We start from the raw sequence: 56,937 nt of genomic DNA, 5'->3' as shown, positions 1-56,937 counted from the left end.
AGACCGTACGGCCGTCGCTCAGCGTCACCTCGACGCCGTCACCCACGCGCTTCGCGGACGCGGCGCGGGACCGCGACATCACGTCCATCCCACGCCGGCGGAACACGTCCTCCAGCACGGCAGCCGCGTCCGGGTCCTCCCCGGGCAGCACCCGGTCCCGCGACGACACCAGCGTGACCTGCGAGCCCAGCGCCTGGTAGGCGCCCGCGAACTCGGCACCGGTCACACCGGAACCGACCACGATCAGCCGCTCCGGCAGCTCCTCCAGGTCGTACAGCTGCGTCCAGTTCAGGATCCGCTCGCCGTCCGGCCGGGCGTCCGGGATCTCGCGCGGATGACCGCCGGTGGCGATCAGCACCGCGTCCGCGCTCAGCCGTTCCTCGTCGCCCTCGGCCGTCGTCACCACGACGGTGCGGGTACCGTCCGCCGCCCGCTCCGGCTCCAGCCGACCGCGGCCGTGCAGCACCCGGCCGCCCGCACGCGTCACCGACGCGGTGATGTCGTGCGACTGCGCGAGGGCGAGCCGCTTCACACGGCGGTTCACCTTCTCCATGTCGACGCCCACCACCCGCGCCGACTGCTCGAGCGGCGGCGTGTCGTCCTCGATGCGTATGCCCAGCTCCTCGTGCGAGGAGTCGAAGTTCGTCATCACCTCGGCGGTCGCGATGAGCGTCTTCGACGGCACGCAGTCGGTCAGCACCGACGCCCCGCCGAGACCGTCGCTGTCGACGACGGTCACCTCCGCTCCGAGCTCGGCGGCCACCAGTGCCGCCTCGTAGCCGCCAGGTCCGCCACCGATGATCACGATCCGAGTCACGCCTCCCAGTGTCCCGCACGTTCCCGCCTGACGGCGGGGTGGGGGGCGGGTACGGTCCGCGCGGCACGACGTGTGCGCGCCGGGGGTGCGGGGTGCGGGGTGCGGGGTGCGGGGTGCGGGGTGCGGGGTGCGGGGTGCGGGTGCCGCACCGTGACCCTCGCAACGGTGCCGTGTCGAGCGGGTGCCGCTCCCGTACCCTCGTGCCATGTCGCTCTACGCCGCCTTCGCCGGCAACCTCGACGCGCGGCTGATGTCACGCCGCGCACCGCACTCCCCGCTGCGCGGCACCGGCTGGCTCGACGGCTGGCGCCTCACCTTCGGCGGCGAGCACATGGGCTGGGAAGGCGCGCTGGCCACGGTGGTGGAGGCGCCGCGCTCCCAGGTCTTCGTCGCGCTCTACGACATCGCGCCGATGGACGAGGAGGCGATGGACCGCTGGGAGGGCGTCGGCCTCGACATCTACCGGCGCATGCGGGTGCGGGTGCACACGCTGGACGGCGACGCGGCGGCCTGGTGCTACGTGCTGAACGGATACGAGGGCGGGCTGCCCTCGGCCCGCTACCTGGGGGAGATCGCCGACGCGGCGGAGTCGGCGGGGGCGCCGCACGACTACGTGATGGAGCTGCGGAAGCGGCCCTGCTGAGCGGCGTTCCGCCGCTTCGCGGCGGGGTGGGCGGTGGGCTCGGTGTGGGCGCGGCGTGCTGTCGGGGTGCGGGTCGGGGGCGTGGGTTCCGGTCCGGGCCGACGACCCGGAAACCCATGATTTACGGGCCGCGTTCTCGGCGAACGGTGGGCACGACTCTTACTTCGCGGCCCACAAATCACGGGCAAGTGTTTCCGGGCGCATCGACCCTGCCCTCCACCCACGCCCCCTCACGTCCCGGTTCCCTCGGCCCACCCCCGTGCCCTTGAGGGAGGGGATGCACGAGCGGCACCCCGCAAACACGGGCAGGGGTTTCCGGGGGCGCCGGCCCTGCCCTCCACCCACGCCCCCTCACGTCCCGGTTCCCTCGGCCCACCCCCGCGCCCTTGAAGGAGGGGATGCACGAGCGGCACCCCGCAAACACGGGCGGAGGTTTCCGGGGGCGCCGGCCCTGCCCTCCACCCACGCCCCCTCACGTCCCGGTTCCCTCGGCCCACCCCCGCGCCCCCCGGGGGGGGGAGGGGTGTGCGACGGGTGCACGGCGCAGGAACGTGCCCTTGTGCGGGTTTCGGCAGCCGTCGGGGGGTGGGACGGTCGGTTGCGGTCCACGTGGAGGGGCGGTCACCCGCACCGGCGGTGGAGCGGCGTCGTTCCCAGGTTCGCCCTACGCCGACCCGGTTCGCCGGGCGGAACTCGTACTGGACGCAGAGGCTGAGCCCGGCGTGATCCGGCCCGCCGCCCCGGAGGGATACGTCCTGGCAGAAAACACGAACCGGGGTGTGGCTTGGCACCCAATCGGGGTGGGATCACCAGGGGGCTCTACGCGCGTAGGCGGAATCAGGCTACCCTGCTTCGCGTGAACGTATCTGCGCCTATCGACGAGTCCCCGCACGACCACGCAGCGGCAGCCGCGAAGCGGCTGCGCGAGATCACCGGGGTGGACACCCACGACGTCGCGCTGGTCATGGGGTCCGGCTGGGTCCCCGCCGCCGACGCCCTCGGCGCACCCGAGCACGAGTTGGCCGTCACCGACCTGCCGGGCTTCCCCCCACCTGCGGTGGAGGGGCACGCGGGGAAGATCCGTTCCTACAAGGTCGGCGAGAAGCGGGCCCTGGTCTTCCTCGGGCGCACCCACTACTACGAGGGCCGCGGCGTCGCCTCGGTCGTCCACGGCATCCGTACGGCAGTCGCCGCCGGCTGCAAGACGATCGTGCTCACCAACGGCTGTGGCGGGCTGCGCGACGGGATGCGGGTCGGTCAGCCGGTGCTGATCAGCGACCACATCAACCTCACGGCCGCATCTCCCATCGTCGGTGCGAACTTCACCGACCTCACCGACCTGTACTCGCCGCGCCTTCGCGCGATGTGCCAGGAGATCGACGCCACCCTCGAAGAGGGCGTGTACGTACAGTTCCCCGGGCCGCACTACGAGACGCCGGCCGAGATCAACATGGTCCGGGTGCTGGGCGGCGACCTGGTCGGGATGTCCACGGTGCTGGAGGCGATCGCCGCCCGCGAAGCGGGCGCCGAGGTGCTGGGTATCTCGCTGGTCACCAACCTGGCCGCAGGCATCACCGGTGAGCCACTCAACCACGAGGAGGTCCTCCAGGCCGGTCGCGACTCCGCCAGCCACATGGGCTCCCTCCTCGCCCAGGTCCTCCAGCGCGTCTGACCGTCTGATCAGGGCGCCATGTCCATGGGTGCAGCGCACCGTCTGGCCTTCGAGCCCGCCCGAGTTCGCCGGTCCCGCTCCGAATGGCCCACCCTCCCTCAAGGGCACGGGGGTGGGCCGAGGGAACCGGGACGTGAGGGGGCGTGGGTGGAGGGCAGGGCCGATGCGCCCGGAAACACTTGCCCGTGATGTGTGGGCCGCGAAGTAAGAGTCGTGCCCACCGTTCACCGAGAACGCGGCCCGTAAATCATGGGTTTCCGGGTCGTCGGCCCGGACCGCAGCCCACGCCCCCGACCCACACCCCGACAGCACGCCGCGCCCACACCGAGCCCACCGCCCACCCCGCCGCGAAGCGGCGCACCGTCGACAGACAGGAACCGTCGTGGAGAACGTCATCGCCCAGGCGCAAGCCTGGCTCGCCGAGGACCCGGACCCGGAGACCCGCGAGGAGCTGGCCAAGCTGCTCGAGGCGGAGGACGTCGACGCGCTCACCGCCCGCTTCGCCGGGACCCTCCAGTTCGGCACCGCCGGCCTCCGCGGCGAGCTGGGCGCGGGCCCGATGCGGATGAACCGGGCCGTCGTGATCCGCGCCGCCGCCGGCCTCGCCGCGTACCTGCGCGCGCAGGGCCACGCCGGCGAGGCGGAGGCACCCGGCGCGCCCGGACACGCACCCGGCGCAGCCGGAAACGCAGCCGGAAACGCAGCCGGAACGCGCGAGCCGGGGCTGGTCGTGATCGGCTACGACGCGCGCCACAAGAGTGCGCAGTTCGCCCGCGACACCGCTGCCGTCGTGACGGGCGCCGGCCTGCGGGCGGCGCTCCTCCCCCGGCCTCTGCCGACCCCGGTGCTGGCGTTCGCCGTGCGTCATCTGGGCGCCGTCGCGGGCGTGACCGTGACCGCGAGCCACAACCCGCCGCGGGACAACGGCTACAAGGTCTACCTGGGCGACGGCTCCCAGATCGTGCCGCCTGCGGACGCGGAGATCGCCGCCGCGATCGACGCGGTCGGCGCGCTCGCCGACGTGCCGCTGCCGGAGACGGGCTGGCAGGTGCTCGACGAGGAGGTCGTCGAGGCGTATCTGGACCGCAGCGCGACCGTGCTGAACGGCGGCGCCGCGCTGCCCACCGCCGGGGGCGACGGGCCCGCCGGGTCGAGCGGCCCCGGGCCGCTCAAGGTGGTGCACACGGCGCTGCACGGCGTCGGCGCCGACACGCTGCGGGAGGCGTTCGTCCGGGCCGGCTTCACCGCACCGGTCGCGGTCGCCGAGCAGGCCGAGCCGGACCCGGACTTCCCCACGGTCGCCTTCCCGAACCCGGAGGAGCCGGGCGCGATGGACCTGGCGTTCGGCGCGGCACGTGCCGTGCGACCGGATCTGGTGATCGCCAACGACCCGGACGCCGACCGGTGCGCGGTCGCGGTGCCGGACGAGGAGGCGCCCGACGGCTGGCGGATGCTCCGCGGCGACGAGGTGGGCGCGCTGCTCGCCACGCATCTGGTGCGCAAGGGTGCCCGCGGCACGTTCGCGACGACCATCGTGTCGTCGTCGCTGCTGGGCCGTATCGCCCAGCGCGCGGGTCTGGCCTACGAGGAGACGCTGACGGGCTTCAAGTGGCTGTCCCGGGTGCCGGGGCTGCGCTTCGGGTACGAGGAGGCGCTGGGCTACTGCGTCGACCCGGACGGGGTCCGCGACAAGGACGGCATCACGGCCGCGCTGCTGGTGGCGGAGCTGGCCGCGGAGCTGAAGGCGCAGGGCCGTACGCCGGCGGACCTGCTGGACGACATCGCCGTGGAGTACGGCCTGCATGCGACGGACCAGCTCTCCGTGCGGGTGGAGGACCTGTCGCTGATCGACGAGGTGATGGGCCGGCTGCGGGCGGCGCCGCCGAAGCGGCTCGCCGGGCTGCGGGTGACGGCGGCGGAGGATCTGCGGGAGGGCGTGGGCGGGCTGCCGCCGACGGACGGCCTGCGGTACCGGGTGGGCGACGGCGAGGCCCGTGTGGTGGTCCGTCCGAGCGGCACCGAGCCGAAGCTGAAGTGCTACCTGGAGGCGGTCGTGCCGGTGGCGGACGCCTCCGGGCTGGAGCGGGCGCGCCAGCGGGCCCGCGAGGTGCTGGACGGGCTCGCCGCCGATCTCTCCAAGGCCGCCGGACTCTGACGGACCGGACGGGCGGGGTCAGGTCGCCAGGACGTAGGCGAGGCCGGCGGCGCCGACCAGGAGCGGGGCCAGGACCTCGTACGCCCACCGCACGGTGACCGGCGCGCTCGGGGCCGGCGCCGTGCCGTCCTCGCCGTGCTTGGCGGCGAGGTCCCGCAGTTCGTGGATGACGCTGTCGGACGTGGCCGTCTTCCGGCCACCCTCGCCCTCGCCGGTGACGGCTTCGCTGAGGCCCACGCCGAAGAGGCCGCGGGACGGCTTGTGGCCGGCGTCGACGCGGGCGTTGTGCCGGATGGCCGCCTTCCGGGCGCGGAGGGAGACGGGGACGGACCACAGCTGGTAGGTGGTGCCGTCGGCGACGACTTCGCTGGTGTAGCCGGAGCGCAGGGAGTCCACCGACTGCCAGGACATGCTGATCGTGCGGAACGGGTTGCGGACCCGGAGGCGCTCGCGCCCGGCGAAGACGGCGGGGCGCAGGGTGAAGGCGACGACCAGCGGGACGAAGCACAGGAGGCCGGCGCCGACGGTGATCTGCTGGCGTCCGGAGCCGCGGATCAGCGCGTCGGAGCCGAGCCAGAGGGCGATGGCCAGGAGCGCCACGCCTGCGGCGAGTGCGGCCGGCGACCGGTAGCAGCGGTCGGCCACCGGCGGGTTCTGCGAAGTCATGGGGGTGATTGTGCCCGACCGTCCGCATGGCGGATATTGCGGTCCGGCATCGATCCGGGGGCGCCCCGTCGTGGGACGCTACGCGTGTAGATATGCTCGTGTGGTGACCATGTCTTCTGCGCCCACCGCTACCGCCCCCGGTGCCCCTCCGGGGGGAAGCCCCCTGGCGGACGTGACCGCGTCCGAGACCTCGCTGCGCCGGTATCTGCACGGCCTCCCCGGCGTCGACGCCGTGGGGCTGGAGGCGCGTGCCGCGATGCTCGGCACGCGCTCCATCAAGAACGCCTCCAAGGCCCACGCCATCGACCTGGCGATCTCCATGATCGACCTGACCACGCTGGAGGGTGCCGACACCCCCGGCAAGGTGCGGTCGCTGTGCGCCAAGGGCGCCAACCCGGACCCGTCGGACCGTACGACGCCCAAGGTCGCCGCGATCTGCGTCTACCCGGACATGGTGGCCACCGCCAAGGAGGCGCTGGCCGGGTCGGGCATCCACGTCGCGTCGGTCGCGACCGCCTTCCCCGCCGGCCGCGCGGCCCTGGACGTGAAGCTCGCGGACACCCGCGACGCGGTCGCCGCGGGAGCGGACGAGATCGACATGGTCATCGACCGGGGCGCCTTCCTCGCCGGCCGGTACGGCAAGGTCTTCGAGGAGATCCTTGCCGTGAAGGAGGCGTGCGGCACCGCACACCTGAAGGTGATCTTCGAGAACGGCGAGCTGTCGACCTACGACAACATCCGCCGTGCCTCCTGGCTGGCGATGCTCGCCGGCGCGGACTTCATCAAGACCTCGACGGGCAAGGTCGCGGTGAACGCGACGCTGCCGAACACGCTGCTGATGCTGGAGGCGGTGCGCGACTTCCGCGCGGCGACCGGCACGCAGGTGGGCGTGAAGCCGGCCGGCGGCATCCGCACCAGCAAGGACGCCATCAAGTACCTGGTGACGGTGAACGAGACGGCCGGCGAGGACTGGCTGCACCCCGACTGGTTCCGCTTCGGCGCCTCCAGCCTGCTCAACGACCTGCTGATGCAGCGTCAGAAGCTCAGCACCGGCCACTACTCCGGTCCCGACTACGTGACGGTGGACTGATGTCTGCATTCGAGTACGCACCCGCTCCCCAGTCCGCCTCGGTGGTGGACGTCGCCCCGAGCTACGGGCTGTTCATCGACGGCGAGTTCCGCGAGTCCGCCGACGGCAAGGTGTTCAAGACGGTGTCCCCCTCGACCGAGGAGGTGCTGTCGGAGGTCGCGCAGGCGGGCTCCGAGGACGTGCAGGCCGCGGTGAAGGCCGCACGGCGGGCGTTCGAGAAGTGGTCGGCGCTGCCGGGTGCCGAGCGCGCCAAGTACCTGTTCCGCATCGCGCGGATCGTCCAGGAGCGGTCGCGCGAGCTGGCCGTGCTGGAGACGCTGGACAACGGCAAGCCGATCCGGGAGACCCGGGACGCCGACCTGCCGCTGGTCGCCGCGCACTTCTTCTACTACGCGGGGTGGGCGGACAAGCTCGGCCACGCCGGGTACGGGCCGGACCCGAAGCCGCTGGGCGTGGCCGCGCAGGTCATCCCGTGGAACTTCCCGCTGCTGATGCTGGCCTGGAAGATCGCCCCGGCGCTGGCCACCGGCAACACGGTGGTGCTCAAGCCGGCCGAGACCACGCCGCTGTCGGCGCTGTTCTTCGCCGACATCTGCCGCCAGGCCGGGCTGCCCCGGGGTGTCGTCAACATCATCACCGGCGACGGCCCGGTCGGCGCCGAACTGGTGGCCCACGAGGACGTGAACAAGGTCGCCTTCACCGGCTCGACGGCCGTGGGCAAGGAGATCGCCCGCACGGTCGCGGGCACGCGCAAGAAGCTGACGCTGGAGCTGGGCGGCAAGGGCGCCAACATCGTCTTCGACGACGCGCCGATCGACCAGACGGTCGAGGGCGTCGTGAACGGCATCTTCTTCAACCAGGGCCAGGTGTGCTGCGCCGGGTCCCGGCTGCTCGTGCAGGAGTCGGTGGCCGACGAGCTGCTGGAGTCGCTGAAGCGCCGCCTCGGCACGCTGCGCGTGGGCGACCCGCTGGACAAGAACACCGACATCGGCGCGATCAACTCCGCCGAGCAGCTGGCCCGGATCACCGCGCTGGCCGAGGCCGGCGAGGCGGAGGGCGCGGACCGCTGGTCCCCCGCGTGCGAACTGCCCTCCTCGGGCTACTGGTTCGCCCCGACGCTGTTCACCGGCGTGTCGCAGGCCCACCGGATCGCGCGGGAGGAGATCTTCGGCCCGGTGCTGTCCGTGCTGACCTTCCGTACCCCGGACGAGGCGGTCGCCAAGGCGAACAACACGCCGTACGGCCTGTCGGCGGGCATCTGGACGGAGAAGGGCTCGCGCATCCTGAAGATGGCGTCGAAGCTGCGCGCGGGCGTCGTCTGGTCCAACACGTTCAACAAGTTCGACCCGACCTCGCCGTTCGGCGGCTACAAGGAGTCGGGGTTCGGCCGCGAGGGCGGCCGCCACGGTCTGGAGGCCTACCTCGATGTCTGACGCACGGCTGGGTGTTCTCAAGACGTACAAGCTCTTCGTCGGGGGGAAGTTCCCCCGCTCGGAGAGCGGACGGGTGTACGAGGTGACCGACTCCAAGGGCCAGTGGCTGGCCAACGCCCCGCAGGCGTCGCGGAAGGACGCCCGTGACGCGGTCGCCGCGGCGCGGAAGGCGTTCGGCGGCTGGTCCGGGGCGACGGCGTACAACCGGGGCCAGGTGCTCTACCGGGTCGCCGAGATGCTGGAGGGCCGGCGCGACCAGTTCGCCGCCGAGGTGGGCGCGGCGGACGGGCTGTCGAAGTCCAAGGCCGCGGCGCAGGTGGACGCGGCGATCGACCGCTGGGTCTGGTACGCGGGCTGGTCGGACAAGATCGCCCAGGTCGTGGGCGGCGCGAACCCGGTCGCGGGGCCGTACTTCAACCTGTCCTCCCCCGAACCGACGGGCGTGGTCGCCGTGGTGGCGCCGCGGAAGTCGTCGCTGCTGGGCCTGGTGTCGGTGCTGGCTCCGGTGATCGTCAGCGGGAACACGGCCGTACTGGTCGCCGCGGAGGACGCGCCGCTTCCCGCGCTGTCGCTGGCCGAGGTGCTGGCGACGTCGGACGTGCCGGGTGGCGTGGTGAACGTGCTGACCGGCAGCGCCGCGGAGATCGCCCCCTCGCTGGCCGCGCACCAGGACGTCAATGCGGTGGACCTCGCGGGCGCGGACGCCGGTCTGGCGAAGGACCTGGAGGTCGCGGCGGCGGACACGGTCAAGCGGGTGCTGCGGCCCGGGACGGGAACCGACTGGTTCGCCGAGCCCGGCACCGAGCGGATGACCGCCTTCCTGGAGACGAAGACGGTGTGGCACCCGATGGGTGTCTGAGCACGTGACACGGCGCGTGCCCGGGGCTGCGGAGGCGGCCGGGGCACGCGCCGCGCGTACACGTGGGCGAGCGTTCAGCGGCGCAGCATGCCGCCGAGGGCCTGCACCACGGGGAGTTCGTCCAGCGAGGCGCCGTCGGCCAGCGGGCCGGTCACCGTCTCGGTGCCGATGGGCTTGAAATCGGCGACCTGGGTGCCGATGCCGTTGTCCAGCGGGTCGGAGCCGGTGCCGGCCATCGGGTTGATCGGCAGGTCGGCCACCGGCCGCAGCGCGCCGCCGGCGCTGTGCTCCAGCGCGTACTGCAGCGTCTCCTGCGGCTCGTGCACCACCGAGGTGTCGAGTGCGCCGACCGGCGTCTCGACGGTGCTGGGCTCCGCTGCGTGCGCCAGCCCTCCGGCTCCGGCGAGGGCGGCTCCGGCCGCCGTCACGGTCAGCCCGACGCGCAGGACTGCCTGCGCGCGCCGCGATTCCTTCCTCCGAGCGTGCCGCGGGCGAGAAGTCACGATCCACCTGCCTGACGTACGTGTGACGAGATCAGCACACAGCGTAGTACGCAGGGGTGGGCGAACCCGCTCTTCCGCCCGGGATTCACCCGGACGGGAATCTCCGGACGCGGGGGCGTCGATGTCGCACGGATGAGCGACAATGGTGTCTCGTGACCTCCAGCGCCCGCCCCGCGAACGACGTCCCCGCCCGCGTGATTCTGCTGACCGGCCCCTCGGGGGCCGGGAAGTCACGACTCGCCGCCCGCACCGGACTCCCCGTGCTGCGCCTCGACGACTTCTACAAGGAGACCGGCGACCCTTCGCTGCCCCGGCTGCCCGACGGCGCCACCGACTGGGACGCGCCCGGCTCCTGGGACGCGGACGCCGCGTTCGCCGCGTTGACGGACCTGTGCGCGCACGGCCGTACCACCGTGCCGGTGTACGACATCGCGACGAGTTCCCGTACCGGCGCGGCGGAGTTCGCGCTGCACGGCGCCCCGTTGTTCGTCGCCGAGGGCATCTTCGCGGCGGACATCGCCGCCCGTTGCGCGGCCGCGGACGTGCTCGCGGACGCGATCTGCCTGCGCGGACGGCCCTTCACCACCTTCCGCCGCAGGCTCCTGCGCGACGTGCGGGAGGGGCGCAAGTCCGTTCCGTTCCTGGTGCGCCGGGGCTGGGCCCTGATGCGGGCCGAGGGCGCGATCGTGGCGCGGCACCGCGGACTGGGTGCCCACGCGTGCGCGCGGGACGAGGCGTTCCGCAGGATCTCCGGCCTCCGGGTGACGGAGCGCGGCTCGGTCCACGCGTAAGACGGAAGACCCCTGCGCGGGCTCGGCGTTCGCGGACGCACGAAGGCGGGTGCGGCCGGACCCCCCGTCCGGCCGCACCCGTCGTCCCCCGTTCCCCCGTGCTTCCCCCGTGTCCCCCGTTCCCCCCTCGGGGCCCGTCGCGTCAGGCGACCAGCTCTCCGAAGCATTCCTCCTGGTCCCGGCCGAGGCTCAGCGCCTCGTCGTCGCGCAGCCGGCGCAGCGAGCGCCAGATGCTGCTCTTCACCGTGCCCACGCTGATGTCCAGGATGTCGGCGATCTCGAGGTCCGTGCGGCCCTCGTAGTAGCGGAGCACCAGCATGGTGCGCTGCGTCTCGGGCAGCCGGGCGAGCGCCTGCCAGAGCACGGCGCGCAGTTCGGTGCCGCGCATCGCGTCGTGGTCGGCGGAGGGCGACTCGGGCAGCTCCTCCGTCGGGTACTCGTTGAGCTTGCGGCGACGCCAGGCGCTGATGTGCAGGTTCGTCATGGTGCGCCGCAGGTAGCCGCCGACGGCCGCCTTGTCGGTGATCCGGTCCCAGGCCCGGTAGGTCGAGAACAGCGCGCTCTGGAGCAGGTCCTCGGCCTCGAACCGGTCGCCGGTCAGGTGGTAGGCCGTGGCGTAGAGGGAGGCGCGGCGCTCGCGGACGTAGTCCGTGAACTCGACCTCCGAGGAGGCGCTGCGCGGCTCCCGCGCGGCCTCCCCGGTGCCGGCGTTCCCCCCGGTGCCCTCCACCGCTGCGATGTGCGGCGGACGGCTGTGACCGGCACGGCGAGCGCACCCCCGCCCGCTCACCGTGCCGGGCTTCTCCGCGACGCGGGCCTGCGGAACCGTCGTGGTGTGCAGACGCGTCTGGATGACTGCTGCGTTGCTCCTCGTGCTGTGCAGAGTGCTCATCTCGCGCCTCCCTCTTCCGGTGCCGGCCCGTTCGCCTGCTTGCTGGTGACTACACTGCCGCGCCAGTTTCATCAGGGGGTCCCCCGACTGTCACAGGCCTGTCACAGGGCGCCGCGGGGCCGTGACCGGGTCGTCCGATGGGATGCCGGGAGCGCCGTGCGGTCGAAGTGTGCGGGGCGCATGGGACAGAATGGCGCGTGTGGCTTTCCTGTTGCTGATCGAGGACGACGACGCGGTCCGTACGGCCCTGGAGATGAGCCTGTCGCGGCAGGGTCACCGGGTGGTGACGGCGGCGTCCGGCGAGGACGGACTGAAGATGCTGCGCGAGCAGCGTCCGGACCTGATCGTGCTGGACGTGATGCTGCCGGGCATCGACGGTTTCGAGGTGTGCCGCCGCATCCGCCGGACCGATCAGCTGCCGATCATCCTGCTGACCGCGCGCAGCGACGACATCGACGTGGTGGTGGGCCTGGAGTCGGGCGCCGACGACTACGTCGTCAAGCCGGTGCAGGGGCGGGTGCTGGACGCCCGCATCCGCGCGGTGATGCGGCGCGGCGAGCGGGAGGCCAGCGACTCGGCGACGTTCGGCTCGCTGGTGATCGACCGGGCCGCGATGACCGTCACCAAGAACGGCGAGGACCTGCAACTGACGCCCACCGAGCTGCGGTTGCTGTTGGAGCTGAGTCGCCGTCCGGGGCAGGCGCTGTCCCGGCAGCAGTTGCTGCGGCTGGTGTGGGAGCACGACTACCTGGGCGACTCGCGCCTGGTCGACGCGTGTGTGCAGCGGCTGCGCGCCAAGGTGGAGGACGTGCCGTCCTCCCCCACGCTGATCCGCACCGTGCGCGGGGTCGGGTACCGGCTGGACGCCCCGCAGTGACGGCCGCCGCCGCGCCGGTGCGGCCGGTTCCGGGGAGGGACGCGGCGTCGTGAGAGGTGCTCTGACGCGCCTTCGGGGCCGGCTGGCGGGCCTGCTGCCCACGTTGCGGCTGCGGCTGGTGGTGGTGTTCGCGCTGGTGGCGCTGGCGGCTGCGGTGTCGGCGTCCGGGATCGCGTACTGGCTCAACCGGGACGCCGTGCTGACCCGTGCGCAGGACGCGGCGCTGAAGGACTTCCGCAAGGCGATGGAGGACCACGTCGGCCAACTGCCCCGGCAGTACGACTGCGCGCAACTGCGCGACGCGGCGGGCCGGATGGCGAACAGCACCCAGGGGTACGAAGTGGTGCTGCTCGGCGAGGACCGGAACGGCAGCGCCTGCCGGGCCGCCTCGGCACCGGGCTTCTTCACGTACTCGGACGTGCCGGAGAGCCTGCGGAGCGCCGTCGACCGGCGCCGCGAGGTCGACGACGCGAACCGGTTCCCGTACCACCTGTACTGGCAGCGCGTGGTCCGCGAGGAGGACCCCTACCTGGTGGGCGGAGCGAAACTGATCGGCCGGCAACCCTCCCCCAGCGGCTACATGCTGAAGTCGCTGGCGGCCGAGCGGGACGACCTGTCGTCGCTGTCCTGGTCACTGGGCATCGCGACGGCGCTCGCCCTCATCGGCGCGATGCTGCTGGCGCAGGCGGCGGCGACGACCGTGCTGCGGCCGGTGCGGCGGCTGGGCGACGCGGCCCGGCGGCTCGGCGAGGGGAAACTCGACACCCGGCTGAAGGTCTCCGGCACGGACGAACTGGCGCAGCTGTCCCGGACGTTCAACGCCACGGCCGCCTCGCTGGAGAAGCGGGTCGCGGAGTTGAGCGCCCGTGAGGCGTCCTCGCGGAGGTTCGTCGCCGACATGTCGCACGAACTGCGGACGCCGCTCACCGCGATCTCAGCGGTGACGGAGGTGCTGGAGGAGGAGCAGGACAACCTCGATCCGATGATCGCCCCGGCCGTGGGCCTGGTGGTCAGCGAGACGCGGCGGCTGGCCGACCTGGTGGAGAACCTCATGGAGGTCACCCGCTTCGACGCCGGCACCGCACGTCTGGTGCTGGACGACGTGGACGTGGCGGACATGGTGACGGCGTGCATCGACGCCCGCGCCTGGCTGGACGCGGTGGAGCTGGACGCGGACCGCGGCATCACGGCCCGCCTCGACCCGCGGCGGCTGGACGTGATCCTGGCGAATCTGATCGGCAACGCGCTGAAGCACGGCGGCTCTCCGGTACGGGTGTCGGTGCGGGTCCGTCCGGGCGCGGCGCCGTCGGGAGACGACGCGCTGGTGATCGAGGTGACGGACCACGGACCGGGCATCCCGGAGGACGTGCTGCCGCACGTCTTCGACCGGTTCTACAAGGCGAGCGCGTCCCGGCCGCGGTCGGAGGGCAGCGGCCTCGGGCTGTCCATCGCCATGGAGAACGCGCACATCCACGGCGGCACCATCCGCGCACGGAACGGCGAGACGCCCGACGAGGGCGCGGTGTTCACCCTCCTGCTGCCGCGGGACGCGAGCGAGCTGGCCGAGCCGGAGGGGGACGCCGCGGCCGGGCGTCGGCCGCGCGGGCGGCACCCGGACCGCGGCCGCGACGGCGGACGGGACGCGGACGGTGAGCAGCACGGGGACGCGCGCTGGGACGACGACGCCGGCAGGGAGAACGAGGCATGATCCGGACCGCTCCGCCGCGTCCCGCGGCTCCGGCCGCTCCGCGGCGTTCGTACGCCGCGCTCGCCGGGGCCCTCGCGGCGCTCCCGCTGCTGGCGGTCGCCGGCTGCGGTATCCAGCCGACGTCGGTGCCGGTGGACGCGGGGGCCGCGCCCTCGCGGGTGGCCTGCGTGCTGCCCGACGACGGACCGACGACCCCCGCGCCGCGGCACACCGTGGTGCGGGTCTACCTGGTGTGCGGCTCGCGGGTCAGCCCGGTGCAGCGGTCCGTGCGACTGCCCGAGGGACGGGCGGACGTCGCCGGGGCGCTGCTGGGGACGCTGTCCGACGAGCCCGGGCCCCGGGAGCGAGCGGCCGGGTTCGCCAGCCAGGTGCCGCCCGGGCTGGAGGTGGGGCCCGGCACGCGGACCGATCCGCCGGGCACCCTGCGGCTCAGCACGGCCCCGGCCGGGCTGCCGCCTTTCGCCCTCGCGCAGATCGTGTGCACCTTCGCCGAGACGGAGGCCGGCGCGCCGCAGGAGGGCACCGTGGTCCTGGCCGGGCCGGCGGACGCCCCCGTGCCGGAGCCGCCACGGCGCATCGCCTGCACCACCGAGCTGCGCAACAGCCCCGACGCGGCGGACAGGGCCGGCACGCCGGTCGGGTCGTGAGCCGGCATGCGGTCGCAAGACGGGGACCGGTCGCGAGGCGGGGGCCGGTCGCGAGGGTACCCGGAAGCGTGGGAGCGGTGGCCGGAACCGCGGGCGAGGAAGCCCGCGTCTCCCCCGTTGTGCACGGTCATGTCCCCGGGCGCGCCACGTCGTCCCGTATCCGGGCGGCGGCCGCCCTTCTGCTCGGCGCCCACCTCCTTACGGTCGGCTGGCTCATGCTGCGCCCCCGCACCGTCCCGTGGGTGCCGCCGTCGAACCTCCAGCCCTTCGTGACCATCCAGGCCGACCTGGCGGCCGGGCCGCAGGCGGCGCTGATCGGCATCGGCGGCGAACTGCTGCTCCTGGCCCCCGTGGGCGTGCTGCTCCCGCTCGCCGCCGGGCGGCTGTACGGGCCCCGGGTGGCGACGGCCCTGCGCACGGTGCTGATGGGGGTGTTCCTCGCGCTGGGCGTGGCCGTGCTGCGCAGCGGCGCACCGAGCCGCCCGGTGACGGTGGACGCGATGATGCTCAACGCCGCCGGCGTGGCCCTCGCGCACCTGTTGCTGTACCCCTCGCTGCGCCGGCGGCTGCTGCGCCTACCCGCGGGCCCGTTCACCCGGGACCGGGACGACCGGCCCCGGATCGGTCTCGCGGAGGAGGGTACTCGGGGACGTACCCCGAGAGGTTCCAGGGTCGGGATCGCCCCGTAGCGGGACGCTTTCCGCCCTGTTGCCCTCCTACGGTGGATCACACGGTCCGGGAACCGCCGGGACCGGTGCAACGCTTCGAGAGCACACAGATGGGAGCCGCCGTCATGGCCGCACTCGTACGCCCGCAGGACAACCGGATGATCGCCGGGGTGTGCGCGGGACTCGCCCGCCGGTTCGGCATGAAGCCGGGGACGATGCGCGTGATCTTCCTCGTCTCGTGCCTGCTTCCCGGACCGCAGTTCCTGATCTACCTGGCGCTGTGGATCTTCCTCCCCAACGCCCAGCGGCAGCCGACCTGGTGAGGACCGGGACCGGCGGGAGATCACCGCGCCGGACGGTCAGCCCAGCGGCAGACCGCCACCGCCGAGGGAGCCGCTGGTGAGCGGCAGGCCGTCCGTGGGCAGACCGCCGCCGAGGGTGTCGGTGACCGTCTCGGTGGGGCCGCTGTTGCCGGCGAGCTGACCGGCGAGGGGCAGGCCGCCGAGCATCTTCCCCGGACCGCCTTCGCCGCCCTCCGTGCCCTCGCCCCCCTCGGCCTTCGCCACGTCGGCCGGCAGGGTGGAGGCGACCACGTCGTCGGAGGCGGTGGGCATCCGGGCGACGGAGTCTCCGCCGGCCATCGCGTCCTGCACCGGCGGGGCGGACACCAGCTGGCGGCCCGTGGTCTCCACCGTCTCGCCGAGGTCGGCGGCGGAGGCGGCGCCGGCGCCGGAGGCCGCGAAGGCGGCGCCGAGCGCGGTGACGCCGAGAGCCTTGATCGTTCCGTGCTTCATGGGTGACACGTCCTGTCGTGGGGGATCTTCGGGCGGTTCCGGCGAACGTAGCCAGGCCCGTGGATCACCCGCAAACAGGTGGAGGCGGCCGGGGAGGGGCGTGTCGCCGTTCTCCCCGGCCGCGTCGCCCACGGGTCCGGATCAGCCTGCCGAGTCCGCGGAACCGCTGGTCGGAGCCGCGCCCGGAGCCGGGTCGTGGAACAGCCACTCGGACTTCAGCTTGGCGTAGCCCGGCTTGACGACCTCGTTGATCATGGCGAGACGTTCATCGAAAGGGATGAACGCGGACTTCATCGCGTTGACGGTGAACCACTGCATGTCGTCCAGCGTGTAGCGGAAGGTGTCCACCAGGTGCTGGAACTCGCCGCTCATGCTGGTGCCGCTCATCAGCCGGTTGTCGGTGTTGACCGTGGCGCGGAAGTGGAGCCTGCGCAGCAGCCCGATGGGGTGCTCCGCGTACGAGGCGGCCGCCCCGGTCTGGAGGTTCGACGACGGGCACAGCTCCAGCGGCACCCGCTTGTCGCGCACGTACGACGCCAGCCGGCCCAGCTTGACCTGCCCGTCGTCGGCGACCTGGATGTCGTCGATGATGCGGACGCCGTGTCCGAGCCGGTCGGCGCCGCACCACTGGAGCGCCTGCCAGATCGACGGGAGGCCGAACGCCTCACCGGCGTGGATGGTGAAGTGGTTGTTCTCCCGCTTGAGGTACTCGAACGCGTCGAGGTGGCGGGTGGGCGGGTGGCCGGCCTCGGCGCCCGCGATGTCGAAGCCGACGACGCCGAGGTCGCGGTAACGATTCGCCAGCTCGGCGATCTCCAGCGCCCGGGCCGCGTGCCGCATCGCGGTGAGCAGCGCGCCGACGCGGATGCGGCGGCCCGCCTCGCGCGCCCGGCGCTCGCCCTCGCGGAAGCCCTCGTTGACCGCCTCCACGACCTGCTCCAGGGTGAGGCCCGCCTCCAGGTGCTGCTCGGGGGCGTAGCGCACCTCGGCGTAGACCACGCCGTCGGCGGCGAGGTCCTCGGCGCACTCGGCGGCGACCCGCACCAGCGCGTCGCGCGTCTGCATCACGGCGCAGGTGTGCGAGAACGTCTCCAGGTACCGCTCCAGGGAGCCGGAGTCCGCGGACTCCCGGAACCAGGAGTCGAGCCGCTCGGCGTCCTCGGACTCCGGCAGCCCCTCGTAGCCCACCTCGCGGGCCAGTTCGATGATGGTGGCCGGGCGCAGCCCGCCGTCGAGGTGGTCGTGCAGCAGCACCTTCGGGGCGCGACGAATCTGCTCCGGTGTCGGAATGGTGAGGGGTGTCTCGCTCGTCATTTTCGTACTGTAGCGCCTACGCGCGTAGACCGCCATGGTCGCCCGCGCGAGCCCCCGGCGGGTCGTGAAGGTGCTGTACGGGGCGTCCCGCAGCGGCGCGGGGTCTGCCATCGTGGCGCCCATGACTCAGCAGGCGTTGCCGGACCGAGTGCCGGTCAGGGAAGCGAGGTTGGGCAGACCCCGGGGCGGCGACCGTGCTGTGTGCGGCGTGGTCCTGCTGCTGCCGGGCGGCACCGCGCACAGCGTGCGGCGGCCCTCGGCGCGCGCCACCGCGGCGATGCTGCCGCTGGCCCGGAGGTTCGCCCGCACCGGACGGGAGGCGGACCTCGCGGTGCACGTCGTGCGCTACCGGTACCGGGGCTGGAACGGCGCCGAGGCGCACACGGCGGGCGACGCGGAGTGGGCGGTCGACGAGGTGGTGCGCCGCTACGGCGACGTGCCGGTGTGCCTGGCCGGCACCGACGTCGGCGCGCGGGCGGCGCTACGCGCCGCCGGGCATCCGGCAGTCGCCTCCGTCCTCGCCCTGGCGCCCTGGCTGCCCGACGGCCGGGAGGAGGAACCGGTGAGGCAACTCGCGGGCCGCAGCGTGCTGATGGTGCACGGCACCGACGACGCGCACAGCCACCCGGAGACGTCGTTCCGGCTGGCGGCGCGGGCGAAGAAGGTGAACGCGGACGTGTGCCGGTTCGAGGTGCACACCGACGGGCACGCGCTGTTCCAGCACCGGCAGGAAGTCGCGGCGCTGGCCGAGGACTTCGTCCTGGGCACCTTGTGCGAACGGGACTTCTGCCGGCCGCTCACGGACGCGATGGCGGCTCCTCCGCCGCTGGGCCTGCGGATGCCGCTGGCCACGGGCTTCGGCCGTTCGCTGCGCCGCTAGGCCCCGCCCCGGCGGATCGCCCGGGCCCCGCCGCGCACGCCACGGCGCCCCTCCCCCTCAGCCCGTCGGGCCGGGGTACCTCCCTGCCGGAGGGGTGGCCGCGGTTGTCGCGTCGCCGGGGCGAACGGGTACGAGGGGCGTGCGTCGGCCTCGCGATGCGCCCCACGGCCCCGGCGGGCCTGGAGGTCCCCATGACTCCGACGCTGCGGGGCGGTCCGGCGTGGTCCGGGGAGCCCTGCGCCGGCGGCGTGTTCCCGCAGAAGTCCCCGCGCCTTCGGCGACGGCGAGGCGGACGGGTGCGGACAAGCGGGCCGGGCGTCAGCCCAGCAGCGTGCCGCGGCGAGCGAGGAGGAAGCGGCGGAACGCCGCGACCGGCGGGGGCTCGGGGTCACGGCCGTCGATCCACGCGAGCCCGATCTCCCGCACCGCCCGCGGCGCGGTCACCGTCAGTTCCCGCACCCCCGGCCGGGGTACCGCCGGCGGGGGCAGCAGGGCGACGCCCAGCCCCGCGGCCACGAGCCCGCGGATGGTCTCCGCCTCCTCGCCCTCGAAGGCGATGCGCGGCTGGAAGCCGGCCTGCGCGCACAGCGCCTCCAGGATGCGCCGCATCCCGTAGCCCGGTTCCAGGGTGACGAACGGCTCCTCGGCGGCCTCCGCGAGCCGGACGCGTTTGCGGGCGGCGAGCCGGTGGTCGTCGGGCACGACGAGCCGGAGCCGCTGTTCGTCCAGCCGTCGCGCCACCAGCCCGCGCGCGGCGAGTTCGGCGGTGTCCGGGATGGGCGAGGTGAGGCACAGGTCCAGGCCCCCGGCGGCGAGCCGTTCCAGCATGGCCTCGCCGTAGTTCTGCACCAGCGCGAAGCGCACCCCGGGGTGCTCGGCGCGGAAGGCACGGATCAGGCCCGGCACGGTCTCCCAGCCGAGGGTGTGCAGGAAGCCGAACGCGACCTTGCCCGTCGCGGGGTCGGCGTCGGAGCGCACGGACTCGGCGGCCTGCTCCACGGCGGCGAGCGCCCGTTCGGCGGCGACGCGGAAGGTGTGTCCGGCGGGGGTGAGGGAGACCGTCCGGCCGCGGCGGGCGAAGAGGGCGACGCCCAGGTCGTCCTCCAGCCGGGCCAGCGCCCGGCTGAGCGTGGACTGCGGGACGCCCAGCTGCTGCGCGGCGCGGGTGACGTGCTCGTGGCGCGCGACGGCGGCGAAGTGGGCGAGCCGGGGTGTCAGCTCCAGTCCCCAGTCGTGCCCGGTGTCCGGTGTCGGGGATGTCACGGAAATGTCTTCGTCGTTTCGGGTCGGTGACACGGGCGGCCCTCACCTCGGTTGATGCACTGGTGGAACGATTCTTGCAGTTTCGTGCATTGGACGCATGAGCGGGGGCGGTCGTACGTTCGGGGCATGCCTTCTGCTGATACCAGGGCGTCCACCGGGGGAGTGGGCGCCGTATCCCCGCGCGCCGGTGCCCGGTCCGACGACCCCGAGTCCACCAAGTACCGGCCGGGCGACCCCGGATACCGCCGGCTGAGCCTCGCGCTCTTCGCCGCCGGCCTGGTCGCCTTCGGCCTCCTCTACTCCACGCAGGCGCTGCTGCCGGCGATCTCGGCGGACCTCGGCGTCACCGCGGGCCGGGCGAGCTGGACGGTGTCCGGCGCGACGATCGGCCTGGCCGTCGCCGTGCTGCCGCTGAGCGCCCTGTCCGAACGCTTCGGGCGCCGCCGGACCATGACCGTCTCCCTGGCGGTCGCGGTGGCGCTCGCGCTGGTGATGCCGCTGGCTCCGTCACTGGACGCACTGACCGCGCTGCGCGTGGCCCAGGGCGTCGCGATCGCGGGCGTTCCCGCGTCGGCCATGGCGTTCCTCTCCGAGGAGGTGCGGGCCCGGGCGCTGGTCGGCGCGGTCGGCCTGTTCGTCGCGGGCAACAGCATCGGCGGCATGTCCGGCCGCATCCTCACCGGCTGGGTCACCCAGATGTGGGGCTGGCGCGCCGCGCTGGCCGCGCTGGCCGTGGCGACGCTGCTGTGCGCCGTGGCGTACGCCGTACTGGCCCCGAGGGCACGCCACTTCACCCCGTCGCGGGTGAGCCCGCGGGCGCTGGCGCAGACCGTGCGCACGCACCTGGCGAACCCGCTGCTGGTCCGGCTGTACGTCATCGGGCTGCTGTTCATGACGGTCTTCGGCGCGGTCTACACCGTGATCGGCTACCGCCTGGTCGGCGACCCGTTCGGGCTGTCGCAGGGGCTGGCGGGCTCGATCTTCGTCATCTACCTGGTCGGCACGGTGTCGTCCGCGACGTCGGGCCGCCTGCACGGACGTCTGGGCCGGCGCGGCGCGCTGTACGTGGCGATCGTGACGACCACGACCGGCCTGCTGCTGTCCCTCGCGGACAGCCTGCTCGCCGTCGCGGGCGGACTGGTGCTCATCACGGCGGGCTTCTTCGCGGGGCACGCCGTGGCGTCCGGCTCGGTGAGCCGTACGGCCACCGAGGGGCGGGCGCAGGCGTCGGCGCTCTACCAGATGGCGTACTACCTGGGCAGTTCCGTCGGCGGCACGGTCGGCGCGCTGGCGTACCACGGCGGGGGCTGGCCGGCGACGGTCGCGTTCTCGCTCCTCGCGCTGGTCGGCGCGGCCGGCGTCACCCTCTACGCCACGCGCCGCGCCGTCCGCGCCCGCCGCGCGGCCCCGCTCGCCGCCTGAGCGGTACGGGATGCGGGCCCGTCGTCCTGTCCGTCGGGCCCGTCGTCAGTTGAGCGGGAAGTCGGCGGTGTCGATGTCTACGCCGAAGGGCTCCGGCAGCCGGATCGTGCCTCCGTACTCGACGGAGTCGAGCACACGGTAGGTGCCGCCTCGCGGCTCACCGAAGAGTGTGCCGGTGGGCTTGTCCGACTGCCACGGGTCGAGCAGGAGATAGAGGGGCACCTCGGCCTGAGCGTAACCATGCACCTTGCTGATCCGGTCGTGGTTCGCGTTGCCCCGCGAAGTGATCTCCACGACGAGCTGCGCAGCCTCCGCCGGTACGCGGTTCCCAGGGGCGTCGAGCACGTCGCGGGGAACGACGGCGAGGTCGGGAATGTACAGCCCTCGTTCCGTCGGCACTGTCAATCCCTGTGTCTGATAGACACCCCAGTCCGTAGGAATCACTGAGTAGAGCAGGCGCTGAACGAGTTCGGCGGTGACGTTGCGCGCGTTGGCGGGCGGTGGTGCCACGGTGACGATCCCCTCGATGATCTCCACCTTGCTGCCCTCGGGCGCCTTCGTGCCTTCCCAGAGGCGCACGGCGTCATCCCACCCGAAGCCGTCGTCCGGCCGGTGGTCGACGGGGAGTGCGGTCATGGCAGTCTCCTCTATCGATGCGTCACCGATGCCATCATGCCGAACGGGGCCGGTGGGGGTCCACCGGCCCCGTTCACCCGAACGAGAGCGTCGCAGGTCAGGCGATACGTTCCAGCACCACGGACGCCGGGACGTCGACCGCCGTGTCGCCGAGGGCGAAGGCGTCGTCGAGCGCGGCGAGCGCGTAGTCGAACTTCTCCGGGGTGTCGGTGTGCAGCGTCATCAGCGGGGCGCCCGCCTCCACCCGCTCCCCCGGCTTGGCGTGCAGCTCGACGCCCGCACCGGCCTGGACCGGGTCCTCCTTGCGGGCGCGGCCCGCGCCGAGGCGCCAGGCGGCGACGCCGACGGCGTACGCGTCCAGTGAGGTGAGGACGCCGCTCGTCGGGGCGGTGACCACGTGCTGCTCGCGGGCGACGGGCAGGTCCGCGTCGGGGTCGCCGCCCTGGGCGGCGATCATGCGGCGCCACACGTCCATCGCGGAGCCGTCGGCGAGCGCCTTCGCGGGGTCGGCGTCCGGCAGCCCGGCCGCGGCGAGCATCTCGCGCGCCAGCGCGAGGGTCAGCTCGACCACGTCCGCCGGTCCCCCGCCCGCCAGGACCTCGACCGACTCGCGCACCTCGAGGGCGTTGCCGGCCGTGCGGCCGAGCGGCGTGGACATGTCGGTGAGCAGCGCGACGGTCCGCACCCCGTGGTCGGTGCCGAGGCCGACCATGGTGGAGGCCAGTTCGCGGGCGTCCTCGACGGTCTTCATGAAGGCGCCGGAGCCGACCTTCACGTCCAGCACCAGCGAACCGGTGCCCTCGGCGATCTTCTTGCTCATGATGGAGCTGGCGATCAGCGGGATGGCCTCGACCGTGCCGGTCACGTCGCGCAGCGCGTAGAGCTTCTTGTCGGCGGGCGCGAGGCCGTCTCCGGCCGCGCAGACCACCGCGCCGGCGGAGTCGAGGATGCCCAGCATCTCGGCGTTGCTCAGCGAGGCCCGCCAGCCGGGGATCGACTCCAGCTTGTCGAGGGTGCCGCCGGTGTGGCCGAGGCCGCGGCCGGAGAGCTGCGGGACGGCCGCGCCGCAGGCGGCCACGAGCGGGGCGAGCGGCAGGGTGATCTTGTCGCCGACGCCGCCGGTGGAGTGCTTGTCGGCGGTGGGGCGGGCGAGGGAGGAGAAGTCCATCCGCTCGCCGGAGGCGATCATCGCGGCCGTCCAGCGGGCGATCTCCGCCCGTGTCATGCCGTTGAGGAGGATCGCCATGGCGAGGGCGGACATCTGCTCGTCGGCGACGGCGCCGCGGGTGTACGCGTCGATGACCCAGTCGATCTGCTCGTCGCTCAGCGGGTGCCCGTCGCGCTTGGCGCGGATGACGGAGATGGCGTCCATGAGTTCCTTAAGCCGGGGAGGGTTCGTGGAGGCGGGCGGTCAGCGGGCGAGGTCGTCGGGCCCGAACGCGTCCGGCAGCAGCTCGGACAGCGGCCGTACGCCGCGCGCGGTGTCCAGCAGCAGTTCGGGGCCGCCGTGCTCCCACAGCAGCTGGCGGCAGCGCCCGCACGGCATGAGGCGGGCGCCGTTGCGGTCGCAGCAGGTGAAGGCGGTGAGCCGGCCGCCGCCGGTCGCCACCAGCTCGGAGACGAGGCCGCACTCGGCGCACAGCGCGACGCCGTACGCCGCGTTCTCCACGTTGCAGCCGGAGACCGTGCGGCCGTCGTCGACGAGGGCGGCGGCGCCGACCGGGAAGCCCGAGTAGGGGGCGTAGGCCCGGGACATGGCGTCCCGGGCCCGCTCCCGCAGGGCCTCCCAGTCGGTGTCCGGAGCGTGCACGCTCACGTGCCCTGGCCCTTCCGGTACGGCTTGCCGATGGTCTTCGGCACCCGTAGCCGCTGGGTCGCCAGACACAGCACGAGGAGGGTGGTGATGTACGGGCTCGCCTCGACGATCTCGCGCGGCACGGTGTCGGTGGCGGCGTACCAGAGGGCGACGAGGATCCCGGACGCGACGGCGACCATGCCGCCGGTCCGCGAGCCCTTGTAGAGCTTCCACAGGCCGTAGCCGACGAGCAGCACCGCGAAGACGAGCAGCAGCGCGTGGATGGTGGTGCCGCCGCCGCGGAGCTGGGTGCCGTCCATGAAGCCGAAGATACCGGCGCCCATGGCGACGCCGCCGGGACGCCAGTTGCCGAAGATCATGGTGGCGAGGCCGATGTAGCCACGGCCGCCGGTCTGGTCCTCCTGGTAGTGGTGCACGTAGAGGGCCAGGAACGCGCCGCCGAGGCCGGCGAGCGCGCCGGACATGGTGATGGCCGCGTACTTGTACTTGTAGACGTTGACGCCCAGCGACTCGGCGGCGACCGGGTTCTCGCCGCAGGAGCGGAGCCGGAGGCCGAAGGACGAGCGCCACAGCACGAAGAACGTCATCACGAAGAGTCCGGCGGCGAGCAGCGTCACCCAGGAGACGCTGTCGACTGCGGCGCGGGCGATGCCGGCGGTGTCGGAGACGAAGAACCAGCCCTGTTCCTCCAGTGAGGCGAGCCAGTCGGCCAGCAGGGGTACGGAGAACTCCGACATGTCCTCGATGGGCGGGGACTGCCGGTCGTTGCCGCCGGCCAGGGCCGCTTCGCTGCCGGGGGTGCCGAAGAACTGCTTGGCGAGGAACTGGGTGGCGCCGAGCGCCAGGATGTTCACGGCCACACCGGAGACGATGTGGTCGACGCCGAAGGTGACGGTGGCCATGGCGTGCACGAGGCCGCCGAGCGCGCCGCCGGCCATGCCGGCGACGACCGCGGCCCACGGCCCGTACTGCCAGCCGATCCAGCCGGCCGTGAACGTGCCGATGATCATCATGCCTTCGAGGCCGATGTTGATGACGCCGGCGCGTTCGGACCAGAGCCCGCCGAGGCCGGCCAGGCCGATGGGGACCGACCAGCTCAGCGCGGTGGAGTAGGTGCCGAAGCCGGTGAGGCCACCGACGCCGGTGATCTCGCGGAGTGTGGACAGCAGCAGCAGCGCGCCGGCGATGACGAGCAGGATCCACGGCCAGGACAGCCTGCGGCGCGGCGCAGTGTCCTTCCCCTTCGAGGAGAGGGACTCCGAGACCTTGGCGGAGAGGTTCGTGCTCACGCGGACACCTCCGCCTTGTCGTTCTTACGGGCCTGCTTGGCGAGCTGCTCGCCGACCGTGCGCTGCTGGCGGCGGAGGCCGTAGCGGCGGACGAGTTCGTAGGCGATGACCACGCAGAGGACGATGACGCCCTTCATGACCTCGACGGTCTCCGACGCGTAGTCCTCGATCTCCAGCCGGCCGCCGGTGCGGTCGAGGAAGCCCCACAGCAGGGCGGCGAACGCCATGCCGACCGCGTTGTTGCGGCCCAGCAGCGCGAGCGCGATGCCGGTGAAGCCGATGCCGGCGGGGAAGTCGTTGCCGTAGTTGTGGACCTCGCCCAGCAGGATCGGCATGCCGACCAGGCCGGCGGCCGCGCCCGAGAGCACCATCGAGGTGACGACCATCTTCTTCACGCTGACGCCGCTGGCCTGCGCGGCCGACTCCGAGCGGCCCACGGAGCGCAGGTCGAAGCCGAAGCGGGTGCGGTTGAGCATGAACCAGTAGCCGAGGCCGACGGCGGCGGCGAGGAAGACGAAGCCGTTGATCGGGTCGGGGCTGGTCGGCAGGAAGAAGAAGTGGCTGGACTCGGGGATGTTCGGCGTGTGGAAGAGGTTGCCGTCCTTGACCGCCAGCCGGCCTTCCTGGAGGAAGTAGCCGATGAAGGAGGCGGCGATGAAGTTCAGCATGATCGTGGTGATGACCTCGCTGACGCCGCGGGTCACCTTCAGGAAGCCCGCGATGCCGGACCAGATCGCGCCGACGACGACCGCGACCAGGATGATCAGCGGGATCTGCACCAGCCCGGGCAGCGTCAGCGCGCCGCCGACGACGGCCGCGAAGAACGCGGCGATGCGGTACTGGCCGTCCACGCCGATGTTGAAGAGGTTCATCCGGAAGCCGATGGCGACGGCCAGCGCGGACAGGTAGTACGGGATCGCCTTGTTGATGATCCAGACCTGGCTGTCGCTCTTGGAGCCGTAGTCGAGCATCACCGAGTACGCGTAGAGCGGGTCCTTGCCGGTGGCCAGCAGGACGACCGAGGTGATGACGACGGCGGCCACGAGGGCCAGCAGGGGGGCGGCGAGGCCGAGGATCAGGCGGTTCTTGTCGAGCTTGAACGACTTCACAGCCGCTTCCCTCCCTCGCCCGTCTCGTCCTCGACGCCTGCGGCGGAGCCGCTCTCGGACGCTTCGAGGTGGCCGCTGGCGGCGCCGGTCATGGCGGAGCCCAACTCCTCAGGGGTGATGGTGGCGGGGTCGGCGTCCGCGACCAGGCGGCCGCGGTACATCACCCGCAGGGTGTCGGAGAGCCCGATCAGCTCGTCCAGGTCGGCGGAGATCAGCAGGACCGCCAGTCCTTCGCGGCGCGCCTCGCGGATCTGGTCCCAGATCTGCGCCTGCGCGCCGACGTCCACGCCGCGGGTGGGGTGGGCGGCGATCAGCAGCTTGGGGTGGTGGCTCATCTCGCGGCCGACGATCAGCTTCTGCTGGTTGCCGCCGGAGAGGCTGGCCGCGGTGACCTCGATGCCGGGCGTCCGGACGTCGTAGTCGGTGACGATGCGCGCGGTGTCGGTGCGGGCGGCCTTGATGTCGAGGAGTGCGCCGCGGCTGTTGGGCGCCTCGGTGACGTGCCCCAGCATGCGGTTCTCCCACAGCGGGGCCTCCAGCAGCAGGCCGTGCCGGTGCCGGTCCTCGGGGATGTAGCCGATGCCCGCCTCGCGGCGGGTGCGGGTGGGCCGGTGGGAGATGTCCTGGCCGTCGAGGGTGACGCTGCCGCCGTCGGGGTCGCGCAGGCCCATGACGGCCTCGACCAGTTCGGCCTGTCCGTTGCCCTCGACGCCGGCGACGCCGAGCACCTCGCCCTTGCGGATGGTGAAGGTGATGCCGTCCAGGACCGCGCGGACGCTGCCGTCCGGGTCGGTGGCGGACAGGTGCAGCTCGTCGACCTTCAGCATCTCGACGTCGGTGACGGTCGACTCGCGGGTCTCCGGGGACGGGAGTTCGCTGCCGACCATCAGCTCGGCGAGCTGCTTGGGGGTGGTCTCGGACGGGTGCAGGGAGGCGACCGTGGTGCCGCGCCGGATGACGGTGATGTCGTCCGCGACGGTCAGCACCTCGCCCAGCTTGTGCGAGATGAAGATGACGGTGAGGCCCTCGGCCTTGAGCTCGCGCAGGTTGTCGAACAGGGCGTCGACCTCCTGCGGCACGAGCACGGCCGTGGGCTCGTCGAGGATGAGCGTGCTGGCGCCGCGGTAGAGGACCTTGAGGATCTCCACGCGCTGCCGGTCGGCGACGCCGAGTTCCTCGACGAGCACGTCCGGGCGGATCGCCAGGCCGTACGCGTCGGAGAGTTCCGTGATCTTCCGGCGCGCGCCGCCGCCGATGCCGTGCAGCTTCTCGGCGCCGAGGACGACGTTCTCCTGCACCGTGAGGTTGTCGGCGAGCATGAAGTGCTGGTGCACCATGCCGATGCCGCGGGCGATGGCGTCGGCGGGCGTACGGAAGGAGACCTTCTCGCCTGCGACGGTGATGTTGCCCTCGTCCGGCGCCTGCATGCCGTAGAGGATCTTCATCAGGGTCGACTTGCCGGCGCCGTTCTCCCCGACGAGGGCGTGCACGGTGCCGCGCCGGACGGTGATGTCGATGTCGTGGTTGGCCACGACGCCGGGGAACCGCTTGGTGATGCCGTGGAGCTCGACGGCAGGTGCGCTGTCTGCCGGTGGGCCGGCTGCCGTGGGGCTGCTGCTGGACGCTTTGATGACGCACTCTCCTCGGAGGGACCGGGCGAAGGAGTGAGATGTGTGGGCTGGGCGGGTGACGCGTGTCGTGTGGGGCGGGAGTGACGGTATCGCGCGTGGTGGCGTGCGAGGCACGCTACGCGCGTAGCGTTCCGCCGAGAAAGCGGGCCCGGTGCGGAGGGCGGTGCTGCGCCCTCCGCGCCGGGCCCACGCCACGCGGGTCAGGTGACCCGGTCGAGCGGACCCGTCACTTCTCGGGGGTGTCGCTGACCTTGACCTCGCCGCTGGTGATCTTCGTCTTGGCCTCTTCGATCTTCGGCATGATGTCGTCGATGAAGCCGCCGGAGGTGGCGAGCGAGACGCCGTCCTCCTTGAGGGTGTACGAGTTCACGCCGGTGATCGGGTCGCCCTCGTGCACGCTCTTGATCAGGTCGTAGACCGCGACGTCGACGTTCTTCACCACGGAGGTGAGGATGACGTCCTTGTACTCCGCCAGGCCCGGCTGCTGGTACTGGTCGGAGTCGACACCGATCGCCCAGGCGCCGTCGCCCTCGTCGTGGATGGCCTCGATCGAGCCCGCGCCGGACTGGCCCGCGGCACTGTAGACGACGTCGATGTCCCGGGAGAGCATCCCCTTCGCCTTCTCCTTGGCGGCGGCGGGGTCGTTGAAGCCCTTCGGGTTGTTCGGGTACAGGTACTCGGTGACGACCTGGACGTCCTTGCCCGTGTCCTCCACGCCCTGCGCGAAGCCCGCCTCGAACTTCTGGATCAGCGCGTTGTCCACGCCGCCGATGAAGCCGACCTTGTCGGTCTTGGTCTTCAGCGCGGCGGCGACACCGGCGAGGTAGGAACCCTCGTGCTCGGAGAACACCATGCTGTCGACGTTCTTCTCCTCGCCCTCGACCACGGAGTCGACGACGCCGAAGGTGGTCTTCGGGAATTCCTTGGAGACCTTCTCGATCGACTTGCCGTAGGCGAAGCCGACGCCGATGACCGGGTTGTAGCCGGCCGAGGCCAGCTGGGTGAGGCGCTGCTCGCGCTGCGACTCGGTCTCGTTGTTGCCGGCCGTGACGGTCTCGAGGGGGATGTCGAACTCCTTCGAGGCCTTCTCCGCGCCGCGGTTCGCGGACTGGTTGAAGGAGTGGTCGTCGGCACCGCCGACGTCGAAGGCCAGGCCGATGCCCTTGTCCTTCTCGCCGCTGCCCGACTCGGTGGAGCTCTCGCCACACGCAGTGGCCGTCAGCGCGAGGACCGCGGTGGCGCTGACCGCGGCTGCAAGCTTGGATACCCGACGCAAGAGGACGTTCCCTTCGTCTCTCGGAAGCGCCTCTTCCCGGCGCTGGCTGTTCCGGGTCAGATTAACGCGCGTAGATCTGGGGTAAAGCCCCGTCCGACGGCCGTTATCGGATCGGTGTCTAGCGGGTGTGCGCCGCTGGTCGGACACCCCTCCCACGGCCCCGGCGGGGCTCTGCATCCGCGCAGGTCAGAGGGCTACGGCAGGCGTCCGGCACTGAGCAGCGCGGCGGCGGTGAACAGCTCCACACCCACGGTGATCGCCTTCTCGTCGGCGTCGAAGTCGCCCTGATGAAGGTCCCGCCTGGTCCGGTCCCCCGGGGTCCGCACCCCGAGCCGCGCCATGGCGCCCGGCACCTGCTCCAGGTACCAGGAGAAGTCCTCGCCGCCGAGACTCTGCTCCGTCGTCTCGACCGCGTACTCGCCGCCGCGCGCGACCATCGCGTCACGCAGCAGCTCGGTGCTCTTGACCTCGTTGACGACGGGCGGGACGCCGCGCACGTAGTCGATCGTCGACTTGGCCCGGTGCAGCGTCGCGACCTCGTCGATCGCCGCGTGCACCACATCGGGCGCCTCGCGCCAGGCGGGCAGGTCCAGGCAGCGCACGGTCGCCGAGAGCTCCGCCCGCTGCGGGATGACGTTGCAGGCGTGCCCGGACTCGATGCGCCCCCAGGTCAGGGACAGCCCGGAACGGGCGTCGACCCGGCGGCCCAGCAGCGCGGGCACCTCGGTGACCAGCTTCGCGGCGGCGGTGACCAGGTCCGTCGTCAGGTGCGGTCTGGCGGTGTGGCCGCCCGGCCCGGTCAGCGACACCTCCAGGCGGTCGCAGGCGGACGTGATCGGGCCGGTGCGCAGGCCGATCTTCCCGGCGTCCACACGGGGGTCGCAGTGCACGGCGATGATCCGGCCGACGCCGTCCAGCACGCCGCACTCCATGGCGTCCGTGGCGCCGCCCGGCAGCACCTCCTCAGCCGGCTGGAAGATCAGCCGCACGGGCCGCGGCAGCAGGTCCCGCTTCGCCAGCTCCGCCAGCACCAGCCCGGCGCCGAGCACGACGGTGGTATGCACGTCGTGGCCGCAGGCGTGCGCCCGGTCGGCGATCGTGGACCGGTACGGCACGTCCTTGGTGTCCGGGATGGGCAGCGCGTCGATGTCCGCCCGGATCGCGAGGGCGTCCCCGCCGACCTCTCCCCCGATGTCGCAGATCAGCCCCGTGCCGAGGGACAGCGTCCGGGGCTCCAGCCCCGCCTCCTCCAGCCGCGCCTTGATCGCGGCGGTCGTGCGGAACTCCTGATGCCCGAGCTCGGGGTGCATGTGAAGGTCGCGGCGGAAGGCGACGAGCTCCTCACGGAGGGACTCCGGCAGCGTTCCGGGCAGTGCGGACATGCCGACGGCCGCTGCCGCCGGCTCCGGGGACAGGAGTTGGTTCATGTCCGGAGCGTAGGCCCATCCATGGGGGGACTGACAGTTGATCACCGAAATTTCATCCCCGTCAGCGACCGAAAACTACACTGCGAGGCGGTTACGGCCACTCTGGGTTGGGTATGCCTCTCGTTTTTCCCCGAGTACCCCGCACGCGGCCCCTCAGTAGTGGTACCGCGCCTGCACGATGATCAACTCGTCCCCCTTCGCCCGGTACACCAGCCGGTGCTCCTCGTCGATTCTCCGCGACCAGTAGCCGCTCAGGTCGCCCTTGAGCGGCTCCGGCTTTCCGATGCCTCCGAACGGGTCGCGCTTGCTCTCTTCAATGAGCCGGTTGATCCGCCTGACCATGCGCCGGTCCGTTTCGGCCCAGTGCACGTAGTCGCCCCAACCCTGCTCAGTGAACACCGTCTTCACTCGACCTCGTCCACGTCGATCAGCTCACGGGGCTCGACGTTGCCACGCTCGGCCTCCGCGACCGACTCGGCCAGGCGCCGCGCATTGGCCGGCGACCGCATGAGGTAGATCGTCTCCTGCCACGAGGTGTAGTCCTCTTCGGAGATCAGCACGGCATTGCCGTTGCGCGAGGTGATGTGTATCGGCGCCCGGTCGTCGTTGACCTTCTCGATCAGCGGGAACAGGTTCTTACGCGCCTCGCTGGCGGTGATCGACACGACGGCCTCCTACTCCACAATGGTACAAGAAATCGTACCACTGTGGAAGAGTGGCAGTGAGCTGATTTCAACCTCAGTTTGAGCAGGTCAGGTGCAGGGCGAGGACGGCCTGGACGAGGCTGGTGATGCGGGTGGTGCTGCAGCGGAGCTTGCGCAGGAGCCGCCAGGTCTTGAGGGTGGCCATGGCCTGCTCGACGAGCGCGCGGATCTTCGCGTGGGAGCGGTTCACGGCCTGCTGACCTGCGGACAGCTTTGCCCAACGGCCCCAGTAGGGCACGCGTATGGTGCCGTCGGCGCCCCGGTATGCCTTGTCGGCCCAGCACCGCACGCCCGCTTCGGTCAGAGCGTGGATGATGCCGTGGGTTCGCGCGGCCTTGATGTCGTGGACGGCTCCGGGCAGCGCGGGCGAGGCCCAGAGCAGTCGGCCTGCCGGGTCGGTGATGACCTGGACGTTCATGCCGTGCTTCTTGTGTTTCCCGGAGTAGAAGGGCCGGTCGGCAGAGATGCGGTCGATCGGCAGCAGTGTGCCGTCCAGGATCACGTACGCCTTGGTGGAGGCGGTCTTCATCGCTTCGGCGAGGCTCGGTGCGAGGGCGGCGCGGACCTCGATGGCCTCGGCGATGTACCGGTACGCGGTGGCGGTACCGACACCGAACCCCGCGGCGAGCTGGGCGTAGGTGTGGCCGCAGCGCAGGTGCGCGAGCACGAGCAGAGCCTGGCGGCCCGCGCTCAACCGGCGCCACCGTGTTCCGCATTCCCGGCGCCGGGTTCGCAGGCGGGCGGACAGGTAGCGCAGGGTCGAGGTGGACACATCGATGCCGGACGGGTAGACAAGCACGCGGAAGCTCCTGGTGGGACAGGTGATCTTGGTCGTGAACCCGTCTACCAGGAGCTTCTCCACGTCCGGACACCGGCCCCCTACGGCACAACTGCACAGCCACCCAACCAGGTTGGAATCAGCTCACTGCCGTCAGGCCGCAAAACGGCCCCTGTAGGCGACACCGAAAAGGGGCCACATCTTTGCGCTTGGATGCGTAACAAGCTGGAAGCCTAAATCGGCTCGCCTGCAACTCCACTGAATCCGACGAGGCCGTTCCTCTTCGCCATGTCAAGAATCTCCGGGAGATAATCCAGCTGGCGAACCGAGAGGGTCAGGAGGACGTACTTTCCCGCGTCATCCGGTTCCTCTTCCAGGTCAAATCGAGACGGCTCCAGAACGTCGTCCACATCTGACCACCTAGCCAGCAGTTCCTCTCGGAACCGCAACACGTCGGGGCTCACGACAAGGTCGCCGGTGACACCCTCATCGAGGCTGTCGAAAACTTCCTCAGGGTTCCCGGAAGAGCGCTTCCAGAAGCCGAAGTCACTGCTCACAGGCCATTCTCTCAGGTTAGGGGTTGCACATTGGACACTCTGTACCGCGCCGGACGACTGAGGTTTCAAACCCGTACGACTTCGCTAGCCATTCGTCCTTCCTTCGCTGACCCCTTGTGTAATTCGATTTATTCACCTTCACCTCATAAAGGTGAAGGTTTCCGTTCGGGTTGCGGACCGCGATGTCCACTTGACGCCTACCGTAAGGAGTCCACAAATCAAGTCCATTTCCGCAGCTCTCGCTGTAGATGTCAGACTTGTCGTAGAACTTTTCGAACGTCGCCGTCATCTCATCGACACCTGCAGCACCTCGGGCTTTGTCGTGTTTGCGAATGCCGCAGTTGCTGTTGTGAACGAGGATCGGGGGTCTCGCCCGCTAGCACATAGTACGTGTGCTAGACAGGGGCTTATGATCTGCGTTTTTGCAGGTCAGCGCCGATCCGTGTGTCCGGGGAAGTCCGCAGGCGTATGCCGTTGACGGGTCCGGTTGCCGTCAGCGTTGCCGTCAGAACCGGTGGCCGGCTACTTCAGGTGCGCCTGAAGGTCATCGACAGTCCAGTTGGCCTGGCGGAGGATGGAGCGGAGGGTTCCGGGTGCGAGACTGCGGTGGAGAGGGACGATGGCGGTCCGCTCTCCGCTGCGGTACTTGGCGTGGCTGCCACGGGTGGAGACGTACTCGAACCCGCCCCGCTCCAGGGCCTTCGCTACTGCGGCTCCAGAGAGACCCGTGGGGACAGCGGGGCTCACGCGGCGCGCCGCACTTCCACAGGGGCGGTGATCACATCGGTCACCTCGGGGGCGGGAGCGTCCTCGAAGTAGAGCTCCAGCGCTTCGCGGAGGTTCTCCAGGGACTCCTCGATGGTCTCACCCTGGGAGGCTACCTCGACCTGGAGACAGCGCGCCACATACCACTCGCCCTCGTGGGTGATCGCGGCAGTCAAGTGCAGTGCATCAGTGGCCATGCCGCCAGTCTGGCACGCACCGCCCCCACCGGTCAGCAGCTTCCCCCGCCGTCACCCCCGCCGATGGCCGCGTTGACCCGGCGAAGCGGTTGACCTCCACCTGCACCCGGTAAAGGCTCGCCTGTGGCTGGTCCGATCTGCCGGGGCGCTGACGCGTCGCGTGTTCTGGTGGCTTCCAGGCCGTTCCGGGGTGCTGATCTTGCGCGGCCAGGGGCCGGCGCTCGGCCGAGGGGCGGCGCCGTAGCGGCCGGTCCCGCGATCCGGCCGCGCGCGGGTCCGCGTCAGCGGGCCCGCCTTGAAACCGCAGAGAAAGTATCGACGCGACCCTCACCACGGCACATCCTTGACCAGCCAAGCGGGCCTGCCGTCATCAGTCCTGGCGGTGGCCGCCTTCGAGGCGGTCGAGTCGTTCGCGTAGTTCCTGGATCTGGCCGATGGCGTCCTCCAGTGCGTCTGCCAGTGCGTCCATGCGGATGTGGTCCTGCGCCTCCTCGGGGCTGGGGCCTGTGAAGGCTTCCAGGGTTCCTGGTGTTTCCTGTGCTGGGCCGGGTCCGATGACGGTGACTTCCTCGACCCTCATCCCGCCGTCGCCCGAGGGGGCGCCTCGTCGGACGCGGGTGGCCTTGTGCTCCATGATCAGCAGATTCAGTGCCTGCCGTGCCGTCCGTGCGTCCGTGTCGAGGAGGTCAGTCGCGGCCTCGGCGGTGAGTTCGGTGCCCTCGGCGAGGCTGCCGTCGTCGATCTTCTGGGACAGGGCAGCGTGGGCGAGCCGGTTCGCCATGGCGGGGTCGTCGGCGTCCTGGACGTAGACGTCGGTGCTGTTCTCGTCGCGGCGGAGCCAGTGGCCGTCGATGAGCCGGTCCAGGGCCGCGTCGACGACGGTGACGGGTGCCTGGTACTGGTCGGCCAATTGCTGGCGGGGCGGGAGTTTCGCGCCGGGGGTGAGGTGGCCCTGGCGGATGAGGCGTTCGAGGTCGGTGGTGATGGTCTCGTAGGCGTGGCCGAAGTCGCTGCGCGTACTGACGAAGGTGCCCTTGCCGGGGCGGGAGACGGCGGTCGTCGTAGAGGGTCAGGGAGATGATTCGTCCGCCGACGGGTGTGGGGCCTGGACCTGGCGGGGGCGCAGCAGGGAGTCGTAGAAGGCGTAGGTGGTGTTGTACCCGGAGCCGTCGCCTCTGAGGCTGCTGGTGGCGACCCAGGACATGTGGCTGTTGCTGACGTTGTAGTCGTAGGTGTGATTGGGGCTCTGACGTATTTTGAGCCGGTTGGGCAGCCACACCTTGGTGAGACGACCGAGGCTGTCGTATTCGGTTTGTGTGATCTTGCTGTTCGGGTCGGTGATCTTCAGCGGGGCGCCCGTGCCCAGATCGAAGGTGCTGGTGGTCCTATGGCCTTTGGCGTTCTCGACAACGGTGGCGGTCTGGGGGCCCTTGACGGCGGGGGTGTAGGTGGTGGTGGCGGCCGTGAGGCCGTGGGTGTCCTTGATCTCCAACGGCCTGCCGAGTGCGTCGTAGCTGGTCTTGGTGACGGTCTGCCAGGCAGGTGTGCCGTCGGAACCGTAGGACTTGGCGCGGCCGGACCAGACGACGTCACCCTTGGTGGGCTCCTGAGATGCGGACCATGCGTTCTGGTCAGTGTCGTCATAGACCTTCGCCGTGTCGGTGACGACGTCACCGGGCCCGCTGGAGTCGGCCGGCAGGTCGAGCTCGTCATCGGACGTGGTGCATGGTTGAGCGACGGTGCGGGCGCGGGAGATGAGCTTGTTGATCCCGAGGTCGTCGTTGCGTGCGTACCAGTTGCGGGTGCACTTCTCGTCACCGGTGACGGCGTTCTCGCCGTTGTCCTGGACGGTGGCGGCCATGCCGTAGGAGTCGTAGGTGGTCTTGGTGGTACGGACGCGGTCCTCTGGTGCGCTGCCGCTGGTAATGCGGGCGCGTTCGTGGGTGGCGGCCGTCCGCAGGTAGTACGCCTCGATGTCGGCGTAGGACTTGTGCTGGGTGGCAGTGCGCTTGGACCACGGGTCGTTGATGGTGCCGTTGACCTCGTTGTCGCCGTCGTAGGTGACGGTTTCGCGCTGGTACCCGGCGTACTGGTCGGAGTCGGTGATCTCGCCGGCCTTGATGCCCGTGACCTTCACGGTTCTGCGTTCGTCGGGCTGAGGGGTCTTGCCGTCCGATCCGAGGACGCGGTCACCGTGCATTCCCCGCAGGTAGATGGAGACCGTCTTGAGCTGATCGCTGTCGTCGTCGCCAGTGAGGTGGGTGACCTTCCCGTAGCCGCGCCAGATCGACCAGGTGCGTTGCTTGGCCGGGGTCATGGGGTCGTTGTTGTAGCGCCAGGCGCCTCCGCCCGAGTACTGGTACGTGTGCTGGACGGCTTCGGAGCCGCCGTGCGGGTCCGTGGTGAAGCCACTGTTCTGCCTGATCAACGACTCAAGTCGAGTCAGGGGACGTGCCTGGCGCACGGCTCGGGGTTCGCTCGGCCTCCTCGCGCTGTCTCCCCCACCTTCACGGGCCGGTGGGGAGGCGGGGGGTGGGGGCGGTGGTGGTGATGGTGGTGAGGAAGGTGTGGGCGCGCGGGGAGGCGCCGGGGGTGAGCCAGGCGGGGTCGATGTCGCAGGTGGTGACGCGGACGTCGGTGCCGGCGAGGGCGAGGGGGAGGGTGTGGACGACGGTGGAGGGGAAGCTGAGGACGGTACGGCCGACGGGGCCGCGGCGGGCGACGAGTTCGAGGGGGAGGTCGGGGCGGACGATCTCCAGGCCGGTCTCGGCGGTGACGCGGTGCAGCTTGTCGGCGCTCTCGCGGCGGTGGGCGAAGTAGCGGGTGGCGCCGTGGGCGTGGGCGAGGTCGCGGACGGCGGCGAGGTAGCGGTCGAGGTCGACGACGCCGGTCTCGACGAGTGAGGTGCCGATCAGGTCGGTGCCCCGGGTGAGGCGGGGCGGGCCGAAGCGGGCGCGGGTCCAGGCGAAGTCGTGCGGCAGGACCGTGATGCCGAGGGTGGCCGCGGCGTCGGAGACGGGCATGGCGGTGAAGAGGTCCACGCGGCGGGCGGCGGACGGCACCAGGCGCGTGCGGGCGCGACGGGAGACTGGGGCGAAGAGGGTGGCCGCGGGGCTACCGCGTCCGGTGCGGTGCCAGCGGGTGAGGCGGTCGCCGCGGGCGAGCTGGGCGACGAACTCCATGGTGGCGGTGCCGTCGTCGACCACGACGATGCGCGGCGCGGTGGTGAGCGCGAGCAGGAGCTGCACGTAGCGGGAGAAGGGGTCGCCGAGCACGACGCGGGAGGCGCGGCGCAGCGGGCGGGAGAGGGCGGCGACGGTCTTGAGCGGGCCCGTGCCGCCGCGGGCCTCGGTCCAGTCCACCCGGTGGCCCTCGTCGCGGGCGAGTTCGGCCATGCGGCGGAGCTGGCCGCGGGTCATGGGGTCGTGGGGCGGGAGGACGACGATGCGGAGCGGTTCGGGGCCTGCGGGAGCCGTACGGGAGGAGGCGTGCGGAGGGGAGGCGTGGGGGCCGTGCGTACGGGAGGCGTGGGCGTGGGCCCATTCGAGGACGTTGAGGAGCTGGACCGGGCTCTCGACGAAGGCGAGGGTGCCGTCGGTCCGGGGGGCGGGCCCCCCGGCCGGCCCGACGGCGTGCGCCGCGTCCGGCTCGGGGGGTTCGGTGCGTTCTCTCACGTCGGGAGGGGCCGTTCAGACGGAGGCGGGCTCGCGGTCCGCGTTCTGCTCCTCGGTCTCGGCGACGACGCCCTTGACGCGGCGGAGCTTCTTCATCGGGGCGAGTTCGCTGTCGTAGACCTTCTTGACGCCGTCGCCGAGGGAGTCCTCGATGGTGCGGATGTCGCGCACCAGGCGCTGGAGGCCGCCGGGTTCGACGGAGGCGGCCTGGTCGCTGCCCCACATGGCGCGGTCGAGGGTGATGTGCCGTTCGACGAAGTCGGCGCCGAGGGCGACGGCGGCGAGGGTGGTCTGGAGGCCGGTCTCGTGGCCGCTGTAGCCGATGGGGACGTTGGGGAACTCGGCCTGCAGGGTGTGGATCATCCGCAGGTTGAGCTCGTCGGCCTTGGCCGGGTAGGTGGAGGTGGCGTGGCAGAGCACGATGTTGTCGCTGCCGAGCACCTCGACGGCGTGCCGGATCTGCTTCGGGGTGGACATGCCGGTGGAGAGGATGACGGTGCGGCCGGTGGCGCGCAGGGCGCGCAGCAGCTCGTCGTCGGTGAGGGAGGCGGACGCCACCTTGTGGGCGGGGACGTCGAACTTCTCGAGGAAGGCGACGGCCTCGGTGTCCCACGGGGAGGCGAACCAGTGGATGCCGCGCTGGGTGCAGTACGCGTCGATGGCGCGGTAGCCGTCCTCGTCGAACTCGACGCGGTGCCGGTAGTCGATGTACGTCATCCGGCCCCACGGGGTGTCGCGCTCGATGTCCCACTGGTCGCGCGGGGTGCAGATCTCCGGGGTGCGCTTCTGGAACTTCACCGCGTCGCAGCCGGCTTCGACGGCGGCGTCGATGAGGGCGAAGGCGTTCTCGAGGTCGCCGTTGTGGTTGATCCCGATCTCGCCGGTGACGTAGACGGGGCGGCCCGGGCCGACGGTCTTGTCGCCGAGGGTCCGGAGGCGGTTCTGCGAAGTCATGGCAGGGGTCTTTCTGTTGAGGAGGGGATCAGTTGTTCAGGGAGGGGCCGAGGATCCACGAGGCGATCTCGCGGATCGCGCCCGCGCCTCCCGGCGCGGTGGTGACCGCCCGGGCGGCACCGCGTACGACGTCGTGGGCGCTGCCGACCGCGACGGGCCAGCCGACGAGGCCGAAGCAGCCCAGGTCGTTGACGTCGTTTCCGACGTAGAGCACGCGCTCCGGCGCGACGCCCTGTTCCTCGCACCACTGCTTCAGGGCGAGGTCCTTCCGGTCGATGCCGTGCAGCACGGGGACCCGCAGCTTGCGGGCGCGTGCGGCGACGACCGGGTTCTCCTCCGTGGACAGGATGAGGAGCTTCAGCGCGTCGCGGCGGAGCGCGGCGATGCCGAGGCCGTCGCCGCGGTGCACGGCGACGAACTCCCGTCCGTCGGAGTCGACGAGCACCCTGTCGTCGGTCTGGGTGCCGTCGAAGTCCAGTACCACCGCGTCGACGTCGTCGCGACGCGGTACGGCTTGCGCGGTGGGGGCCGGCACGCCCGTCGCGGCCACGGCCTCGCCGTCGAGGAGCGGGGCGAGGGCGCGGGCGCGGGCGAGGTCGTGCGGGTCGTCGATCTCCAGCACGCGGGCCGGGTCGGTGTGCACGAGTGCGGTGCGGCCGAAGAAGCGGTGGCCGGCCTTGCGGAAGCCGGCCACGTCCATGGCGTAGGCGGCGCCGGTCTCCAGGTGGTCCTGGGGGCGGTCCTGGCGCCGGGGGCGGTGCGCCTTGTCGTGGTTGACGCCGTGGCCGTCGCCCGCCGCCGCGTCGTCGGCAGTGGTCTCGCGCCAGACGAAGCCGTGGAAGGCGGCGACGGTGAGGGCGCTGTCGGCGCCGTGCTCGGTGACGGCGGCGGCGACGCCGTGGACGTCGTCGGCGGTGACGAAGGGGCTGGTGCACTGGACGAGGAGCACGACGTCGACGGCGTGGCCGTGGCGGGCTTCGTGGGTGTCCAGGGCGTGCAGGACGGCGGCTTCGCTGGTGGCGAGGTCGTCGGCGAGGTCGGCGGGGCGCTCGACGATCTCGGCGCCGGCGGCGGACGCGGCGGCGGCGATGCCGGGGTCGTCGGTGGTGACGGCCACGTCGGTGACCAGCGGGGCGCCGAGGCAGGCGCGGACGGCGCGGGTGACGAGCGGCAGGCCGCCGACCTCGGCGAGGTTCTTCGCGGGCACGCCCTTGGAGCCGCCGCGGGCGGGGATGACGGCGAGCACGCGCGGTGCGGTGGCGGCGTCGCCGTGCGGCTGCGGTACGGCCATGGTGGTGGTTCCCTTCGCGGCCGGTGCGGCCTGGTCGTGCGGTGCGGCCTGGTCGTGCGGTGCGGCCTGGGCGAGCCGGGCGGTCTGGGCGTGCGGGGCGGTTGCGTGGGTGCCGGTCACAGGTCCCCCATGCGGCGGATGACGGGGGCGACGCGCTGCACGCCGTGCCGGTACGCGCCGCGGGCGGCCTCGCGAACGGCGGTGCGCAGCACGGCGCGGAGGCCGTTCGCGGCGCCGGGGGCGCCGGGGTCGGCGCCGGGGCGCGGGGAGCCGTCGGGTCGGAAGCCGTAGCGGGCGAGGATGCGCGGCAGGTAGCCGGGCGCGGTGACGGGCGTGTAGTACGGCGCGGGCACCGGGAGTTCGGGCGCGAAGGCGAGTTCGGCGACGCGGGCGCGGGCGGCGTCGAACGCGGCGTCGTAGCCGCCGTCGGGGCGGACGCCCTGGCGGGCGGTCCACTCCGGGTCGGGCTCGGGCAGGTGGCCGGCGTCGAGTTCGTCCCAGGAGGCGAGGCAGCCGGAGCCGAGGAAGTGGTGGTTGCCGAGGGCCTCACGCACGCCGAGGTCGGTGAGGACCGCGGTGGGGACGCGGCGGTGCAGGGACTCCAGCGCGGCCGTGGAGCTGACGGTGACGAGCAGGTCCGTACGGTCCAGGACCTCGCCCATGTGGCCGTAGACGAGGCGGCAGTTGGCGGGCAGGCCGCCGGGCACGCGGGTGGCGAGCTTCTGGTACGGCTGCTCCTCGATGTGCGTGGTGTGCTCGCCGGGCCTGCTGCGGAGCTTGATCAGGACCTCGCGCGCGGGGTGGGCGCGGGCGTGTTCGGCGGCCCGGCGCAGCAGGTACGCGCGGTCGGCCCGGTTGTCGGGCACGGACGGCTGCACGGCGAAGGTGACGGTGAACGGTCGGCCTCCGGCGGGCGGGGCGGAGGCGCCCGTCGTGCCGGAGGTGGCGCCGTCGTCGCCGGGCGTGTCCGCGAGGAAGGGGAGCGCGCACTCGACGACGCCGCCCGCGTCGGCGCCGACGCCCCGGTAGACGTCGCGGAACCGTTCCGCGTCGTGGCGGGAGTTGGCCAGCACCAGGTCGGCGCCGTGGCGGAGCAGCAGGCCGTCGGCGAGCTTCTCGTAGACGATGCCGACGTATCCCGTGACCAGCACGGGCCGGCGCGCGGCCGGAGACCCGACCGGTTCGGCGGCGGCGCGCGCCAGCCCGTGCAGCATCGCCTGCACGGCTCCACCCACGCAGGCGAGGACCACCACGTCGTACGGCTCGTCCCCGCGCAGGGCGGCGCGCACGAACTGCGCGCCGGTCACCTCGCGGAGCGTGTCGGTCGCGACGCCGACCTCCGCGAGCTGGCGGGGGGTCGGGGTCGCGCGGCCGCGCAGCAGCAGGCCGTCGATCCGGGCGTCCGGGGCGAGGCGGCGCGCGGTCAGCGCGCCCCATTTCCAGCGGGTGTCCGAATCGGCGAGTACGGCGACGCGCTCGGCCGACAGCGGGTGGGAAGGAATTCGGGATGGCACGTGGACGACGCTAGGAAGCCGTTTCGATTCACGGCCCAACGCATGGCCAACACCCGGTGAACAGCGGGCCGCTGAATGGCCAACCGGCAAGCGCGGAGCCGTGGTTCACCATTCCGCCGCCCGGAGTTCACCTTCACGTACGGCGCAGGTCACGACGAATGCCGGGGCGGCGCATAACGTCTCGAGGGTGGTTGAGCTTTCCGTCATCGTGCCGTTCTACAACGTGCAGTCGTACGCCCCGGAAACTCTGAGAAGTCTGCGCGACAACGCGCGGGCGGATTACGAGTTCATTCTGGTCGACGACTGTTCCACCGACGCCACTCCGGAGATTCTGGAACGCGCGGAAAGAGAAATTCCCGGCACGGTCCTGATCCGGCACGAGAAGAACGGCGGTCTGGCGACCGCGCGCAACACCGGCCTGGACGCGGCCACGGGCCGCTACATCACGTTCCTGGACGGCGACGACTGGCTGGCGCCCGGCTACTACCGCGAGCTGGTCGACGCGATCAGCACGCTGGGCTGCGACTTCCTGCGGACCGACCACGTGCAGTGCACGGCGCGCGCCCGTACGCTCGCGCGCGTGCCGCACGGCCGTCGCGGCGTGGTGACCGACCCGCGCGCGGCGATACTGCCGGCCGAACGTTCCACGTCCGTCGACTACGCGTACGCCTGGGCAGGGATCTACCGCCGCCGGCTGCTGGACGACGGGCTGCTGCACTTCACCGACGGGCTGCGCACGGCCGAGGACCGGCCGTGGATCTGGCGGCTGCACCGGGAGGCGGCCTCGTTCGCGGTGGTGGGGCTGCTGGGCGTCTTCTACCGGCGCGGTGTCGCCTCGTCGCTGACGCAGATCGGCGACGTGCGGCAGCTGGACTTCCTGCGCGCCTTCGACCAGGTCGTCGAGGAGACCGCGCGGGACCGGGACGCGGACGTGCTGCTGCCCAAGGCGGTGCGCACGTACTGCGCGATCATCTCCCACCATCTGACCAGCGGACGGTTCGAGCCGCACGTCGCCCGCACGCTGCGGCGGAAGAGCGCGGCCGCGCTGCGCCGGATGCCCGCCGACGTGCTGGACGCGGCGCTGGACTCGATGGACGTGCAGCGCGCGACGCGCCTGCGCAGGCTCCGGCGCAGGCCGGTCGACTCCCGGGAGGTGGCGGCCCGATGACCGCGCCGACGCGTACGCAGATCTTCTTCGTCTCGACGCTGTACGGCGCGGCGACGCTGGCCGCCGCGCTGGACGCGGGGTGCTTCGGGCCGGCGGACCGGCGGCTGCTGCTGGTCAGCAACAACGCGCCGAATCCGGAGACGGCGCCGTCGCCGGACCGGATGCCGGGCTTCGCGCGGCTGCGCGGCCGGTTCGACCGCGTGGTGTCGTGGAACGACGCGATCCGCCCGTTCCACCCCGGCGGCTGGACGCCCCGCCCGGACGACGCGCCGCTGTGGGAGCGGCACCTGCGCATGCTGTGGGGGCTGGGCGAGGACCAGCGGCAGGACGCCGTGGAACTCGTGCTGGAGTCGATCCAGGTGCATCCGGCGCTGGCCGTGGCGCAGCTCTTCCCGGACGCGCCGATCGACGTCTACGCCGACGGCCTGATGAGCTACGGCCCCACGCGCAACAAGCTCGACCCGCTGGTCGGTTCGCGGGTGCGGCGGCTGCTGCATCTGGATCTGGTGCCGGGGCTGCGGCCGCTGCTGCTCACGGAGTTCGGGGTGGAGCCGGAGGTCGTGCCGACGGACGCGTTCCGGTCGGTGCTGCGGGAGCTGCCGGACGACGATCCGGCCCCCGGGGAGACGCGGGAGGGCGCCCCGGCACTGCTGCTCGGCCAGTACCTGGCGGCGCTGGGCATCCTCACCGACGAGGAGGAGGAGCGGCTGCACGTGCGGATGCTGCGCGGCGCGGCCGGCCTCGGTCACCGCAGCGTGGTGTTCAAGCCGCACCCGGTCGCGCCGGCCCGCTACTCGCGCACGCTGGAGAAGGAGGCCGGGGAGCTGGGCGTGCAGCTGCGTGTACGGGACGAGCCGGTGCTCGCGGAGGTGCTGTACGAGCGGCTGCGTCCGGCGCTCGTCGTCGGCTGCTTCTCCACGGCGCTGCTGACGGCGGCGACCGTGTACGGGCTGCCGGTGGCCCGGACGGGTACCGACGTGCTGCTGGACCGGCTGGCGCCGTACCAGAACAGCAACCGGGTGCCGGTGACGCTGGTGGACGCGCTGTTGCCGGACCTGGCCGACGCGGAGGCGGTGCGCGCCTGGCGTGCGCCGGGCCCCGGTGACGGCGAGGCGGTCGCGGCGCTGGTCCGGGCGGTGGGGTTCTGCATGCAGGCGCAGATCCTCCCTGCGCTGCGGCCGGAGGCGGAGCGGTATCTGGCGACGCGGCTGGACGCGGGGACGTGGCGGTACTTCAAGCGGCGGCGGCTGACGTCGCTCGCCCTGCCGGGGGCGGTGCCGGCGCCGCTGGCGTTCCTCCCGCGGAACGCCGCGGTGCGGCGGGTGGCCCGGCGCGTGCGGCGGCGCCTCGGCTGACGCGCGCCGCCGGCGCGGACGCCCGGTCGGCGGGGCCGGGGGCCGGGCAGGGCGGGCCGGGGCCGTGGGACGCGCCACGGAACGGGCGCGGGGCGGGAAGCGTGGCGCGGACGCCCGGCAGGGTGGTGTGCCGACCGGCCCGCCGTACCACCCCGGAGGCCACGAGGGCCCGTTCCGTCACCGCCGCACCGGCGGGCCCGGGGACGACGACGGCCGCGAACGGCTCGCGGTGCGGGTACTCGGCTGGACGCCGGCGGTGCTGGTGGCCGTGCCGGCCACCCGGCTCGGGCCGGCCCGAGCGACCGTCCGGGCGGTCGCTCAGCCGGCCTGGGCCTCGGCGGCGCGCAGCGCCCGCACGGTCGCGGCGGCCAGTTCCTCCGGCGTGGCCGTGACGTCGAGGCGGATGCCGTCCTCGGCCGCTTCCAGTGGTTCCAGGGCGGCGTACTGGGAGTCCAGCAGGGCGCCGGGCATGAAGTGGCCGCGACGGCCGGAGAGACGGCCGGCGATCAGTTCGCGGTCGCCGTCGAGGTGGAGGAAGTAGAGGCCGTCGGCGGCGGCGCGCAGCCGGTCGCGGTAGGCGCGTTTGAGGGCCGAGCAGCTGACGACGCCCTGCAGGCCGGGGCCGTGGTCGGTGCGGGTGCGCGCCCAGGCGCCGATGGCGTCGAGCCAGGGCGCGCGGTCGGCGTCGTCGAGGGGCGTTCCGGCCGACATCTTCTCGATGTTCGCCGGCGGGTGGAAGTCGTCGGCCTCGGCGTACGGGACGCCGATCTCCTGGGCGAGCAGGGCGCCGACGGTGGACTTGCCGGTGCCGGACACGCCCATGACGACCACGACCCGGGGTGCGGACATCAGTACAACCTCGCTCTTCTCGGTACCGCGTACAGCCAAGCCCAAAAGTGCTACGTATTCAAGGGCATGTGGCTTAAAAGTCATACATATTTCGGAGGGGAGCACCGTAACCTGAGGAGCATGGAGAATCAGCGGCAGGGTCTGCATGCAAAGGTGTTGGCCAGCTTGGGGCCGGCCATCACCGGAGGCGACTACCCGCCCGGCAGCGTGCTGCGCACCGACGAGCTGGAGCAGCGGTTCGAGGTCTCCCGGACGGTGATGCGCGAGGCGATACGGGTCCTGGAGTCCATGCACCTGGTGCAGTCGCGCCGCAGGGTCGGCGTCACCGTACTCCCCACCGAGTCCTGGGACGTGTTCGACCCGCAGGTGATCACCTGGCGTCTCCAGGGCGCGGACCGGGGGCGGCAGCTGCGTTCGCTGACCATGCTGCGCTGTGCCGTGGAACCGGCCGCCGCGCGGCTCGCGGCGCAGTACGCGACGCCGGAGGAGTGCGCGGAACTGACCGAGCAGGCGATGGGAATGGTCGCCACCTCCCGAGGCCAGCAGCTCGACGGGTACCTGGTGCACGACATCGCGTTCCACCGCGTGGTGCTGCGGGCGTCGCGGAACGAGATGTTCGCCCGGCTGGGCGACGTGGTGGCGGCGGTGCTGACCGGCCGGACCGAGCACGACGTCATGTTCACCGATCCGGATCCGGCGGCCGTCACGCTGCACGTGCAGGTCGCGGAGGCCGTGCGGACGCGGGATCCGGAGCGGGCGGAGCAGCTCACCAAGGAGATCACCGTCGGCGCGATGGCCGAGCTGGACGTGCTCGCGCCGTAGGCCGCTCCGGAGGTCCCGCCGCTCAGACGGCGGGACCCGGGCCGTCCCGGGAGGGGTCGGGTCGGCCCGGGCGCCTGGCGGGGCGGTGCCGTCAGAACACGGCCCACAGGCCGAGCGCGATGACGAACGCCGACAGACCGAGCGTCGTCTCCATGACCGTCCACGTCTTCAGGGTGGTCTTCTCGTCCATCCCGAAGAAGCGGCTGACCAGCCAGAAGCCGGAGTCGTTGACGTGCGAGAGCACGGTCGCGCCGGCGGCGATCGCGACGACGAGCAGCGCGATCTGGAAGTCGCCCAGGTTGGCTTCGTTCACCGCGCTCGCGATGAGGCCGCCGGTGGTGGTGAGGGCTACGGTGGCCGAGCCCTGCGCGACGCGCAGCAGCGTGGCGATGATGAACGCCTGGAGGATCAGGGAGATGCCCAGGTCGGACAGCGAGTTGCTGAGCGCGTCGCCGATGCCGCTGAGTTCCAGGACGCCGCCGAACATGCCGCCCGCGCCGGTGATCAGGATGATCGCGCAGATCGGGCCGAGCGCCTCGTCGACGATGCCGCGCACGCCGGCCATCGAGGTGCGGGGGCGGCCCAGCATGAGGATCGCGGCGAGCACGGTGATCAGCAGCGCGACCGTGGTGTTGCCGAGCAGGCCGAGGAACGCCGGGAAGCCGGAGTCCGCGTCCAGCGCGCCCGCCGCACCCAGGGTGTCCAGCACGGTGTCGAAGGAGATCAGCACCAGCGGGATGAGCAGCAGGAGCAGCACGGTGCCGAAGGCCGGCGGCCGGTGGCCGAGCGTCGGGGCGTCGGCGGCGGGGGCACCGGCGTCGCCCGCCTTGCCCTCGTCGGCGCCGTCGCTCTTGGCCGTGCCCTTGCCCTTGCGCGTGCCCTCGTTCTCACCGGCTTCCGCGCGCTGTTCGGCGGTACGGCCGTGCTCGTCGCGGACCTGGCCGAAGACCACGTCGGAGACGGAGACGTAGACGCGCTTGCCGAGCCAGCGGGAGACCAGGTAGACGCCCACGTACCAGGCGACGACGGCGACCGGGATGCCGACGAGCAGGGTGACGCCGATGTCGCCGCGCAGCTGCTCGGTCGCGGCGACCGGGCCGGGGTGCGGCGGCACGATGGCGTGCATCGCGGCGAAGGCGCCGGCGGCGGGGAGCGCGTAGAACAGCAGCGAGCCGCCGAAGCGGCGCGCGACGGTGAGGATGATCGGCAGGAAGACGACCAGTCCGGCGTCGAAGAAGATCGGGAAGCCGAACAGCAGCGCGGCGACGCCCAGCGCAAGGGGCGCGCGCTTCTCCCCGAAGCGGTTGATGAGGGTGTCGGCGAGCACCTGGGCACCGCCGGTGACCTCGAGCAGCCGTCCGAGCATGACGCCGAAGGCGACGAGGATGGCCACCGAGCCGATGGTGTCGGCGAAGCCGAACATCAGGACGTCGGGGATGTCGGCCATCGGGAAGCCGACGGCGAGGGCGGTGACGACGCTGACGCCGACGAGGGCGACGAAGGCGTGCAGCTTCACCTTCATGATCAGGAACAGCAGCAGGGCGACTGCGCCCGCCGCGATGAGCAGCAGCGTCGCCGTGCCGTAGACCGGCTCGATTGCTTCCATGTCGAAACTCCGTACTTCGAACTCCCTGGCGAAGACCGGAACGGGAAGTTACGCGCTAGGTACTACTTATTCAAGGGGTCGCGAAGAAAAGTCATACGAAAGAGCTCCGGATGCACGCCGGCCGCAGCGCGGGCCCGGCGTCAGTCCCACTCCCAGCGCAGCGAGTGGAAGCCGGGCGCCGCGTCCTGGACGACCATGTGCGCCCGGCCGCGGGGACTGATCCAGACCGGGCCGACGACCGGGAGCGAACCGGTGGCGGCGGTCCCGGCGCAGCGGTAGCAGCGGACCGGCACCCGGTCCGGGTGGAAGGTGACCTCCAGGGTGTAGAGGGCCGCGGGAGTGCGGAAGCCGCGCCCGCACTCGTCGGTGGCGCGCCCGCTGGTCGGGTACGCCGTGGTGTACTCGACGACCGCGGTCTCCCCCTTGGACAGCACGCGGTCGAGGAGCAGCTCGGTGACGGTGATCGGCACGTCCGGATCGCTGCGCACCCGGCCGGGGCGGGCGTTGCGCACGTCCACCAGGTCCGGGAGCGGGCGGCCCGGCTCGTCTCCTCGGCTGATCACCACGCAGCGGTCCACGTCGTCCCGTTCCGCACGCAGCACCAGGCAGGCCGTCCAGCGGGACTCGGCGCCCTGAGCGTCGATCTCGAAGCGTTCGTGCACGGCGACGCGGGAGAGCCCGTCGTCGGTGTTGCCCACGTCGTCCAGCAGGCCGGACAGCGACTGGTACCCCTGCCACAGCCGGGTGGGGGCGAGGCTGGTGTCCGCGCGGCCCGTCCAGCGGCCTCGGGGGCGCTGCGGGCCGAGCAGGGCGACCAGGGAGTCGGTGGGGAGCGCGAGGAGTTCCTCCAGGAGCCGGACGGCCCGCCGGGACTGCGGACGCTCGGGGCGGCTGCGGCCGCGCCGCCAGTAGCTGAGGGCGGTGATGCTGACCTCGACGCCGCGGTCGGCGAGACGGCGCTGGATGCGTTCCATGCTCAGTCCGCTGGCACGGATGGCGGTGTCCAGAGCGCTCTCGAAGGGCCCGTCACGCAGCGCGGCGTGCAGGGCGCCGTTCGGGCGGCCGGGCTGCCCCGGCCCACCCTGCTGTCCGGGGGGCTCCGTCCGGCCCGGTCGCCCCGGGTCGGGGGCACCGGGCGCCCCGGGTTTCGCGGTCTCGTCGGTGGGGAGCACTGCGTTGCCTCCATCGGACGTGAGGCGTGAGGGGGTGGCCCGCATGTTACCGCCGGGTGCGCCCGGGACCTGGGGCCCGCCTCGTCCCGTGAACAGTTTAGGGCCGGACCCTCTCGTCCACCGCGCCTCTGACGGTGTCATGCGCCGTTCACACAGGTTCTTATTTAACAGAGTGTCCACGTCGTTGACCGGATGATCGCGCACACGTCAGGCTCCCCGGCATGGGACGCGAGCACAACCACGTGACCGCCGGGGACGTACGGGACGGGCCGGTCGCGGATTGATGCCCGGCCGGTCAGGTGGTGAGCCGCGGCGCACGGCGGTCATCCCCACCATCACCTGACCGACCGTCACGACGGCGGCCCGAGCGGGATGTCCTGCGAGCTCCCGCTCGGGCCGCCACAGCGCCGGGGACGGCCGGAACGGATCAGGAGGGGACCGCTCCGGCCGCCCCCGCGACAGCCTCGCCCCTCCCCCGTGCAGAGCCTCGCCCCTCCCCGCGAGAGCCTCCCGTGCTCAGAAGACGTCGCTGGGCACGTAGGCGCCCCACACCTCGCGCAGCAGGTTGCAGACCTCGCCGACGGTAGCCCGCGCACGCAGCGCGTCCTTCATCGGGTACAGCACGTTGTCGCCGCCCTCGGCCGCCTTCCGCAACCCGTCGAGCGCCGCGTCGACGGCGCCCTGGTCGCGTTCGGCGCGCAGCCTGGACAGCCGGTCCGCCTGCTGCCGCTCGATCGCCGGGTCCACGCGCAGCGACCCGTACGGCTCCTCCCGAGCGCCCGCGAAGCGGTTGACGCCGACGACGACGCGTGCGCCGGACTCCTGCTCCTGCGCCACGGCGTACGCGCTGCGCTCGATCTGGTTCTTCTGGAAGCCCTGCTCGATGGCCTCGACCGCGCCGCCGCGCTGCTCCACCTGCTCCATCAGCTCCAGTGCCGCGGCCTCCACGTCGTCGGTCATCGACTCCACGACGTAGGAGCCGGCGAACGGGTCGACGGTGGCGGTCACGTCCGTCTCGTAGGCGAGCACCTGCTGGGTGCGCAGCGCCAGCCGGGCGGACTTGTCGGTGGGCAGCGCGATGGCCTCGTCGAAGGCGTTGGTGTGCAGCGACTGGGTGCCGCCGAGCACCGCCGCCAGGCCCTGCACGGTGACCCGCGCGAGGTTCACCTCCGGCTGCTGCGCGGTGAGCTGCACGCCCGCGGTCTGGGTGTGGAAGCGGAGCATCAGCGACTTCGGGTTCTCCGCGCCGAACTCCTCCTTCATCACCCGCGCCCAGATCCGGCGCGCGGCGCGGAACTTGGCGACCTCCTCGAGGATCGTCGTCCGCGCGACGAAGAAGAACGACAGCCGCGGCGCGAAATCGTCCACGTCCATCCCGGCGGCGACGGCGGTGCGCACGTACTGGATGCCGTCGGCGAGCGTGAACGCGATCTCCTGCGCGGGCGTCGCTCCGGCCTCCGCCATGTGGTAACCGGAGATCGAGATGGTGTTCCACCGCGGGAGCTCGGCCCTGCAGTAGCGGAAGATGTCCGCGATGAGCCGGAGGCTCGGCTTCGGCGGGAAGATGTACGTGCCGCGGGCGATGTACTCCTTGAGCACGTCGTTCTGGACGGTGCCGGTCAGCCGGGCGGGGTCGACGCCCTGCTCCTCCGCCACCAGCTGGTAGAGCAGCAGCAGGAGGGCGGCCGGGGCGTTGATGGTCATCGACGTGGACACCTCGCCCAGCGGGATGCCGTCGAAGAGGACGCGCATGTCGTCGACCGAGTCGATGGCCACGCCGACCTTGCCGACCTCGCCGTGGGCGATCGGCGCGTCGGAGTCGTGGCCCATCTGCGTCGGCAGGTCGAAGGCCACGGACAGGCCCGTCGTGCCGTGCTCGATGAGCTGCTTGTAGCGCGCGTTCGACTCGGTCGCGGTGCCGAACCCGGCGTACTGCCGCATCGTCCACGGACGCCCCGTGTACATCGACGGGTAGACGCCTCGGGTGAACGGGTAGGCGCCGGGCTCCCCCAGCTTCTCGGCGGCGTCCCAGTCCCGCAGCGCATCCGGGCCGTACACCGTTTCGATGGGCCGGCCGGACTCTGAGTGGCGTGCCATGAACTGCCTCCGGAGTACGTCGCGCCAGGAAAGAGCGGAGACACGGACTGTAGTGGCGGGCGGGCTGACGGTGAGGGACCCAGGGGTCGGGATCTTCCTCACAGCATGCCCGCAGGGCGCCGTTCGCGGCGAGCGGGCGGATGGGGGCCGGGGCAGAAAGGAAGGCGGTCGCCCGGGAGGAGATCCCGGGCGACCGCCCGAAGAGAGAGAGGGCGCGGGTGGGGCCGGGGGAACGTGCCCCACCCGCGCCGATGCGCGATCCCGGAGGTACGGGGGGAACCTCGGGGTGACGCGCCGCCGATGACCAGTCGGCTCACTCCATTCTGCGCCGCGGCCCGGAAAAGTGTCACACCCCCTCGCCGGGGGCGTGAAAGCTCGTGCGGATGCATGTCCGAGGGGCCCCACACCGGCGCACGAGCGGGCGCGTGGACCGCCCGCGCACGCGGGGGTGTGTCACGGGGCCGACCGCGACGGTCGCGGAGTCGTGAGGCCGAGGCGCGGGTGGCCGCTACGAAGCGGCCGAGGGCGTGGGGACGGCCGGGGGCGTGGGGTCGAGCGAGGGGCTGGGCGTGGGTGAGCCGGCGCCACCGGTGACCTCGCCACCGTCACCACCGTCGCCTCCGGTGCCGCCGGTGCCACCGGTGCCACCGGTGCCACCGATGTCCCCGGGGTCTCCCGTGCCGGGCGTGCCACCGCTGCCGGGCTCTCCGTCGCCGCCGTCCGCCCCGTCCTCCCCCTCGCCGTCGGTGCCGCCGTCTCCGTCGGTGCCGCCGTCGCCGACGCCGCCCACGACCCCGTCGCCGCCTTCACCGACGACGCCGTCGTCCGTCGCTCCGCCGCCGAGGCTGTCGCACAGGGCGCGCACCTGCTGAGCGCCGCCCGCCGCCTCCTCCAGCGTCCGCCGGTCGTCGGCGTCGAGGGCTCCCCGCTCGTAGAGGTCGCACAGTGCCAGCGCGATCGTCTTCTTCTCCGCGCCGGTGAGTTCACCGTCCCCGAACATCCCGTCCAGGTCGGTGGGGCCTCCGGTGGCGGACGGGCCGCCGCCGTCCCGGCCGCCGGTTCCGGCCGGACCGCTCGGCGAGGCGTCGCCGGACGGCCCGGGGCCGGGGCTCCGCGAACCGTTGCCTCCGGTGGCACCGCCGTGGCCTTCTCCTGCGGTCCCGGTGGGCGAGGCGCTCACGGAAGGTGACGGCGAGCCGCCGCCCCCCGCACCGAACGGCGTGGGCAGGACGCCCGTACCCGCCGCGACGGCCACTCCACCGAGCGCGCAGGCGGCGAGGGCGGCGGCGAGTCCGGCACTGACCGGGCGCCCGGTCAATGCGGACAGGAAGGTACGCACCCGGCCGCCGCGTCCGGCGGCGCCGCCGCCGACGGAGCCGCTGCGGAGCACACCGGTCTGGGCGGCGCGGAAGGCCGCCACGGCGGCGTCCTCGCCGCTCAGTGACTCACCGGGGGCGGTGCGGGCGGCTGCTCCGGCCGACTCGGCACTCAGCGCCCGGAGGGCGTCGGCGAGTTCGGCCGCAGTGGTCTCACCGGTCTCCGCGCGCGCGTCACCCGCCGCCGAACCGGGCGTTCCGTCGCGCCCGTCGACCGGCAGACCGCGCAGCAGTCGCTCCGCAGCCTCCTCGTCCAGCCACTGGTACCGGTCGTCGGGCATCACGTTTCCCTCAGCGTTCGCGCGGCCTCGGGCGTCACACCGCGTGCCGTCTCGCGCTCCGGCGGACGGCGGGGAGCAGGTGGTACGCCTCGCCCGTTCGGCTCATCCCCGGCACCGCCCGGGCCGCCCTCGTCCCCGGGCCCGCCGCCGGGCGACGCGCCGTTCATGCCGTCGGCCTCCAGGAGTTCGGCGAGCCGGCGCAGCCCGCGGTGGGCGGCGGTGCGCACGGCTCCCGGACGCTTGCCGAGTACCTCCGCGGCGCTCTTGGCGTCCAGACCCATCACCACGCGTAGAACCACCGCCTCGGCCTGGTCACGCGGCAGCCGGGAGATGATCCGCATGGTGTTTCCGGTGCCCAGCGACTCCATCGCCTCGTCGGCGGTGTCGGCGCCGCCGGCCATCGCGACGAGTTCGCTCTCGTCGCCGCCGACGGCCGGGCGCCGGCCGCGCATCCGGATGTGGTCGAGTGCCCGATTGCGGGCGATCCGTGCCGTCCAGCCCCGGAACCGGTCGGCATCGCCCGAGAAGTTGCCGATGTCACGGGCGATTTGCAGCCACGCCTCCGAAGCGATGTCCTCGGCGTCGGCGTCCGGAACCAGCGTGCGCACGTACCCGAGCAGGCGTGGCTGGACTGCCCGGTACACCGTGCGGAAGGCGCATTCGTCGCCCTCCTGCGCCGCGCGCACCGCAGCCGTCAGCTCTGCGTCGTCCCCCTGCACGCCCTAAGTCCTCGTCCACTCCGCGACGTCGCGATGCATCTGCTCGACGCCCCTGGCCGGGCGCCGTCGTACCGGTTCTCACGCACTCCGCACCGACCTGGGCCGACGCGATGGATGCACGCTACGGCCAAGTCAGTGCCCGCGTCCATGCCGGACCCGGGAGTAGTCCGCAGGAGTGAGCGGAAGAGTGGGGCGTAACACATTCCGGAGGGGCGGCGCTGAGTGGAGTGCGGGCCGCTGCTGGTAGGTGCGTCCGTGAACACGACGACGGCCGGGGTCTCTCCTGTGGGGGGTGGCGACCCCGGCCGTCTTCGTGTTGCCTCCTCCAGTCAACAGGCGTGACGACAGGGGTCGGTCGGGTCCCGCACACATGACCGACAGGACGCCGCTGGCGTGGCAGGGCCGGTGCCGGTGCCGCGGGCCGGGGCACGCGGCACCTCGACGTGGCGCTCGCCCCCTTTCAAGGCCGTGGCCTCACTGCCCCCGGCCCGGCAGGTGCTCCGCGTATTCGCTGAGCTTCTGCCGCACCCCACGCTTGGCAATGCCCACGTTGTCCGGGTCGTTGACCATCGCCCTGGCTGCCTTCTTGCCCTGCTCCGCCTTGATGTGCGGGGGGATCGGAGCGATGCCCGGGTCGACCACGAACTCCAGCACCACCGGCCGGTCGCTCGCCAGCGCCTCGTCCCACGCCTCGCCGACCTTCGTCGGGTCGTCGCAGTAGACGCCCCTGAGGCCGACCAGCTCCGCGTACTTCGCATAGGGGAAGTCGGGGAGGTGCTGCGAGCCCTCGAACTTCGGATCACCCGCCATCGCTCGTTGCTCCCAGGTGACCTGGTTCAGATCCTGGTTGTTGAAGACGCAGAAGACGAACGGCGCCTCGCCTGCCAGCTCCTGCGCATACCGTTTGACAGTGATCATCTCGTTCATGCCGTTCATCTGGAACGCGCCGTCACCGACAAAGGCGACCACCGGCCGGTCCGGATAGGCGAAGCGCGCGGCGATCGCGTACGGGACGCCCGGTCCCATCGTCGCCAGCGTGCCGGACAGCGAGGCCTGCATGCCGCGGCGCAACTTCAGGTGGCGGGCCCACCAGTTGGTACCGGAACCGGAGTCGGCGGTCACCAGCGCCCGGTCCGGCAGCCGTTCGGACAGTTGCTGGGCCACGGACTGCGGATTGATCTTTCCGTCGAAGTGCTGCGCGGCACGCTTGCCGAGCACCGTGTTCCACTCGCGGACGTTCTTCTCGATCTTCTCGCGCCAGCTGCGGTCCTCCTTGCGCCGCAGCAGGGGCAGGAGTGCGGTCAGGGTCTCCTTGGCGTCGCCGACCACGTGGGCGTCCATCGGATAGCGGATGCCGATCATCCGCCCGTCGATGTCGATCTCCACCCCCTTGACCGTGCCCTCGACCGGCAGCCACTCCGCGTACGGGAAGCTGGAACCGATCATGAAAAGGGTGTCGCAGCCCTTGATCATCTGGTCGCTGGGTTTCGACCCCAGCAGGCCGATCGGGCCGGTGACGAACGGCAGGTCGTCCGGCAGCACCTCCCGGCCCAGAAGAGCCTTCGCCACCCCCGCGCCGAGCAGCTCGGCGGTCTCCACCACCTCGTCCTCGGCGTTCGCGGCGCCCTGGCCAATGAGGATGGCCACCTTCTCGCCTTCGTTGAGGATCCCGGCGGCCTTCCGCAGTTCGTTCTCGTCGGGGAGCACGCGTGGCTGGGACCAGCCCACGCTGGAGTAGACCGCGCCGTGCGACCTGGGCGGCGAGGGCACGGCCTCCGACTGGGAGACGTCTTCGGGCAGGATGATCGTCGCGACGCTGCGGGTGGTGAGCGCGGTCTTGAACGCGCGGTCGATCACGTGCCGGGCCTGTGCCGGGTTCACGATCATCTGACAGAACTCGGAGACGTCTGCGAACAGGTTCTCCAGCGCGATCTCCTGCTGGTAGTGCGAACCCAGGCAGAGCGTCTTCTGCTGACCGACCACCGCGACAACGGGCTGGTGGTCCATCTTGGCGTCGTACAGGCCGTTCAGCAGGTGCACCGCACCCGGGCCCGAGGTGGCCACGCAGCAGCCCACCTCCCCGGTGAACTTCGCGTGCCCGCCGGCCATGAAGGCAGCCATCTCCTCGTGCCGTGCCTGGACGAACTTCGGATCATCGTCAGCACGGTCGAACGCCCCGACCAGGGCGTTGATGCCATCCCCCGGGTAGCCGTACGCGCGGTTGACACCCCACTCCCGCAGACGTTCGACGACGAAGTCGGCGACCAGGGCCATGGGAACTCCTCAGATGCGGAACGTACGGACGGCCTCGCCCGGGTTCCGGGCACGGCACGTGCTAAACGCGCATCCGGGGTCACCGCTCCCGCGCCTCGTCCTCGTCGTAGGCGTCTTCCTCGTCGTCCTCGTCCTCTTCGCCCTCGTCCGGCTCCTCGTCGTCCTCGTCCTCTTCGCCCTCGTCCGGCTCCTCGTCCTCCTCGTCCCACTCCTCCTCGGCCTCGCCATCGGCGGCCTCGTCCGGTTCTTCTCCGGGCTCCTGTTCCTCCTGCTCCAGGGCGTCCTCGTGGCTGAGGACCACCTCGCTGTCACGGATCTCGCCGCGCCAGCCCTCGACGTCCTCGTCGGCGTTGAGTGTCACGTACCGCTGGAAGTGCTTGAGGTCCAGGCGCAGGCGGCGGCCCTGGGCGCGCCAGAGGTTGCCGGTCTTCTCGAAGAAGCCCGAGGGCGTGTACTCGACCACCACCACGATGCGGGTCAGCGTCGGCCCCAGCTCGTGGAAGGAAACCGCGCCGCGGGTACTGCCTTTGGAGCCCTGCGAGGACCACACAATGCGGTCGTCGGGTATCTGCTCCTCGACGGTGGCCTCCCAGCCGCGTGTGGACGGGCCGACCTTCACCTTCCAGTCGGAGGTGGTGTCCTCCTTGCGGGAGACGTTGCGCACACCCTTCATGTAGGTGCCGAACTCCTCGAACTCGCACCAGTTGTCGTACGCGGTGCGCAGGGGCACGCCGACGTCGAGCACCTCGACGATGTTCGTGACCTTGGTGTCGCTCTTGCTCCCGCCCCCGCCGCCGCCCGCGCCGACCAGGTCCTTCACCTTGCCCACCGTCTTGTCCTTCGCGTCCTTCGCCTTCTCCGCGACGAGCGCCTTGACCGGCGATTCCCCGCCGCCCACCACACGGGAGGCGACCGACCCGAGGGTGCCGCCGTTCACGGCCGCGTCGTTCAGGTCGTCGGTGAGGCTCGACATGCGGTTGCCGAGCGAGTCGGCCAGATGCCCCGCCTGCGCCGTCAGATACGCGGTGATCTCCTCACGCAGCCGGTCGAGGCCGGTGTCAGCCGTGTCTCCGGCCTTGTCGGTGGATGCCATGACGACTACCTCCCTCGGGGCCGTCGGGTGGAGGGAGAGGCCGCCTTCCGCGCAGCGGTCTTCTTCGCGGCCGTCTTCTTCGCGGCCGTCTTCTTCGCTGCCGCTCCGGTCTTCTTCGCCGGGGCCTTCTTCGCGGACGTCTTCTTCGCCGGGGCCTTCTTCGCCGGGGCCTTCTTCGCCGGGGCCTCACGGGCCGGACGCTGCTCTGCCGTCTCCTCGGGTTCCTCACCCTCCTCGGAGTCCTCGGCCTGTCCCCGGCCGGCCACGCCTCCGGCTGCACCGCCGAGGCCGGAGAGGGAGTCCGTACGGTCACGCAGTGCGTTGGAGAGGGAGTCCAGCCGGCGGTTGGCGGCCGCCGTCACCATGGAACGGCCCGCGGCCATCAGTTCGCCGCGCAGCTGGTCGTTCAGCTGGGAGAATTCGGGTGACCCGGTCAGCCGTTTCAGGCCCTCGGTGAGCAGCCGTTGCGGGTTGAGGCCCTTGCGCCGCCCCAGCACCCAGGAGGCGAGGGCGAGCGCCAGCTTGGCCTTCCTGGTGCGACCCAGGAGGTAACCGCCCACCAGGCTCGCCGCGAGCAGCTTGCTGTTCTGTGGCATCCGTGCCTCCCCGGCAGAGGGGTGGCGTCGGCCCGCCCGGCTGGAGCCGGGGGAGCCGGCGGTTCAAGGAGATCGAGTAGCCGTTCCTCTTCCTGCTCGAACTCGTGCAGGCTGATCTCCCCGGCCTCCAGTATGTCGTTCAGGGCTCGGACGCGCATGTGGACGGCGGCCGGCGCCCGCAGTTCCTCCTCGGCGGTGTCGGCCCTCCGGTCCGCGACCCACACCACCCCGCGCACCGGAACCAACGGCAGCAGGCAGAGCTAAGTGACCTCGTCGGCCGCGCGCCGAGCCCGGTCTTGCAAGCCGGCAGCCACCGCCTCGCCGAGCCGGATGCTCGCCTCGTAGCCGGGCTGCGGCGCACCTCGTCCCGCACCCTGCGCACGTGCGGATCCTCGCGCAACAGCATGGCCATGCCGTCCTCGGTCACGGCCGCCTTGGCGTTCGGCTCGTGGCGACCGGCGACGCGGTCCAGGGCATGCGAGGTGCGACGACTCGGCAGCCACGAGTTCCTTCCGCACCGTCTCCTCGTCCGGAGCGACGCTGTGTTCCCCCGAAGAGTGCCGTCGATGGGCCGGACAGCCCATGCCACGGGCGTCATACCGGCACCAGCGGCCCAGCGGTGTTCGACTGCGGGGGACGAACCCGCGAGAGAGGCGTGCCATGACGAGCGACGTTCCCACCCCGAAGTACACCGTCCCCGGGATGACCGGGGCGCAGGGCGGACAGGTCATCGGCCTGCTCCGGGGACGGCTGCACGCCCTCAACGACCTGGCGCTCACGCTGAAGCACATCCACTGGAACGTCGTGGGCCCGCACT

54 protein-coding genes and 1 pseudogene (1 of these 55 only partly in view) are annotated in these 56,937 nt (G+C 72.0%); 18 read left to right on the top strand and 37 right to left on the bottom strand.

Annotated features, from left to right (window positions below):
• On the bottom strand, window positions 1-1,024 hold the 5' portion of the coding sequence (locus RM572_RS19355; protein WP_311674614.1) for an NAD(P)H-quinone dehydrogenase. 623 nt of this gene lie to the left of the window's left edge; only the first 1,024 of its 1,647 coding nucleotides appear in the window; its start codon is at window positions 1,022-1,024; its stop codon lies off the left edge, out of view.
• Here RM572_RS19355 and RM572_RS19350 point away from each other — a divergent pair.
• The 3 genes from RM572_RS19350 (at window position 1,023) to RM572_RS19340 (ending at window position 5,287) form a co-directional block, all read left to right on the top strand.
• Window positions 1,023-1,460 carry a gamma-glutamylcyclotransferase gene (locus RM572_RS19350; RefSeq protein WP_027764359.1) on the top strand — a complete coding sequence of 146 codons (438 nt, stop codon included), beginning with the start codon at window positions 1,023-1,025 and terminating at the stop codon, window positions 1,458-1,460. The genes RM572_RS19355 and RM572_RS19350 overlap by 2 nt on opposite strands.
• Before the next feature lie 856 nt (window positions 1,461-2,316).
• Window positions 2,317-3,132, top strand: a complete 816-nt coding sequence (locus RM572_RS19345) for a purine-nucleoside phosphorylase (RefSeq protein ID WP_311674613.1) — start codon at window positions 2,317-2,319, stop codon at window positions 3,130-3,132.
• A gap of 382 nt (window positions 3,133-3,514) precedes the next feature.
• Entirely contained in the window at window positions 3,515-5,287 is a 1,773-nt protein-coding gene (locus RM572_RS19340) for a phospho-sugar mutase (protein WP_311674612.1), read from the top strand.
• Window positions 5,288-5,305: 18 nt separating this feature from the next.
• On the opposite strand, the gene RM572_RS19335 is transcribed toward RM572_RS19340, so the two are convergent.
• Complete coding sequence (locus tag RM572_RS19335) at window positions 5,306-5,953, bottom strand: PH domain-containing protein (RefSeq protein ID WP_311674611.1); 648 nt, start codon at window positions 5,951-5,953, stop codon at window positions 5,306-5,308.
• Between the two features lie 109 nt (window positions 5,954-6,062).
• On the opposite strand from RM572_RS19335, the gene deoC reads away from it, so the two are divergent.
• The 3 genes from deoC to RM572_RS19320 are packed head-to-tail and all read left to right on the top strand — an operon-like array spanning window position 6,063 to window position 9,335.
• Entirely contained in the window at window positions 6,063-7,043 is a 981-nt protein-coding gene (gene deoC, locus RM572_RS19330) for a deoxyribose-phosphate aldolase (protein ID WP_311674696.1), read from the top strand.
• Complete coding sequence (locus tag RM572_RS19325; RefSeq protein ID WP_311674695.1) at window positions 7,040-8,476, top strand: aldehyde dehydrogenase family protein; 1,437 nt, start codon at window positions 7,040-7,042, stop codon at window positions 8,474-8,476. Before deoC ends, RM572_RS19325 begins: the two co-directional genes overlap by 4 nt.
• Entirely contained in the window at window positions 8,469-9,335 is an 867-nt protein-coding gene (locus RM572_RS19320) for an aldehyde dehydrogenase family protein (protein WP_311674610.1), read from the top strand. Before RM572_RS19325 ends, RM572_RS19320 begins: the two co-directional genes overlap by 8 nt.
• Before the next feature lie 74 nt (window positions 9,336-9,409).
• Here RM572_RS19320 and RM572_RS19315 read toward each other — a convergent pair whose 3' ends face one another.
• Entirely contained in the window at window positions 9,410-9,838 is a 429-nt protein-coding gene (locus RM572_RS19315) for a hypothetical protein (RefSeq protein ID WP_311674609.1), read from the bottom strand.
• A 152-nt stretch (window positions 9,839-9,990) separates the two neighbouring features.
• Between RM572_RS19315 and RM572_RS19310 the strand changes: the two genes are divergently transcribed.
• Complete coding sequence (locus tag RM572_RS19310) at window positions 9,991-10,629, top strand: uridine kinase family protein (RefSeq protein ID WP_311674608.1); 639 nt, start codon at window positions 9,991-9,993, stop codon at window positions 10,627-10,629.
• A gap of 142 nt (window positions 10,630-10,771) precedes the next feature.
• Here RM572_RS19310 and RM572_RS19305 read toward each other — a convergent pair whose 3' ends face one another.
• A complete protein-coding gene (locus RM572_RS19305) occupies window positions 10,772-11,521 on the bottom strand; it encodes a SigE family RNA polymerase sigma factor (RefSeq protein WP_311674607.1) in 750 nt (249 codons plus the stop codon).
• Window positions 11,522-11,720: 199 nt separating this feature from the next.
• Here RM572_RS19305 and RM572_RS19300 point away from each other — a divergent pair, with 199 nt between their 5' ends.
• The 5 genes from RM572_RS19300 (at window position 11,721) to RM572_RS19280 (ending at window position 15,744) form a co-directional block, all read left to right on the top strand.
• Entirely contained in the window at window positions 11,721-12,398 is a 678-nt protein-coding gene (locus RM572_RS19300; protein ID WP_027765104.1) for a response regulator transcription factor, read from the top strand.
• A 49-nt stretch (window positions 12,399-12,447) separates the two neighbouring features.
• Window positions 12,448-14,106, top strand: a complete 1,659-nt coding sequence (locus tag RM572_RS19295) for a HAMP domain-containing sensor histidine kinase (protein ID WP_311674606.1) — start codon at window positions 12,448-12,450, stop codon at window positions 14,104-14,106.
• Window positions 14,103-14,753 (top strand): hypothetical protein, encoded by a 651-nt coding sequence (locus tag RM572_RS19290; protein ID WP_311674604.1) that lies wholly within the window; start codon window positions 14,103-14,105, stop codon window positions 14,751-14,753. The genes RM572_RS19295 and RM572_RS19290 overlap by 4 nt, the downstream gene beginning before the upstream one ends.
• Before the next feature lie 77 nt (window positions 14,754-14,830).
• A complete protein-coding gene (locus tag RM572_RS19285; RefSeq protein ID WP_311674603.1) occupies window positions 14,831-15,442 on the top strand; it encodes a VanZ family protein in 612 nt (203 codons plus the stop codon).
• A 104-nt stretch (window positions 15,443-15,546) separates the two neighbouring features.
• Window positions 15,547-15,744: a PspC domain-containing protein gene (locus RM572_RS19280; protein ID WP_027765106.1), complete on the top strand. Its 198-nt coding sequence runs from the start codon at window positions 15,547-15,549 to the stop codon at window positions 15,742-15,744.
• 36 nt (window positions 15,745-15,780) lie between these two features.
• Here RM572_RS19280 and RM572_RS19275 read toward each other — a convergent pair whose 3' ends face one another.
• Both RM572_RS19275 and RM572_RS19270 read right to left on the bottom strand, forming a co-directional pair.
• Window positions 15,781-16,215, bottom strand: a complete 435-nt coding sequence (locus RM572_RS19275; RefSeq protein ID WP_027765107.1) for a hypothetical protein — start codon at window positions 16,213-16,215, stop codon at window positions 15,781-15,783.
• A 141-nt stretch (window positions 16,216-16,356) separates the two neighbouring features.
• Window positions 16,357-17,529 (bottom strand): adenosine deaminase, encoded by a 1,173-nt coding sequence (locus RM572_RS19270; RefSeq protein ID WP_027765108.1) that lies wholly within the window; start codon window positions 17,527-17,529, stop codon window positions 16,357-16,359.
• A gap of 121 nt (window positions 17,530-17,650) precedes the next feature.
• On the opposite strand from RM572_RS19270, the gene RM572_RS19265 reads away from it, so the two are divergent.
• Entirely contained in the window at window positions 17,651-18,409 is a 759-nt protein-coding gene (locus RM572_RS19265; protein WP_311674602.1) for an alpha/beta hydrolase, read from the top strand.
• Window positions 18,410-18,727: 318 nt separating this feature from the next.
• On the opposite strand, the gene RM572_RS19260 is transcribed toward RM572_RS19265, so the two are convergent.
• Entirely contained in the window at window positions 18,728-19,672 is a 945-nt protein-coding gene (locus RM572_RS19260; RefSeq protein ID WP_311674601.1) for a LysR family transcriptional regulator, read from the bottom strand.
• A 126-nt stretch (window positions 19,673-19,798) separates the two neighbouring features.
• On the opposite strand from RM572_RS19260, the gene RM572_RS19255 reads away from it, so the two are divergent.
• Window positions 19,799-21,094: an MFS transporter gene (locus RM572_RS19255; protein WP_311674599.1), complete on the top strand. Its 1,296-nt coding sequence runs from the start codon at window positions 19,799-19,801 to the stop codon at window positions 21,092-21,094.
• Window positions 21,095-21,139: 45 nt separating this feature from the next.
• Here RM572_RS19255 and RM572_RS19250 read toward each other — a convergent pair whose 3' ends face one another.
• From RM572_RS19250 to RM572_RS19155, 20 genes are all read right to left on the bottom strand, one after another.
• On the bottom strand, window positions 21,140-21,730 hold the full coding sequence (locus RM572_RS19250; protein WP_311674598.1) for a Uma2 family endonuclease: 591 nt from the start codon (window positions 21,728-21,730) through the stop codon (window positions 21,140-21,142).
• A gap of 97 nt (window positions 21,731-21,827) precedes the next feature.
• Window positions 21,828-23,102: a thymidine phosphorylase gene (locus tag RM572_RS19245; RefSeq protein ID WP_311674597.1), complete on the bottom strand. Its 1,275-nt coding sequence runs from the start codon at window positions 23,100-23,102 to the stop codon at window positions 21,828-21,830.
• Window positions 23,103-23,141: 39 nt separating this feature from the next.
• Window positions 23,142-23,546, bottom strand: coding sequence for a cytidine deaminase (locus RM572_RS19240; RefSeq protein WP_311674596.1), 405 nt, complete (start codon window positions 23,544-23,546; stop codon window positions 23,142-23,144).
• Entirely contained in the window at window positions 23,543-24,835 is a 1,293-nt protein-coding gene (locus RM572_RS19235; protein ID WP_311674595.1) for an ABC transporter permease, read from the bottom strand. The genes RM572_RS19240 and RM572_RS19235 overlap by 4 nt, the downstream gene beginning before the upstream one ends.
• Window positions 24,832-25,944, bottom strand: a complete 1,113-nt coding sequence (locus tag RM572_RS19230) for an ABC transporter permease (RefSeq protein WP_311674594.1) — start codon at window positions 25,942-25,944, stop codon at window positions 24,832-24,834. Before RM572_RS19230 ends, RM572_RS19235 begins: the two co-directional genes overlap by 4 nt.
• Complete coding sequence (locus RM572_RS19225; RefSeq protein ID WP_311674694.1) at window positions 25,941-27,575, bottom strand: ABC transporter ATP-binding protein; 1,635 nt, start codon at window positions 27,573-27,575, stop codon at window positions 25,941-25,943. Before RM572_RS19225 ends, RM572_RS19230 begins: the two co-directional genes overlap by 4 nt.
• A gap of 226 nt (window positions 27,576-27,801) precedes the next feature.
• Window positions 27,802-28,851, bottom strand: a complete 1,050-nt coding sequence (locus RM572_RS19220) for a BMP family lipoprotein (protein ID WP_311674593.1) — start codon at window positions 28,849-28,851, stop codon at window positions 27,802-27,804.
• A 194-nt stretch (window positions 28,852-29,045) separates the two neighbouring features.
• Window positions 29,046-30,278, bottom strand: coding sequence for a M20 family metallopeptidase (locus RM572_RS19215; RefSeq protein WP_311674592.1), 1,233 nt, complete (start codon window positions 30,276-30,278; stop codon window positions 29,046-29,048).
• Between the two features lie 153 nt (window positions 30,279-30,431).
• Window positions 30,432-30,686 carry a Txe/YoeB family addiction module toxin gene (locus RM572_RS19210; protein ID WP_311674591.1) on the bottom strand — a complete coding sequence of 85 codons (255 nt, stop codon included), beginning with the start codon at window positions 30,684-30,686 and terminating at the stop codon, window positions 30,432-30,434.
• Window positions 30,683-30,943, bottom strand: a complete 261-nt coding sequence (locus RM572_RS19205) for a type II toxin-antitoxin system Phd/YefM family antitoxin (protein ID WP_311674590.1) — start codon at window positions 30,941-30,943, stop codon at window positions 30,683-30,685. The genes RM572_RS19210 and RM572_RS19205 overlap by 4 nt, the downstream gene beginning before the upstream one ends.
• Window positions 30,944-31,016: 73 nt before the next feature.
• Window positions 31,017-31,781 (bottom strand): IS5 family transposase, encoded by a 765-nt coding sequence (locus tag RM572_RS19200; protein ID WP_311674589.1) that lies wholly within the window; start codon window positions 31,779-31,781, stop codon window positions 31,017-31,019.
• A gap of 212 nt (window positions 31,782-31,993) precedes the next feature.
• The gene (locus RM572_RS19195; protein ID WP_311674588.1) at window positions 31,994-32,317 is read right to left on the bottom strand and encodes a hypothetical protein; all 324 of its coding nucleotides are present in this window, start codon (window positions 32,315-32,317) and stop codon (window positions 31,994-31,996) included.
• A gap of 522 nt (window positions 32,318-32,839) precedes the next feature.
• Entirely contained in the window at window positions 32,840-33,064 is a 225-nt protein-coding gene (locus RM572_RS19190; RefSeq protein WP_023531770.1) for a type II toxin-antitoxin system HicA family toxin, read from the bottom strand.
• Complete coding sequence (locus tag RM572_RS19185) at window positions 33,061-33,279, bottom strand: type II toxin-antitoxin system HicB family antitoxin (RefSeq protein WP_023531771.1); 219 nt, start codon at window positions 33,277-33,279, stop codon at window positions 33,061-33,063. Before RM572_RS19185 ends, RM572_RS19190 begins: the two co-directional genes overlap by 4 nt.
• 370 nt (window positions 33,280-33,649) lie before the next feature.
• Window positions 33,650-34,240 carry a GntR family transcriptional regulator gene (locus RM572_RS19180; protein WP_394813651.1) on the bottom strand — a complete coding sequence of 197 codons (591 nt, stop codon included), beginning with the start codon at window positions 34,238-34,240 and terminating at the stop codon, window positions 33,650-33,652.
• Between the two features lie 108 nt (window positions 34,241-34,348).
• Window positions 34,349-35,707 (bottom strand): hypothetical protein, encoded by a 1,359-nt coding sequence (locus tag RM572_RS19175; RefSeq protein WP_311674587.1) that lies wholly within the window; start codon window positions 35,705-35,707, stop codon window positions 34,349-34,351.
• A 79-nt stretch (window positions 35,708-35,786) separates the two neighbouring features.
• Entirely contained in the window at window positions 35,787-36,953 is a 1,167-nt protein-coding gene (locus tag RM572_RS19170) for a hypothetical protein (RefSeq protein WP_311674586.1), read from the bottom strand.
• 15 nt (window positions 36,954-36,968) lie between these two features.
• Window positions 36,969-37,907, bottom strand: a complete 939-nt coding sequence (locus RM572_RS19165) for an N-acetylneuraminate synthase family protein (RefSeq protein ID WP_027763250.1) — start codon at window positions 37,905-37,907, stop codon at window positions 36,969-36,971.
• Between the two features lie 28 nt (window positions 37,908-37,935).
• A complete protein-coding gene (locus RM572_RS19160) occupies window positions 37,936-39,198 on the bottom strand; it encodes an acylneuraminate cytidylyltransferase (RefSeq protein ID WP_311674692.1) in 1,263 nt (420 codons plus the stop codon).
• Window positions 39,199-39,314: 116 nt separating this feature from the next.
• Entirely contained in the window at window positions 39,315-40,700 is a 1,386-nt protein-coding gene (locus tag RM572_RS19155) for a DUF6716 putative glycosyltransferase (protein ID WP_394813650.1), read from the bottom strand.
• 199 nt (window positions 40,701-40,899) lie between these two features.
• Between RM572_RS19155 and RM572_RS19150 the strand changes: the two genes are divergently transcribed.
• Window positions 40,900-41,880 carry a glycosyltransferase family 2 protein gene (locus RM572_RS19150; RefSeq protein ID WP_311674584.1) on the top strand — a complete coding sequence of 327 codons (981 nt, stop codon included), beginning with the start codon at window positions 40,900-40,902 and terminating at the stop codon, window positions 41,878-41,880.
• Entirely contained in the window at window positions 41,877-43,235 is a 1,359-nt protein-coding gene (locus RM572_RS19145; protein WP_311674582.1) for a polysialyltransferase family glycosyltransferase, read from the top strand. Before RM572_RS19150 ends, RM572_RS19145 begins: the two co-directional genes overlap by 4 nt.
• Before the next feature lie 318 nt (window positions 43,236-43,553).
• Here the strand turns inward: RM572_RS19145 and RM572_RS19140 are convergent, their stop codons facing one another.
• On the bottom strand, window positions 43,554-44,084 hold the full coding sequence (locus tag RM572_RS19140; RefSeq protein ID WP_311674581.1) for a gluconokinase: 531 nt from the start codon (window positions 44,082-44,084) through the stop codon (window positions 43,554-43,556).
• A gap of 120 nt (window positions 44,085-44,204) precedes the next feature.
• Between RM572_RS19140 and RM572_RS19135 the strand changes: the two genes are divergently transcribed.
• A complete protein-coding gene (locus RM572_RS19135; protein WP_311674580.1) occupies window positions 44,205-44,906 on the top strand; it encodes a FadR/GntR family transcriptional regulator in 702 nt (233 codons plus the stop codon).
• Between the two features lie 91 nt (window positions 44,907-44,997).
• Here the strand turns inward: RM572_RS19135 and RM572_RS19130 are convergent, their stop codons facing one another.
• The 9 genes from RM572_RS19130 to RM572_RS19090 form a co-directional block, all read right to left on the bottom strand.
• Complete coding sequence (locus RM572_RS19130; protein ID WP_311674579.1) at window positions 44,998-46,512, bottom strand: GntP family permease; 1,515 nt, start codon at window positions 46,510-46,512, stop codon at window positions 44,998-45,000.
• A gap of 140 nt (window positions 46,513-46,652) precedes the next feature.
• A complete protein-coding gene (locus RM572_RS19125) occupies window positions 46,653-47,684 on the bottom strand; it encodes a hypothetical protein (RefSeq protein WP_311674578.1) in 1,032 nt (343 codons plus the stop codon).
• Window positions 47,685-48,200: 516 nt separating this feature from the next.
• Window positions 48,201-49,781, bottom strand: coding sequence for an acyl-CoA mutase large subunit family protein (locus RM572_RS19120; protein ID WP_311674577.1), 1,581 nt, complete (start codon window positions 49,779-49,781; stop codon window positions 48,201-48,203).
• Window positions 49,782-50,289: 508 nt separating this feature from the next.
• Entirely contained in the window at window positions 50,290-51,438 is a 1,149-nt protein-coding gene (locus tag RM572_RS19115) for a hypothetical protein (RefSeq protein ID WP_311674576.1), read from the bottom strand.
• A complete protein-coding gene (locus RM572_RS19110; RefSeq protein ID WP_311674575.1) occupies window positions 51,438-52,157 on the bottom strand; it encodes an RNA polymerase sigma factor in 720 nt (239 codons plus the stop codon). Before RM572_RS19110 ends, RM572_RS19115 begins: the two co-directional genes overlap by 1 nt.
• Window positions 52,158-52,631: 474 nt before the next feature.
• Window positions 52,632-54,431: a thiamine pyrophosphate-requiring protein gene (locus tag RM572_RS19105; protein WP_311674574.1), complete on the bottom strand. Its 1,800-nt coding sequence runs from the start codon at window positions 54,429-54,431 to the stop codon at window positions 52,632-52,634.
• A gap of 79 nt (window positions 54,432-54,510) precedes the next feature.
• Window positions 54,511-55,524 (bottom strand): SRPBCC family protein, encoded by a 1,014-nt coding sequence (locus RM572_RS19100; RefSeq protein WP_311674573.1) that lies wholly within the window; start codon window positions 55,522-55,524, stop codon window positions 54,511-54,513.
• A 5-nt stretch (window positions 55,525-55,529) separates the two neighbouring features.
• Window positions 55,530-56,084: a hypothetical protein gene (locus tag RM572_RS19095; protein WP_311674691.1), complete on the bottom strand. Its 555-nt coding sequence runs from the start codon at window positions 56,082-56,084 to the stop codon at window positions 55,530-55,532.
• Complete coding sequence (locus RM572_RS19090) at window positions 55,967-56,371, bottom strand: gas vesicle protein GvpG (RefSeq protein WP_394813649.1); 405 nt, start codon at window positions 56,369-56,371, stop codon at window positions 55,967-55,969. Before RM572_RS19090 ends, RM572_RS19095 begins: the two co-directional genes overlap by 118 nt.
• A 409-nt stretch (window positions 56,372-56,780) precedes the next feature.
• Between RM572_RS19090 and RM572_RS19085 the strand changes: the two are divergent.
• Window positions 56,781-56,937, top strand: a pseudogene (locus tag RM572_RS19085) (DNA starvation/stationary phase protection protein); the annotation flags it as partial.

It is taken from the genome of Streptomyces hazeniae (assembly GCF_031845485.1).
Lineage (GTDB): Bacteria > Actinomycetota > Actinomycetes > Streptomycetales > Streptomycetaceae > Streptomyces > Streptomyces hazeniae.
Note: the sequence above shows the minus strand (reverse complement) of the source record. Positions and strands in the feature narration are given on the sequence as shown.

Bases quoted from the DNA above. Each gene is read 5' to 3' on its own strand.
- RM572_RS19350 (WP_027764359.1), top strand. From the start codon at position 1,023: ATGTCGCTCTACGCCGCCTTCGCCGGCAACCTCGACGCGCGGCTGATG.
- RM572_RS19335 (WP_311674611.1), bottom strand. From the start codon at position 5,953: ATGACTTCGCAGAACCCGCCGGTGGCCGACCGCTGCTACCGGTCGCCG.
- deoC (WP_311674696.1), top strand. From the start codon at position 6,063: ATGTCTTCTGCGCCCACCGCTACCGCCCCCGGTGCCCCTCCGGGGGGA.
- RM572_RS19320 (WP_311674610.1), top strand. From the start codon at position 8,469: ATGTCTGACGCACGGCTGGGTGTTCTCAAGACGTACAAGCTCTTCGTC.
- RM572_RS19305 (WP_311674607.1), bottom strand. From the start codon at position 11,521: ATGAGCACTCTGCACAGCACGAGGAGCAACGCAGCAGTCATCCAGACG.
- RM572_RS19290 (WP_311674604.1), top strand. From the start codon at position 14,103: ATGATCCGGACCGCTCCGCCGCGTCCCGCGGCTCCGGCCGCTCCGCGG.
- RM572_RS19280 (WP_027765106.1), top strand. From the start codon at position 15,547: ATGGCCGCACTCGTACGCCCGCAGGACAACCGGATGATCGCCGGGGTG.
- RM572_RS19275 (WP_027765107.1), bottom strand. From the start codon at position 16,215: ATGAAGCACGGAACGATCAAGGCTCTCGGCGTCACCGCGCTCGGCGCC.
- RM572_RS19270 (WP_027765108.1), bottom strand. From the start codon at position 17,529: ATGACGAGCGAGACACCCCTCACCATTCCGACACCGGAGCAGATTCGT.
- RM572_RS19265 (WP_311674602.1), top strand. From the start codon at position 17,651: ATGACTCAGCAGGCGTTGCCGGACCGAGTGCCGGTCAGGGAAGCGAGG.
- RM572_RS19255 (WP_311674599.1), top strand. From the start codon at position 19,799: ATGCCTTCTGCTGATACCAGGGCGTCCACCGGGGGAGTGGGCGCCGTA.
- RM572_RS19250 (WP_311674598.1), bottom strand. From the start codon at position 21,730: ATGACCGCACTCCCCGTCGACCACCGGCCGGACGACGGCTTCGGGTGG.
- RM572_RS19245 (WP_311674597.1), bottom strand. From the start codon at position 23,102: ATGGACGCCATCTCCGTCATCCGCGCCAAGCGCGACGGGCACCCGCTG.
- RM572_RS19215 (WP_311674592.1), bottom strand. From the start codon at position 30,278: ATGAACCAACTCCTGTCCCCGGAGCCGGCGGCAGCGGCCGTCGGCATG.
- RM572_RS19185 (WP_023531771.1), bottom strand. From the start codon at position 33,279: ATGGCCACTGATGCACTGCACTTGACTGCCGCGATCACCCACGAGGGC.
- RM572_RS19165 (WP_027763250.1), bottom strand. From the start codon at position 37,907: ATGACTTCGCAGAACCGCCTCCGGACCCTCGGCGACAAGACCGTCGGC.
- RM572_RS19160 (WP_311674692.1), bottom strand. From the start codon at position 39,198: ATGGCCGTACCGCAGCCGCACGGCGACGCCGCCACCGCACCGCGCGTG.
- RM572_RS19145 (WP_311674582.1), top strand. From the start codon at position 41,877: ATGACCGCGCCGACGCGTACGCAGATCTTCTTCGTCTCGACGCTGTAC.
- RM572_RS19140 (WP_311674581.1), bottom strand. From the start codon at position 44,084: ATGTCCGCACCCCGGGTCGTGGTCGTCATGGGCGTGTCCGGCACCGGC.
- RM572_RS19135 (WP_311674580.1), top strand. From the start codon at position 44,205: ATGGAGAATCAGCGGCAGGGTCTGCATGCAAAGGTGTTGGCCAGCTTG.
- RM572_RS19130 (WP_311674579.1), bottom strand. From the start codon at position 46,512: ATGGAAGCAATCGAGCCGGTCTACGGCACGGCGACGCTGCTGCTCATC.
- RM572_RS19120 (WP_311674577.1), bottom strand. From the start codon at position 49,781: ATGGCACGCCACTCAGAGTCCGGCCGGCCCATCGAAACGGTGTACGGC.
- RM572_RS19115 (WP_311674576.1), bottom strand. From the start codon at position 51,438: ATGCCCGACGACCGGTACCAGTGGCTGGACGAGGAGGCTGCGGAGCGA.
- RM572_RS19105 (WP_311674574.1), bottom strand. From the start codon at position 54,431: ATGGCCCTGGTCGCCGACTTCGTCGTCGAACGTCTGCGGGAGTGGGGT.
- RM572_RS19100 (WP_311674573.1), bottom strand. From the start codon at position 55,524: ATGGCATCCACCGACAAGGCCGGAGACACGGCTGACACCGGCCTCGAC.